Source organism: Bifidobacterium santillanense (genome assembly GCF_018555385.1).
GTDB lineage: Bacteria > Actinomycetota > Actinomycetes > Actinomycetales > Bifidobacteriaceae > Bifidobacterium > Bifidobacterium santillanense.
Map to the genome: position 1 here is coordinate 57,672 of NZ_JAFEJS010000008.1, position 57,671 is coordinate 115,342.

Below are 57,671 nucleotides of genomic sequence, written 5' to 3' on the forward strand. Positions count from 1 at the left end.
GTTTCAGCCGTGACGGGCACAGTCGGCATGCCGGTGTTCCTATTGGCGACGGCCGCGATCATGGTGCTCGCGACGCTCATGGCGCTCCTGTCATGGCTGCCCGGCTTCAACGCCACGCAACAGGGCTGCACCGGCGGCGACTGTTTCGTCACCGGCAGCGTGATCGGCTCGCTGGAACCGCCATTGGTCATGAACGGCAACGATACGGTCGTGAACGTGGACGCGATGGACCTGCCCGAAATCACCTCGTACGAGCGCTGGCAGTGCACATGGTGGGCCGCGTCCCGACGCGAGCAGATCGGCACGCCCGTCGACCCGTGGATGGGCGACGGGCGCATGTGGCGCGCCAGTGCCGAACGATTCGGCTATCCGATCGACAAGGCTCCCCGCCCCGGAGACGTCATGGTCTTCCAAGCTGACACACTCGGCGCGGACGATTACTACGGGCACGTCGCCATCGTCGAGGAAGTCAACGAAGACGGCGACATCATCATCTCCGAAAGCGGCGCCGCAGCAGCCCGCGTCACCCTGCGCACGCTCACCGCGCAGCAGCTTGCGGACAACCGGGCGAACATCGACTTCATCCACTGACCGAACCACATCACGCAAAGGAGCATCCATGAACAATCGAGACCCCAAACGCAATCTGATCATCATTGTCACGGTCGCGCTCATTCCCATTATCCTGCTCGGCGCGGCATGCCTGCGCACGTTCATGCCCGTACGGCATACGGGCGTCCCGATCGTCGTGCGCAACGATCAAAACCGGACGGTCGAACCGAAATCGGATACGACGGTCAACGGGCGGAGGATCGACGTCTATCGTACGGACGAAGCGTGCGTGCTGATGGCGCCGCTCGCCGTACAGGCGTACGTTTCCGACCGGGACGACCGCGACCGGAACCTGAGCAACCTATTCACCGAGGATGCGGAAGGCCTGCAGATACCGGTCGAACGCATACGCCACGATGACGCCGGCTCGCTTGGCAACGGCTACGTGAAGGTCGCCATCAACGACGACGCGGCCGCATGCGTGGTTGAGACCGAGTCCGGCGTGATCTGGGAGGTCTACTACGCGGACTTCGACCGCGACGGCTACAAGGTCAGCAAGATCATCAGCCACGACAGGGAACGCGCCTACGTTCCCGGCACCGACGCCCTGTAACCGGCCACGCGTCACGGAAAGGAACAAGATCATGACCGGTGAACCGTTCAACCTCGGCCCGTCCAGCCTCCCCGCCATCGCCGACGACGAGCCGGGCGAGACCCAAATCCTCGGCATGGATGCTCCGCCGCGACGATGCGAAGGCTCCACGGCCAACATCACCCATAATGCAGACGATGCCATGCCTCTGAACCTCGGACCGACCGAACGCAACGACCGCAACAATGACGAAGACGATGACGGTCATGCCGATGCCGACGGCGGTCGATTCATGTCACGATTCCCGGAAAACGCCGTCAAACCGGCGGTAGCAGGATTGGCCGTCCTGCTACTGGTCGGCGGCGTAATCGCGGGCGTTCGCGTCATCACCGCGACGAATCATGCCGAGCCGACCATTCAACAGCCAGTGCAGGCGGAAGAGGATCGCAAACAAGCGGAACGCCTGCAGGATGCAATGACGATCGCGAAGGCGCTGCTCGAACGCGTCAAGCGCAGTCCCATCGCCGATCAGATCAACCCCAGCCAGCTCGAACAGGCTATGGACGATCAGGACATCGAACGCATGGAAGCATTCACCAAACAACTGGAAACCTCATACGCTACAGCGCTAGACGACACGACCAGTCAGACGTCCAAGACCCTCGGCGAAGCGATCGGCCGAGCCGACAAGCTGCGCGCAGCACCGGAATCCGACGAACATGCACGACTCGACCGGCTTGCCGACACATGGCGCGACAAGACCATCACCGAGGAAAACCTGGCCGATGCCATCGCAGCCGCACGCCAGATCGCCGACCTCGCCGCGACGGTCGACGTGCAGCAGACGAAAGCTGCGGAAGAGGAACGGCAGCGGGAACAACGCGAGCAAGAGGAACGCGAACGGCAGTCCGCACAACAGCAGTCCACGCAGCAACAGGCGACGGCACCGACGCAGTCACAGCAGCCGCAGTATCAGCCTCCCACGCCGCAGCCGGCGCCCTCGTGGAACGTTCCCGGCCAGCAAACAGATCGCCTACCCAACCGGGACGGCAGCCTCTGACGGCAGGCACGGGATCATATGCAAGCGCGAACGCAACCCCGCGTCCCGACCCGGCACCAACCGTCACGTTCCGCTCCAACGCAAGCGGTCGTCCCCGACCCCGCGCCAACGCAAGTTAATCCATCAGACCGTCGGCATATCCCCGATATGCCGACGGCTCGCTCTTTTATCCAGCGGTTGCCTCTCGAATTGAAATCGGCGTACGAGTACTGCTATCTATGCAGACTCCGAATTTACTCCGCAGTACTCTGACATGTACTCCGACATACTCCGACATATACATGTCGGAGTATGTCGGAGTATGTCGGAGTATGTCAGTCTCGACTGTAGTACTGTTTGGGATCACGTAGCCCGGACCCGTGCCAGTGCAACAATCCCTGCTGGGCGAGCTGTTTCAATGTCCTTGCCGCCGTACGCGGATTTACACCGATCTTTTCGGCCAAGCGTTTGGTGGTCACTTTCCCCTCGACCGCGACGATGGCCAAGGCTTCGCGTTCGATGTCGGTCAGTCCGGTGGCGGGCACTTCGGTCTGGTTGACGATGGACGGGGCCGTGTCGTTTTGTTCGTTGAGGTAGGGCACGCGTTGCCGGATGTTGTTGCGCAGGACGAGTTTGACCATGAAGTTGTTGGGTTCGCTGTACTCGGGGTCAGGCAGGCCGAGCTCGGCCATTTCCTCGTACATGCGGTGCACGCCCTCGTTGAGCTCGCGCACCAGTTCGAACGCGGTGAGCACATGGCAGATCTTCGGGTTGCGCGCGTACCGGGTGGTGCGCATGTTCTCCACCGTCACCCGGTTCGGCAACGCTCCCGGACTGGTGATCTCCAGACGGTCGTCATAGATCATGACGCGCGTATGCTCGCCGCGGATCGAATAGTCACGGTGCGCGACCGCGTTCACCAAACCCTCGAACCACGCGAACCGCGGATACTCCGGCACCGTGCGGAACCGGCCGTCATCGCCGAGCACCTGGAACTCGCGCAGCAACGAGCCGACCAGCTGGCTGGCCCGCTCCACGACCTCGGGCAGCGGACCGTCGAACTCCACGTCCTTGACGATGTTCAGACTGCGGCCGGTATGCAGTTCGGTCCCGTCGACCTTGACGACGCGCACGCGCGCCGACGGCAGGAACGCGGCCGGATACTGCGAGAACAGGAGCACGCCGGCGTTCGTCAGATGCCCGTCCGCGAGAAACCCGCGACTGCGCAGCACCCGCTCGTCGGGGATATCCGTCGCGCCGATGGCCTGCTTGTACCGGTCGAACACGTCATGATCGATATCGTCGACGCCCGACCGGTCTTCCGGCTCGTCCTCGAACCAACGCTGCCCCTTGTCGTACTCCAACGCGAGCACCTGCTCACGGTCCAACAGCACGCTGCGATCGTCCTCACGCAGATACACGTCGCCGTTCGACCGTTTCGCGACCACATGGTTCGACGACGGCGACACGTCCAATACGAGGACCAGATCATCCTCGCCGGACGAGTTCACGCACGGGATACGCCGGGCGGCCACCTGCGGGGTGGGCGCGCACTGCGTGATCGGCAGCTGCTCGAACGATTCGACCGGTTTCGCGTTCGCGCGCTTGAAGCCGGTGATCTCGCCGTCGTCCTCGATACCGATGACCAGCTGGCCGCCCGAAGCGTTCGCGAATGCAATCAGATGCCGTGCCACGTCCTCGGGCTTGATGCGCGCGCTCTTGCGATCGAAATACTGGTTCTCGCGCATACGGGCGAACGCCGCCGTCTCGTTGGTCTTCGATTCCATGCGCTTCTCCCCGCCCATTCGCGTTGACATTACCAAGGGCAAGCCTACCCGCATCGGCACGACCGCAGCAAAACACCGGTCGGGAACCCCAGATTCACCGGCATGACCATTTCCATGTCAAACCTGGGATGCCGGTACAGAAAAACCCTTGGAAACGTTGACTTCCAAGGGTTGAACTGTGCCCCCTGTGGGATTCGAACCCACAACCCACAACTTAAAAGGATGCTGCTCTAACCGTTGAGCTAAAGGGGCAACAGCACTAAGATACACACTTCCGCCAGACAATCCAAAAATCGGCGTGGCGGGTAACCGCTGTGCCGGCCAGTAGTTTTTCTGTATTTATGTATGTAAAGAAACAAAGAAACACTACCGACGCGTCCGCCTGCACTGCGCTTAGGGCGCATCACATCGGTATCTTGCGGCTGCGGAACGGTCGGACGCCGCGCAGGATGTAGATGCACTCGTCGGTGGGCAGCAGGCCGAGTTCGTCGGGTTGCATGAGCTCGCGTTTGGTGCGCCGCCAGCTCGTTGTGTATGAACCGTTGATGCCCTTGCTTTCGCTGTCGTCCATGACGTCGATGGTCTGGGAGCCCAATCGTTTGGACACCCATTCGAGCGTGCTGGTTTCGGTGCCGCCGAGGAACAGCATCGAATCGCAGTTGCCGACGATGGTCTCCCAATCGTCGCGGTACATGGCCTTGCCTTGCGCGTAGTTCTGGATGATGACTGAGCAGGAGATGTTGCGGCTGCGAATGGTGGCGATGAGCCTCTGGAAGTTGGGGATGCGACCGACGTTCGCGAACTCGTCGAGGAAACAGTGCACCGGCAGACGATGATCGCCGCCGTCCACATGGTCGGCCTGGTACACGTTGGACTCGAACAGGCATTGGTAGAGGATCGCCGCGAGGAACGAGAACGTGTTCTCCGTGTCTGGCAAGGCGAGGAACACGGCGGTCGGCCGCAATGCGATCTCGTCCAGTCGCATGTCGTCTCCCGACAGGATGCGTCGCACGTTGCCGACTTGCAATGGGGCGAGCCTGACGCCCAGCGAGATGATGATCGACTTCTTCGTCTCGCCGGCTCCCTGCTGAAATTTGCGGTACTGGCGTGCGGCGAAGTCCAAACCCTCCAGCGTCTGCCGTGATTCGACGTCATGTCGGCCGGGGTCTGCGTGGTATTCGGCGACGAGTTCACGCGCCGCGTCGAACATGAGGTCCACGTCGGATTGCATGGTCTCGTCCGCTTCGCTGGCTTCCATCCGGTCGAGCATGTCCGTGACCCGGTTCAGGTCCGGCTCGTCCTCGGCGAACCGCACCCATGCGATGAGCGCGTTCAGCAGGTTGCGTTCGGCGCGTTCCCAGAACCCGTCGCCGTTGCCGGGCTGCCTGTTGTCGCCGGCCGTGTTCGCGATGATGTTTTCCGTCAGGCGCAGAATGCCGGCCTCGGGGTCGGACGGGTTGAGATAGCGCATCGGATTGAACCGGTCGGAGCATTCAAGGTCGATGAGATTCAGACAGTGGATCGCATAGCCTTTGTCGCGCAGCAGCTCGCCGACCGCGTTCTGGATCTCGCCTTTGGGATCGGTGATCGCATACGACATGTTCGCCTGCCGCAGGTTCGGCAGCACATACCGTCTGGTCTTGCCGGAACCGGACGAGCCAATTACCAACACATTCAAGTTGCGTCGTGTCACCCGACCGTCGATGCCCAACGCTTCCGTCGCGGTCATCAGCAGGTCGCGTCGCCCGCCCTGCCGGAACGGACGGATATCGGCCGGCGTGCCCCACTTGGCCGAACCGTGCTCCTCGCCCTCTCGCAGGTCGCGGCGCATCGACCATCGGTATAGCCAGATCAGGCCTATCGCAATCACCGTGCCCAGTCCGGCAATAAGATCGGCTCGGTGCAGGGACAGAAACAGCGGGCGCTCCGCTATCCCGACGAACATCCGGTCGATGATCTCGCTGGCGGACAGGCCGGCCGTCATGTCGCCGCGCACTTGCAGGCACACGCGATTGCCGAGGCAGAACAGCAGGCAGGAGGACAATATCGTCAGGCAGATTACGGGGAAACGCTTCATCGCACCATACTTTCCGTTATTCGCGCACGCTGCTCCGACTGTTTGCGCTGTAGTCGCTCATTGGTACGACGCCTTAGTGATTCCAGCACCATCTCACGGGTAAGCGGTGCAGCATCACGATTCGGTTGAGATGCGGTCTGAGATTCCGTCGTATTCGGCAACGGTTCTGTGACTGCGAGCGGCGTGACGGAGATTCGACGGCCACCGTTTGACGAACCGGCGCCTATGTCCTCCGCCGCTGTTCCTCCTGTCCCAGACGCTATCTCGCGAAAGTTATCCACAGAGTTATCCGCATAGTCGATGATGAGCATGTTCGTTCCGCACCATTCAATGCTGGATGCCTCACGATCTCCGCACAACAGTCGGTCAAGCCGTGTGAGCGTCATCGGCATGTTCCGCTCGATCATGCCGGCTCCTTCCAGTTCATTGACGTGGAGGCGGCGATCATGTCCGCGTTCACCCGAACTTCGGCGTTGGCGATGTCATGGGAGGTGTTGCCGGCGTCGGCCCAGCCGCTTGCCACGATCAGGTCGCCTTGTTCCAGTTGTTGCGCCTTACAGTACGTGGGCATCACGGAGCCGCCCTGCACGATTACCGGCTCGGCCAAACCGTTCGGCATGCGCACGCCGATCCTCAGCTGCACCAGTTGACCGCCTGTGGCGGAAACCGTGAATACCGGGTCGGCGAGGAGTTCGCCGCGTACGATCATGTATCGCTTCGTTCCCATCCTGAAAACTCCTATCTGGTCCGAGGGCGGCCGGGTTTCCGCGTTGCAACCGGTTGCACCGGCTTGCCGGTGAGCTTGCGTTCGATCCGTGCACGGAGTTCCGCGAGCGTGTCACGCCGGCTGACTTTCCGTTCCCCACATCGCGCCGTCGGTTTCGGCGAAACCGGCGCACGCGGCTCCGATGGAGCAGGTTCTGCCACGGTCTGGCGATTGGCCTCATCGGCAACGGTCTCAGTCTCGCCATGTGCAGCCGGTGATGATACGACCGGGGATTGCGGCGGCTGCTCATCGTCCGATATCGGCCGTGCGGATTGTTCCGCCGCGACTGCCGGGGATGCCTCGTCGCGCTGCTCGGCCGTTGCGGTCGGGATACGCGATCCTGACTGAGCGGCATCGGGACGTGTTGGTGATGATTGTTCGGGTTTCACCGGTGCGGGCTCCTGTGGTTCGCCCCGGTCCGGTTCCGTTGCCTGCTGCGGCTGAGTGTTCTCGCTTCCGCGCCGCTCGGCCGGCTGCCGGCCGTCGATCCGCAGTTCATAGCCGACATCCTGCAGCGCCCGCCGCACCGAGTGCGTCACATGATCGAGATCACGTCCCTCGAAATGAATCCACGTTGACTGGCTATCACTCTCCACTGAATACCGCACGCCCGCGCGACGCAGACTGTGCACCACCGCACGTACCTGATGCCGCTCCAACTCGATCGCATGAACGTCACCGCCGGCCAGGCGCTGCAATCGTTTCTCGCTCATCCGCCCGGTATCGCGGCCTCTCCGTATCACGCCACGCATCGCCGACAAGCCGCGCCCGCCCAATCGCAGAAACCAGCCGGCGGTCTTCTCTCCGACCTGCAGTGCGAAACCGCCACCGGCGCGGCCGACTCCCATAGCAATCTGCCGGCCGGTGTCTTCCAATCGTTCCTCGATCATCGTTAATCCTTTCCATGTATGAACCGTCGTCTATTCGGGTCGGCGGATGTGCCGCCGCTGCTTGACATGCTGAGCCTGAGCGCGTACGCGACGTAACGTGTCCAGTTCGCGGGCCAACTCGTCGAGTCTGCGTTCACGCTCCCGCAGTTCGACTGCCGCATCGTCAGACAGCGGCCCGTCACCGTCCGTTTCGTCCGTGTCGCAAGCTGCGACCAACGCCGCCTGAAACGCTTCCCGCTCCGCCTCGATGCGCCGCGTCGTTTCGGCGATCGCATCATCCACCGCGGCGCCACTGGCGGCAAGCCGGCCAGCCGTATTCAACTCGTCCGCCAGCCGGTTCAGCTCATCGAGTCGTCGCGCCTGCATCGCATACCAGCGGCGCTGCGCATCCGATTTGCCGATCGCGACCGTCATCCGCTCATGCACAGCGGACTCCAGCCGTGTGGGCGGGCGGGAGAAGTACCCGTACAGGTCCTCCGCACGCACCTGCTTGGCGTAACGGCCTCGCCGTCCCGTGATGACCTGCAGCGACGCCGCCGGCAGGTACGCGCGATACGTGTCCCCGTCGCGCACGATCCGCGTCAACGGAATCGTAATCAGCAGTCGCCGTCTCGTGCCGGGCAGCCACACTCGCATCGCATTGCCGGTTCGTTCGGCGATCATCCGCCGGTTGAAACTGATCGGCATGACCGTATGCCGGCCGATGCGGGCCATGATGTTCAGCTCGTCGTAGGCGCGTCCCAATTTCACGTCGCGCACCCGCAGTCCGCTCGCCATGTCCGTAAACGTCAAGTGCCGGCCGCGCACGACGACCATCACGCCGGCGCTGTCCAACTCGCGTACGAACGAATCGAAATCGGTGGAGGCGCCTGCGGCCGTATCGATCGCGGCGCGAATACGATCCTTGATCGCGTCGCCCTTCGCCGACGCATACAGTTCCGCGAAGCTCACGCCATGACGGCGCCGCTCTCGCGCAGGTTTCAGCTCGGGCAGCACGTCCAGTCCGGCTTCCCGGCACAACCGGTCGCTGATCTCACGCAGTCTGCTTATCGTGACCCCCGGTTTGGTTCGCATCTTGCGGAACGTCACGTCACTGGTCGCGCAGATGATGATGTGGTTATGCGTGTGCCCGCGATCGACGTGCGTGGCGATCACGTACCGGTACTCGCCGCCGGTGAACTCGTCGGCGAACTGCACACCCAACTCATGCAATTCCCGCGCGGTCACGCGTCGGCTGTCCTCCGGACTGAACGATTGAATCACATGATGCGCAAGCACGCCGTTGGCACGATTCCCGCCAGCTGACTGTTCGACCGTGGCCATCATGCGCCGCGCCAACTCCACGGGATTCGTCGCATCATCGCTGAAGTTCGCCGAGGCCAAAGCGCCATGTTCGGTCTTGTCGGGATTGGCGATATAAGCGATTGCCTTGTGCAGAGTGACGGTGATCTGACTCATGTTGACGACAGCCATCGCGCCGCCTCCACCGCTTCGTCACGCTCCCGACACATGCGCAGCAGCAACGCCGTCAGCTCGCGCTGGCCGTCCAGCACGCGCGCCACGTCGCCGCTCGTGATCAGCCCTGTCGCGTTCGCCACATGGGCGATCTGGTTGATGTTGTTGCCGATACGCGCCATGTCCGCGCGAACCATGCCGGGATCCAATGCGACCGTGACCATGACCGTATGCGCGTCGATCAGCAGTGCGCGGGCATGGGCCGAGAACGACAGGACTCCGCCGCGTGATCGTTTCACCCGCTGGTAGAAACGATTCGCCTCAGCCCACTCGTCGGGAGTAAACGTGACCGTCTTGCGACGGCAGCGATTGGGATGCGAGTCCTGCCAACTCATGGCCATAGCCTATCGGGTCGCGGGTGTCCCGCAGCGGATGACCGGAAGGGAATCCGCGCAACCGTACGTACGGTTGCAATGCTTGCTATTCCCCGACCTGACTCAAAAATCAATCCGGGACCACCACCTGAACACGCCATGACTAACCTCGATTCCTAACGCCGATATCGGCGATTGAACCGCATCGCCACAGCGCTGATGGTCACGCAAGGATAATCACGCTGCAACATAACGACACAGCCAAAGGAGGCGAGGATGGCCGTCGGAAACCGTCGCAAGGAACGCGCCGACTGGGTACGCAAATCACTTGAAGAGTACAGGGCGCAGCTCAAGGAACGGGAGAATCGTACCGCGGCGCTGTACGATGCACTCACCGATTTCACCAGAGCGTTGGACGCCGCGCGACCGATCGTGCAGGACTACACCCGCGACTACGGGGTATCGCGCCGTGAGATCGGCGAACGGTTCGGGCTCACGCAGCGGCAACTCAACGCATTGTTTGAACCGTTGATTGATGCCGACTCGAAGGCAAATGACGTTAAGCCACAAACATCCGAGACAACTGTGACTCCAAGCGGGCCAGAATCACAGTCCAAGTCTGTTGCAGTCATTGCCACGGAATCAGTTGTATCGGCAAACCATGCCACGGGCGATAAACAACCGCCAAGTCTAGGAATCCTTGGCCATCCTATTGATTATTCCGATGCCGGAGATTCACGCAGAGATTATGAACCTTCCGAAAACGGACCATTCATATATTGATGTAGTTGCCTGCGTCAAAGAACGATGGAGCCCTGTGCCACTCGTCCCATACCGATGTGCTTGACGCCGTTTACAGTTCCATTAGTAGTTCGTCAGTAGTTAATCATTTCGAGTTCCGGTCCCATGTCCTCGGTTTGGGTGAGACCGGTCTCGTGGAAGCCGATGTGCCGGTAGAAGCCCTGCGCATTGGCGTTGAACCCGGCGACCCACAACGCGAGCCGGTCATTGCCGGTGGCCTGTTTGCCCGCTTCGACTAGCATGCGTCCGACGCCGTGCCGATGCCGGTCTTGCAACACGTACAATGAGGCCAGTTCCGCCGCTTCGGGACGGTCGATCGGCGGACGCGGCGTGCGCAGCAGTTCCGCGAACCCGATCACATGATCGTCGCCAAGCGCCACTAGGGTGACCTGATCGGAGTTCTTGGCGTGGGCTTCGGTGAGTTTCAACGCGAACTGCGGGGTGATGGCATCCACGATCTCCTGCGGAATCTTGCCCTGGTTGAGTTCCCGCCATGTTTGCGACTGCACTTGCGCCTTCTCCTCGAACCATCGAGGTTCGATCGGAGCGATACGAATCGTCATGCCTATCCTTCCTTCTGAATATCTTCATATGTTCGATTCCAGGTAATGCCTTTTTGCGTCGAAATTCGCGATGGTGCCGCATGCGACAAGCCAAGCAACAAGCATGGCGGCAAGTGCAAGAAGCATCCACCACCAGATCATGTTCATGGTATTAATGTCACGGGTTGCAATCATGCCGACCAGTACGTCTAATGGCATCAGAGTGGTCAGAACACCACAGCCGAGGAACACGAACGCATACTTGCGGTGTATGTATTCCCATGTTTCGTCCGAGGCGATGGTCCAGCGGGTCTTGATGCCGACCTGATAATTCCTCTCCAATTGACCGTTCTTCGCGAACCCATACATGGAGAAGCACCACCGGACTATCGGCAGGAATAAACCGATCAGACAAAGAAGCATATCTCGAATCCTTTCAGACATTATGTCGTTTACGGGGCGCTTGCACGGCGGCGACACCGAACACGGACTGCACACAGAACAATCCCGTGAGGAACACCAACACGGCGGGACGGTATGCACGATAGAAATCAACCATGTCCGGTTGTGCATATGGCATAGCGATGGTGTACGCACAACCAGCAAGCAGGGCAACGAGCAACGAACCGATCAGCAGTGCGATGACGGTGAAACGCAGTCGTCGCCGGTCTTCGCACGCATGCGCAAGCCAGCGAAACGCCAGCGTGATGCAAATGCTAACCAGCAGGTAGCACAATAGCCCGTATGTGGGCAGCATATCGATGATAAGCAGATACTTCATGGAAGATCCTTTCAGATCAGACATTCGAAGAAATGCCATTCCGAGGAATCAGCATCACGGATGATGACCAGCGTACCGCTCTCGTTGTCCATCTCCCTATGAGGCTGATCGTACAGATCATCAAGTCGTGTTCCCAGATCCAATTGCAGAGTCGCATTCGCTTCCTTGACCATGCGTATGCTCTCCTGTGGCAATCGACCGCCGGAATACTCTCTGCCGTCCAGAATGGTGCCGTTAACTTTTAAGTTATACCGGTTTGATAGGAGCGTCAAAACAGTTTGATGATTTGTCGATAGGAGGATGGGCGACTCTCTTCCATCGGCGTGTCGGGTCGAAACGCTTATAGATGAAGCGTTTTATCAATAGGGTCGTATTTCCTACGATGTGCTTGTTGACAAGGTTGATTTTTGGTGATCTAATATAACTATCACATTGATCAAACGCTTTAGCAAAGGAGCTAAGGAAATGAATAATACGATCTTCTATAAACCGGCCGAAGGATGGGTGGGCGACGTCATTCCCTACTGCGAAGGGGAGGAGTTCCATCTGTTCTACCTACATGAGCGTAGGGAATCCCCACGCGAGGGAATGAGCTGGCGATTGGTGACGACCAAGGACTTTGTGCATTATGAGGACCGCGGCGATCGTTTGGTGCACGGCACGGCTCAGGATCCGGATTTCAACGCGTATACCGGCAGCGTAGTCAAAGACCATGATGGTCGTCATCACCTGTTCTATACCGGTCATAATCCACGTCATTGCGGTGACAACGGTCTGCCCCTGCAGCGGGTGATGCATGCGGTGAGTGAAGACGGCATGGCGACATGGCATAAGATTCCTGCGGATATCTTCGGCGCTCCCGTAGGGTATGAGCAGAGCGACTGGCGTGACCCGTTCGTGTTCTGGGATGAGGAATCGAAGATTTGGCGACTGGTGCTCGCTGCGCGGCATACGTCCGGTGCCGATCGAAGGCGCGGCGTGGTCGCCCAGTGCGTATCCAAGGATCTGTCTCGCTGGGAGATAGCGGAACCGTTATGGGATCCCGGTCGATATATTACGCAGGAATGCCCGGATGTGTTCTTCTGGAACGGCTGGTGGTATCTGGTGTATTCGGAGTTCTCAGACGCTTTTGCGACGCGTTATCGTATGTCCCGTTCGTTGGAAGGGCCGTGGGTCGCTCCCTCGAGCGGCAAGGACAGCGTGGACGGTCGGGCGTTTTACGCGGCCAAGACCGCGCAGCGCGACGGTCGACGATTGTTTTTCGGCTGGATCCCCAGCCGTATCGGGGAATCCGATGAGGGTGCCTGGCAATGGGCCGGCACCATGTCGGTGTCGGAGGGAACACAGAACGCAGACGGTTCGTTGTCGTTCCGTATTCCCCATGAAGTCAAGTCCGCCTTCTCCGATCTGATGTGGAACGACGTGGGGAACCATGCCGTGGGGCGCTCGGACGGATATGATGCGAAGATGTTCGACCTCGATGTGCCACGATGCGCGTTGCTGCACGGCACGTTCGAGATCGGCGAGGATCGTGCCGATGCCGGAGTGATCGTGAAGGCCAGCAAGGACGGCGACCTTGGCCATATCATCCGGTTTGAGCCCAAGCGTAGCCGTATGGTGGTGGATCGGTGGCCGAGACCTCGGACCGGCGGCGAGCAATGGCAGATTTCCGGTGATGTTCCCTTTGCCGTCGAATTGGAAAGACCGTGCGATCTGCCGGTGGGAAGGCATGAATTTGACATCATCATCGAAGATGATATCTGCGTAGTGAATCTCGATCAGGATGTCATGTTGAGCACGCGTCTGGAAACATCATGGGGATCATCGTTCGGCGTGTTCTCCAATGACGGCGTAACCCGCTTCTCTGATTTCGCGGTCCTCACCAGGAATACGGAAGAGACGAAGTAAAGGTTCCCGGCAATGGCCGCGTTCCTTGGAAAGGGAGGTGCCGCTACCCCTACGTAGACATCAGGCGATACCGGTCGTCTCGAACAACATCCAACCACATACATACTCGTAAACAACAAATCTGATCAATCAATGGAGATGATTACGATGCGAACCATGAAAACGCTGGCCGTATCCGTATTGGCCGCTGCTGCGCTGGTACTGTCCGGGTGCGGAACCAGTACGTCCTCAGTGAAACCGGACGATGTGAATCCCGAAGGCGAGATCAAACCGCACGAGATATCGTGGCTGCTGTCCCGCCCGGTGGACGGTGGCGTGATCACGGCGATGAAGCAGATCGCCGCGGACTACGCGAAGGATCACGAAGGATTTGAGCTGAAGTTCATCACCACGCCAGACCGACCGTCTTACATCCAGAAACTGGAGACGCTTGCCGCCGCCAACAAGTTGCCGGAGCTCTTCGACATCGATGCCACGCCGTTCGCCGCGAAGCTGGCGAAGAAAGGCAGCATGGTGGACGTCGAGGCGATGCTGAAGGACATGGGTCTGTACGATGACTATCGCACGTCCGCCTTGGACTACCAGCGTTTTGATGATGGCTCGTTGTATATGGTGCCGTTTGAATCTCAGGTGGAGGTGTTCTTCTACAACAAGGCGCTGCTCGCCAAGGCGGGAGTGGACATCCCCAAGACGCTTGACGACATACCTCAGATGTGTGCCGCGCTCAATAAGGCCGGTATCACTCCGATCACCATGGACGGCCAGGATATGTGGCCGCTGGAGAGGTTCATGGCCTACTACCCGTTCCGGGAGAGTGGCAATGACTACATCAAGAAGCTCAAGAAGGGCGAGGCCAAGTTGTCGGATGAGACCGGCCGGAAGGCCGTGCAATGGATGGCCGACCTCGGATCGTCGGGCTGCTTCCAGGAAGGCTTCTCCTCCACTGGATATGCGGATGCGCAGGCACTGTTCACTTCCGGTAAAGCGGCGATCTACAACACCGGCTCGTGGGATCTGCCGACGCTGGGCACCGAAGATTTGGACGCCTCGGTGCGCGATCAGATCGACTACTTCCTGCTACCGGTCACCGATGGAGGTGCCACAACGCAGAACGAGTATGTTGCGCCGTCCGGTATCGGCATGGCCGTCAACACCAAGGGATATGACCCGCTTGTTCGCGACTTCCTGAAGTATGCGCTTGAGCAGTACCCGAAGGTGTATGGAGCCACCGGCCAGGTCAACCCCACTACCGGTGATGGCACCACGCTGCCAAGCAATGCCACGGATCTCTACCAGCGCGTGGTGGATGAATCGGACAATGTCGGCGATGTTACCGCGATGCCGTGGGACACTCAGCTTGACTCGACCTCGAACACCCGACTCCAGCAGGAACTGGTGCTGCTGGTGCAGGGCGATGTGAGCGTGGACGAGTTCATCGACACGATGGACGGAGTCATCGCTGAGAACGGTCCGAAAGCCTTCGCCGAGTAACGCTCGCGAATATATATGTCGGCAGGGGATGGCCGGTTACCCAAAGCACTGCCATTGCAACGGTCATCTCCCGCCGCCTTCCAAGATTGCAAGGAGCCTCCATGCTGCCGTATCGTTCGAAAAAATCAGTGTTGATATTCCTTTTGCCGCCGTTGCTGTTCTATGGCCTCGGTGTGCTGATGCCGGTGATCCAGTCGCTGTTTCTCAGCTTCTTTGAGTGGGACGGCATCAGCGACATGCAATTCGTCGGTCTGGGTAACTATGCCAAGATGTTTGCTGGTGACGCGGTGTTCTGGCAAGCGTTCGGCAACTCCATGATCTACATGATGATCTGTCTGGTATTGCAGCTCGGTGGCGCATTACTGGTCGCCACATTGCTCATGCAGCTCACTCGTGGCCGTGAAGTCATCAAGACGCTGTACCTGTTGCCGGCGGTGATCTCGACCGTCGCCATCGGTTTCCTGTTCCAGCGCATCTATTCGATGGATCCGGTGGGCCTACTGAACCGGTTGCTGCAAGTGGTCGGGCTTGGTGATCTGGCAAGGCCGTGGCTGTCCGACACCCATACGGTGCTTGCGGCAGTGTCCGTCCCGGAAGGCTGGCGGTTCTCCGGTCTGTACATGCTCATCATCTACGCCGCGTTCATGTCGATCCTGGCCGAGATCGAGGAGGCGGCCAAACTCGACGGTGTCAACGAATGGCAGCTGTTCGCCAAGATTCGTTTCCCGTACATTCGGCCGGTGTGGATCACCACGGTGGTCATGGCCGTGACATATGCGTTGCGTGGCTTCGATATCCCCTACCTGCTGTCGAATGGCCGCCATGGGCAGCTCGTGACCACGTACATGTACCGTACCGCGTTCACGAACACGAATTACGGGTATGCCAGCGCGATGTCGGTGTTCATCGTGGTCGAATGCCTGGTCGCGGTCGGATTGATCTTCGGACTGATGAAAAGGAAGGTGGACGAATGACGGGTGTGGAATCGTTGCCGAGCATGAGATCCTGGTATAAGCAATCCTTCAATAACGTGGAAGGATATCGGCATCATCGGCGTATCACGGTGCATCGTATTATCACGTGGGTGCTGATCGCGATCATCATGGTAATTCAGGTGTATCCGCTGCTATGGCTGTTCATCACCAGCGTGCGCACGGAGCATGATTTCGCTGCGGGGGATCCGTTCGGCATACCGCAGCAGTTCACGCTCGATAATTATGCACGTGCCTTTGAATCGGGAAACCTTGGTCGGTATATCCTGAACAGCGTCATCGTGACCTTCGGCTCGAACTTCTTCATCGTGATTCTCGGCATGATGGCGGCATACGCTTTGCAAGTGCTGCGATTCAAGGGCGGCAAGATTATCCGCATGATCTTCATGATGGGCATCATCGTGCCCGTGCAGATCTCGCTGGTGCCGTTGTTCATCGATTATTCGCAGGTCGGTCTACTGGATACGTATTGGTCGATGATCATCCCGCTGGCCGGTTTCTCGATACCGATGTCGGTGTTCCTGTTCAGCTCGTTCTACCAGTACATTCCCTCGGAGACCTATGAGGCCGCATCGATCGACGGCGCCGGCCCGTACCGCATCTTCGCGCAGATCACACTGCCACTGTCGCTCAACACGATCGTGACGGTGGTGCTGGTCAACAGCATCTTCATCTGGAATGAATTCATCTTCGCGAACACCTTCGTGCTAACCGATGATCTGAAGACCATTCCGCTTGGCTTGCAGAACTACATCGGGGCGATGGGCAACACGGACTGGACTGCTACTTTTGCCGCCGTTTGTGTCACAATTACACCATTGATGTTGGTGTTCCTGGTCTTGAACAAGGCTATGATCCAAGGCCTGGAAGGTGGCGCGACCAAGGGATGATCGATGGCAGTGCAGCGAATAGCAGACCCCGCATCTGAGAACTCGCGGGAGCGGAAGAACGGGAAACGTTCCTCCGTGACGTTGAAGGATGTGGCCGCGGCGGCCGGAACCTCGGTATCCACGGTGTCGTTGGTCATGAACCATAAGCCGGGCGCGCGCATCGGCAAGGACGCGCGCGCCCGAGTGCTCAAGGCCATCGATGAGTTGGGATATCGGCCGAACACCCTGGCGCAGGGACTGGCTCGCGGACGATCGAATTTCATCGGTCTGGTGGCGGATTCCATCGCGACGACACCGTTCGCGGGACAGATCATCCATGGCGCTCAGGAAGAGGCCTGGAAGCGTGGATATGTACTGTTGATCGCCAACACCGAGGGCGACCGTGACCTTGAGCGTCGTGCCATCGAGGAATTCATGGAGCACAACGTCAGCGGTGTCATCTACTCGACGTGGTACCACCATGAGATCACCATGCCGCCGGAGCTGACGCAGGTCACCACGGTACTGGTGAATTGCAGCGATCCGAACAGCGAGGTCACGGCGGTGGTCCCGGATGAATTCCGTGGCGGCAAGGCCGCGGCGCAGATGCTGATCGATGCCGGGCATCGGCGAATCGCCTTTGTGAATTCGACCAGCATCTCACCCGCCCGAACGGGGCGACGCGCCGGATATCTTGCGGCACTTGAGGAGGCTGGCATCCCCGCGGACGAGAGTCTGATGTTCGACACCATGCCGTATCAAGAAGGCGGCATGCGAATCGCCGAGCAGGTGGTGCAGACCGGGGCGACCGGTGTGTGCTGTCATAATGACCGTGTGGCCATGGGATTATACGATGCGTTGCGTGATCGTGGTCTGCGGATCCCCGATGATCTTTCAGTGGTCGGGTTCGACAACCAGGAGGTCATTGCCGCGCATATGTCGCCGCCGTTGTCAACGGTGCAACTGCCTCATTATGAGCTTGGCGTGGTCGGGGTGAAGATGCTGCTGGAAGACGTAGAATCCCCCGATCGTGCGGGATTTTCGAGAACCATCCGCATCGACTGTCCTCCGGTGATGCGCGATTCCATACGTCGGCTGTGACACGGATGGGCACCCTGCATGGTCAATCTTTATACATCCGATGTGACATGGCTTCGTGTCCTGCTTTCCAATCGCGGTTCATCTTGTTTGGCGACAGAAAAACGTACACAGGACACGGGCCATGCCCCTATCTCAAGGCCAGACCAAAGTGCGCAAGAATTCGGGCGTTATCTGTGCCCGGTCAGGTGGTGATCACGCCGCACGCCGGCGAGATGGCGGCGCTGCTCAACCGGCTCGAGGCCGATTCGTCGCCGAGGTCGGGCGCCGCTCAGGCCGATGAGACGACGGAGGACGCCCCTGCCGGCCCCGCTTCCGATGGTGCCGCCGTCCGCGCCGACGCCGGCACCGCCGAATCCGGTGCGTTGGGGACCGACGCACCGACGGACGGCCGGGACGGGACGGACGCGATCGCCGCGGCACCGGAGCGGACCGGCCGGCCGCGTCACGCCGGCTCCACCGATTCGTCACGGTTCACCGCGCAGGATGTGGTGTCCCAGCCGCTCGCCAGTACACGCCACGCGCACGAGCTGACCGGCGCGACGGTGCTGCTCAAGGGCGCGGTGACCATCGTCGTGGATGAGGACCACGTCTATGTCTCCGGCAGCGCCCCCACATGGCGGGCCACCGCCGGCGTCGGCGACGTGCTTGCCGGGCTCGCCGGCGCACTGCTGGCGCAGCAGGGTGCCGAGATCACCACGGCCGAGACGGTGGCGTCCGCCGCCTACCTGCATGGCATGGCCGCGGCGATCGCCTCGGAATCCGAGCAGCAGGGCTGGCAGGAGCCCGAGCTGGTGGGGCACGGCCGCCGTCAGCGGGTCATGACGCTTGGCCACCCCATCGTGGCGGGCGACGTGATTCGCGCCATCCCTGAGGCCACCGCCGACGTCATCGCGTGATGGCCGTCGCATGGGGGCCCGACCGGGGTCCAGCGGAGCGCAACCGCACCCGCGTCTCAGGCCTCCGGCCCGCCCTCGATGTCGAGACGGTAGCCCATGCCGGTCTCCGTCCTCAGGTATCTGGGCCGCGCGGGGTCCGGCTCGATCTTCTTGCGCAGCTGCGAAACATACAGTCGCAGATAACCAGTGTCCTTGACGTGCTGCGCCCCCCAGATCGAGGTGAGCAGGTCCTGACGGGTCACGAGCTTGCCGGCATTGCGCACCAGCACTTCGAGCACCTTCCACTCGGTGGGTGTGAGCCGCACGCGAATCTCGCGTCCCGCTCCCCCGCGGAACACGGCGTGCGCGTTGAGGTCCACGGTCACGTCGCCGAACCGCATCAGCGGCGTCTCGCTTTCCGCTGAGTTCTCCTGCGAAACCCGGCGCAGCAGGGCGCGGATGCGGGCCAGCAGCTCGTCGATGGACACGGGCTTGGTCACATAGTCGTCGGCGCCCGCGTCCAACGCCGCCACCTTCTCACGCGCGTCGGTGCGCCCGGACACCACCAGGATCGGCGCCTCGGTCCAGCCGCGCACGCCCTGGATCACGCCCATGCCGTCCATCCTTGGCATGCCGAGATCCAGCACGAACAGGTCGGGATGCTCCTCGACCGCCGCCGTGATGCATTCGACGCCGTCACGCGCGGTGACGATGTCGTAGCCCTGCGAGTGCAGGGTGATCTTCAACGCCTTGAGAAACTGCGGATCGTCGTCCGCCACCAGAATCTTCATCGGCGTGCCTCCTCTCCCGAATCCGTCATCGACGGGCCCATGCCCGTCGTTCTATCACCGGTGCCGGCGTCGACGACATCCATCAAGGCCGGCTCCTCGCCAGACCGCAGGCCGTCTGCGGAAACGCCGTCGTAGCGCTGTTCGTCAACATCCGCGTCCGCAGCGTCCCGCCGCTCGTCGGGTGCGGAATCGGAGCCCGACGCCGACTCCGCACCCGCCCCGGCGTCGCCGTCGGCCGGGGAGCCGGAATCGTCGGCGTCCGCATCCCCCGCATCCTTGCCGCCGCGCATGATGCCGTAGTTGATGAACCGGTCGAGCCCGCGCTCGTCGGACTGCCCACTGCCCGGCAGCGGCAGGATCACATCGGACATGGCCCCCGACACGTTCAGCGTGTCCTTGGCAAGGATGTCGGCCGGATTGGGCCGGTCGCCGGCCGGAATCGGCTGTCCGGCGCGCAGCTTCTGGTCGGCCACGCGCAGGGTGATCACGATGGTCAGGCCGCCGCCCGGCGTGTCCTCGGGACTGATCGAACCGCCCATCGATTCGACGAACCCCTTCGACAGCGCCATGCCCAGACCCAGACCGGTGGTGTTGTCCGTGTCGCCGAGCCGGTGGAACGGCAGGAAGATGTCGTTCTTGCGCGAGTCGGGCACGCCGGGGCCCTGATCGGCCACGCGGATCTCGACCATGCCGTTGAACGAGGAGGCGGACAGCCGTACCCGCTTGGAGGACGGGGTGAACCGCATCGCGTTGACCAGCACGTTCGACAGCGCGCGGCGGAGCAGGGCCGGGTCGGCCACGACCAGCGGCAGGTCGGGGGCGATGTCCAGGTCGATGGACCACGGCCCGATGCCGAGTTCGTCGAACAGCGGGATGATCTCCTCTCCCACGTCCGTGGCCACCAGCGACAGCGGCAGCGCACCCTCGCGGATGCGCGAGACGTCGAGCAGGTCGGTGACGAGTTTGGTGAGCTGCTTCAGACCGTTGGAGGCCACGTTGAGCAGTTCCTTGCGGTCCCGCGCGCTCATCGTGTCGCCCATGCGCTGCAGGCCGGAGACGGCGGCGGTGGCCGAGGCAAGCGGACGGCGCAGGTCATGGCTGACCGCGTTGAGCAGGCCGGTGCGCACCTTCTCGGCGGCGGCGAGCGGGCCGATCTCTCTGGCCTTGCGCTCCAGATCCTTGTGCTCGAGCACGGTCTGGATCTGTGAGAGGATGGCCAGCAGCATGCGCTGGTCCAACGCCTCGACGGGCTTGCCGTACAGCTTGAGTTCCGGCCCGGCGTCCGACATGGCTATGGTCTCCGGCTCCGCGACCGAGGCGGCCACGTCTCCGCCTCCGTCGGTGGCGGAATCCGTCTTCGTACCCGGCTCGCCGTCCGAGATGATGATGTGACCGCCCTGCACGACGCGCACGCAGGAGAAGCCGAACGCCTCGCGGGTGCGGTGCACGATGGCCTGGAGCGGATCGTCGCTGCGCAGCACCGCCCCGGCCACGCTGGCCAGGATCTCCGATTCGGCGCTGGCACGCTGGGCCTGCCGCGCGATGGTGTCGGCGCGGTCCACCACCGCGGAGACGATGATGCCCACGAGCACGTAGAGCACGATGGTCACCATGTCCGAGGCGCGCACCACGTGGAAGGCGCCTATGGGCACCGTGTAGAGCAGGTCCAGCACCAGTCCGGAAAGCACCGCACACACCATGGCGGGCATAAGCCCGCCGATCACGGCGGAGACCACCACCAGCATCTGCAGCACCAGGGCGTCGCGCTGCGCATAGGCGGGCGCGCTGAACCGGTACAGCATCCAGCCGGTGAGCAGCACGGACAGCATGGCGAACGCGAACCCGGCCGCCCTGCGCCTCCACGCGATCGGATGCCTGTTCGAGGAGGGCATCCTGAAGCCCTTGTTGACGAACGAGTGCGTGACGATATGGACGTCGATGTCCCCGGATTTCTCGATGATGCCGTTGGGCGTGGAGGGCCGGCCCAGCCAACGCGAAAGCGCGTTGCGCCGGGAGACGCCGACGATCACCTGCGTGGCGTTGTTCGCATGCGCATAGTCGAGCAGGGCCTCCGAGATGTCCTCGCCGACGATCTGATGATAGGTGCCGCCCAGCTCCTCGACGAGCTCGCGCTGCTTGATGAGCAGGGCGGGGTTGGAGCCGGCCAGCCCGTCCTCGGGGGTGACGTGCACGGCGATGAGGTCGCCTCCACCGGACGCCCGGGCCACACGGGCCCCGCGCCGCAGCAGCTGCTCGCCTTCGGGCCCGCCGGACAGCGCAACGATCACACGCTCGCGCGTCTCCCATTTGGCGTTGATGTGGTGCTCCTCGCGGTAGGCCTTGAGCGCCTCGTCCACGCGCCCGGCCAGCCAAAGCAGGGCCAGCTCGCGCAGGGCGGTGAGGTTGCCGACGCGGAAGTAGTTGCTCAGGGCCGCATCCACGCGGTCGGGCTTGTAGACGAATCCGGCGGCCAAACGCTCGCGAAGGCCCTCGGGCGGCAGATCTACCAGCTCGACCTGGGAGGCGGAGCGCAGCACCTTGTCCGGCACGGTCTCCTTCTGCGTGCTGCCGGTGATCTCGCGCACCACGTCATTGAGCGATTCGATGTGCTGCACGTTGATGGTGGTGATCACGTCGATGCCGGCATCGAGCAGGTCCAAGACATCCTGCCAGCGCTTCTTGTGCACCGATCCGGGCGCGTTGGTGTGGGCGAGCTCGTCGACGAGCGCCACCTGCGGATGCCGTTCGATGATCTTGAACAGGTCCATCTCCTCGAGCCACATGCCACGGTAGCGCAGCCGGCGCCGCGGCATCATCTCGAGCCCTTCGGCGGCCTTGGCCGTGGCGGCGCGCCCGTGGGTCTCCAACAGGGCGATGACCACGTCCTTGCCGTCCTCCTGCAGGCGATGCCCCTCCCTGAGCATCGCGCACGTCTTGCCCACGCCTGGCGCGGCGCCCAGCAGCACCCTGAACGTTCCTCGTGCCTGTGCCATATCATCAGCCCCTGTATTCCCAGACATTCCAATACGACTGTATACGATAAACGCCGTCAGGGGTGGTGACGCGAATACCCCGCATCACCACCCCTGGCGGCCGGCCGCGGCCCGCCACGGCGATCGACGACAACGCGTCAGCCGAATCGCCGACGGACCGCGTGCCGACTCACCTGAGCTCGTCAAGCGCCAGATTGAGCCGGACCACGTTCACCGTGGGTTCGGCGATGAACCCGAGCCCACGACCGGTGGTGCACTTCCTGACCAGATTCTCGACCTGCTCCTCGCTCAACCCGCGTTCCTTGGCCACGCGCTTGACCTGGATGGCCGCGTATTCGGGGCTGATCTCCGGGTCGAGCCCGGAGGAGGACGCGGTGAGGGCGTCGGCCGGCACGTCCTTGGGGTTCACGCCCTCACGCTTGGCGATGGTCTGGCGCAGCTCCGAGGTGGACTTGATGAAATCGGCGTCGGCGTGGCCCTTGTTGGTGCCGGCGGACGCGGCCGCGTAGTAGCCCTGGCTGTCCTCGTCCTTGTTCGGGTCGGATGCGGCCGACGGGCGGGACTGGAAGTACTGCGGCAGCGCGTCGCCGTTGGCGTCCGTGAAGGACTGGCCGATCAGCGACGAGCCGACGACCTCGCCCTGCGCGTTGGCGATCATCGAGCCGTTGGCCTTGTCGGGCATGCCCAGCTGGCCGATGCCGGTCATCGCGAACGTGTAGACGATCACGATGACGGTGAAGACGATCACCGCCTTGAGCCCGGCCCAGTAGGCGCGCAGGTTCAGCGAAATGGTATTCTTCATGACAATCACTCTTTCCTAGTCGATCCTCGGATCAGAAGCCCGGGATCAGACGGACGAACAGGTCGATGATCCAGATGCCGATGAACGGCGCGATGATGCCGCCCAGACCGTAGACCCTGAGATTGCGGCCCAGGATCTTCTCGCTGGCCTCGGCGCGGTACTTGACACCCTTGAGGGCCAGCGGGATGAGCAGCACGATGATGATCGCGTTGAAGATGATCGCGGAGAGCACGGCGGACAGCGAGCTGTGCAGACCCATGATGTTGAGCAGGCCGAGTCCCGGGAACTTCTCCATGAACATGGCCGGGATGATGGCGAAGTACTTGGCCACGTCGTTGGCGATGGAGAAGGTGGTCAGGGCGCCGCGCGTGATGAGCAGCTGCTTGCCGATGGCCACGATGTCGATGAGCTTGGTCGGATCGGAGTCGAGGTCGACCATGTTGCCGGCCTCCTTGGCCGCCGAGGTGCCGGAGTTCATGGCCACGCCGACATCGGACTGGGCGAGGGCCGGGGCGTCGTTGGTGCCGTCGCCGGTCATGGCGACGAGCTGGCCCTTGGCCTGCTCCTTCTTGATGTAGGCGAGCTTGTCCTCGGGCTTGGCCTCGGCGATGAAGTCGTCCACGCCGGCCTCCTTGGCGATGGCCTTGGCCGTGAGCGGGTTGTCGCCGGTGACCATGACGGTGCGGATGCCCATCTTGCGAAGGTCGGCGAAACGCTCCTTCAGGCCCTTCTTGACGACGTCCTTGAGCTGGACGACGCCGAGCACCTTGGCCTCGCCGTTGGCATACTGCTCGGCGACGACCAGCGGCGTGCCGCCCTGGCCGGAGATGGCGGCCACGCGATCGTGCAGGGCGTCCCTCACCTCGGTGGTCATGGCACCGCCTTCCCTGTCGATCCATGCCTCGACGGCGGAGGTGGCGCCCTTGCGGATACGGTCGCCGTTCGGCAGGTCGAGTCCGGACATACGGGTCTCGGCGGTGAACGGCACGGCCACGGCTCCCGGCACCTCGTCCACGTCGAAGCCGTCGGACTTGGCAAGCGCCACGATCGACTGGCCTTCGGGCGTGGCATCGGCCAGCGAGCTCAACGCGGCCGCCTTGACGATGTCGTCGTGGTCGACGCCGGGCAGGGCGTGGAATTCGGAGGCCTGGCGGTTGCCGTAGGTGATGGTGCCGGTCTTGTCGAGCAGCAGCGTGGTCACGTCGCCGGCCGCCTCGATGGCGCGGCCGGAGGTGGCGAGCACGTTGCGTTGCACCAGACGGTCCATGCCGGCGATGCCGATGGCGGACAGCAGGGCGCCGATGGTGGTCGGGATGAGACAGACGAGCAGGGCGACCAGCACCGTCAGGCTCACGGAGGCGCCCACCGCGGAGGCCTGCGGGTTGATGCACAGCACCACCACGAGGAAGATGATGGTCAGGGAGCTCAGGAGCACGTCCAGGGCGATCTCGTTCGGGGTCTTCTGGCGGTTGGCGCCTTCGACCAAGGCGATCATCTTGTCCACGAAGCTTTCGCCGGGCTTCTGGGTGATGCGCACCACGATGCGGTCGGAGAGCACGCGGGTGCCGCCGGTCACCGAGGAGCGGTCGCCGCCGGATTCGCGGATGACGGGCGCGGATTCGCCGGTGATGGCGGATTCGTCCACGGAGGCGATGCCGGAGATGATGTCGCCGTCGCCGGGGATGAGCTCTCCGGCGGAGACGACGACCACGTCGCCGAGCTTCAGGTCCGAGCTGGGGACCTCCTCGATGTAGGATGGACCCTCGCCGCGCTCGGGGGCGCGCACGTCCGGGTCGTTCTTCTCGTCGTAGCCCTTGACCAGACGGGCGGGCGTGGTGGTGCGAGTCTTGCGCAGCGCGTCGGCCTGCGCCTTGCCGCGGCCCTCGGCCACGGCCTCGGCGAGGTTGGCGAACAGCACGGTGGCCCACAGCACGATGGCCACGATCCAGGTGAAGTAGACCGGCTCGCCGTCGGTGAGGGCGGCGTCGAACAGCTGGCACACGCCCAGCAGGGTCAGGAACGCGGCGCCCACCCACACGATGAACATCACGGGGTTGTGCCACATGTTGCGCGGGTCGAACTTGCGGAACGCATCCGGCAGGCTCTTGCCCAGCATCGCGCCCAACGACTGCTCGTTGGACTTCTTGACGTCGTTCGCGATGGAGGTCGCGCTGTTGTTGACGTCGTTCGCGGTTGCGGAAGTCATATCAAGCCACCAAACCTTCTGCCAACGGTCCCAGAGCAAGCGTCGGGAAGAACGTCAGCGCGGAAATCAGGAAGATAACGAACACCAGCAGGATGACGAACAGACCGTTGTCGGTCTTCATCGTGCCGGCGGTCACCGGCACCTTGTCCTGCTTGGCAAGCGAACCGGCCAGCGCGATCACCAGGGCGATCGGCAGGAAACGGCCGATGAGCACCGCCAATCCCAGCGTGGTGTCGAGCCACGGGGTGTCGGCGGTGAGTCCCGCGAAGGCGGAGCCGTTGTTGTTCGCGGCCGAGGTGAAGGCGTAGACGACCTCGGAGAAGCCGTGGTTGCCACTGTTGTTGAGCGACGTGTCGAAGATCGACTGACGTGCGAACGGCACGGCGAAGCTCAGGGAGACGCCCACCACCACGGTGATCGGCATGACGAGGAAGTACAGCGAGGCCATCTTCATCTCGCGCGGGCCGATCTTCTTGCCGAGGTATTCCGGCGTGCGGCCCACCATGAGGCCGGCGATGAACACGGCCACGACGGCCATCACGAGGATGCCGTACAGGCCCGCGCCCACGCCGCCCGGGCTCACCTCGCCGAGCATCATGTTGAGCATGTAGATCATGCCGCCGAGTGCGGTGTACGAGTCGTGCATCGAATTGACGGCGCCAGTGGAGGTCGAGGTCGAGGTGGTGCCGAACAGGCCGGACCACACGATGCCGAAGCGGGTCTCCTTGCCTTCCATGGAACCACCGGTCAGGGAGGTGATCGGGTCGCTGGCGAAGGATTCGGCGGTCACCACGGCGAAGAAGCTGATGCCGAAGATGATGACCATCGCGCCGAGCAGCGCGTAGCCCTGCCGGATGTCGCCGACCATGCGGCCGAAGGTGCGGGTCAGGGCCACCGGAATGGCGAGCATGAGGAGAATCTCGATGAGGTTGGTCCACATGTTCGGGTTCTCGTACGGGTGCGACGAGTTGGCGTTGAAGAAGCCACCGCCGTTCGTGCCGAGCTCCTTGATGACCTCCTGCGAGGCCACCGGGCCCTGCATGATCTTCTGGGTGCCACCGGCGACGGTGTTCACGTCCACGAACCCGGCGAAGTTCTGCGCCACGCCCAGCGCCATCAGAATGATGCCCATGACGATGGAGATCGGCAGCAGGATGCGCATCGTGCAACGGGTCAGGTCGACCCAGAAGTTGCCGATGGTCTCCGACCTGCGCCATGCGAACCCGCGCACGAGCGCCACGGCCACGGCGATGCCCACGGCCGCGGACACGAAGTTCTGCACGGCGAGGCCGGCGAACTGCACGGTGTAGCCGAGCGTGACGTCCGGCGAATACGACTGCCAGTTGGTGTTGGTCACGAACGAGGCCGCGGTGTTGAACGCGAGCGGGCCCTGGACGTTCGGGAAGCCCAGCGAGAACGGCAGCCACTGCTGCACGCGCTGCAGCAGGTAGAGCACCAGCACGCTCATCAGGGAGAACCCGAGCACACCGCGCAGGTACGCCTTCCAGGTCTGGCCCTTCCTGGAGTCGATGCCGACGACCTTGTAGATCCACTTCTCGAAGAAGAGGTCCCTGTCGGTCGTGAACACGTTGAACATGTAATCGCCAAGCGGCTTGTATATCGCCGCGAGGATGATGGCAATCAGCGCGAATGCCATGATCGCAAATACATATACCATGTGATGAACCTTTGATTCCTAAGATCTCTCAAGTACAGTCCGGTATGGTTCAGAACTTCTCGGGCCGGCACAGGGAATAAATCATGTACGCGATTCCCGCGACACCCAGCATGACACCCAGCACAGTGAAGAACGTCGTCATAGTCTGTCCACCCACTTTCCGAACAGGTCGAACAGGACGAAGATGACCACCGTACTCACAACGTAGGCAACATCCACCCACCAAGGCATGTCTTTCTCCTTATCATCGAACGGACCCGGTGCCGTATTCCGCAGCCCCGCCTTGCCTGTCTCGCGGAGTCATATGCTCCGGAGTGGCCTGCGCGGCTGCCGACAACGTCATCGAGTCATTTCGTTTTCATCGTATGAATTCAGGGCGGGGCGAGGACCGGTTTTTACGGGTTACATATATGCGCGGGAACTTACGGCGGCGATTCCTAACACTTTGCTAACATAAAGGCGTTGCAACCACAACTAGAATCAGCCCAGTGGGTGTCATGGGTGGGAACGAGCCGGAGACGGCGAACGTGATCCGCATCGGCGTGTTGGATAATGATCCGTTCGCGTTGGATGCGATGTGCGCGATGATCGCGGCCATGTCCCGTGATTTGCGCATCGTGTGGAGCACGGGTTCGCCTGCGGTGGCGATCGAGCACTGTCACAACGCGCACACGAGGCCGGACGTGCTCGTATTGGACATGGCGTTGGGCGGCATCACCGGCGCGGACGTGTGCCGGCGCATCCGGCGCAGGACGAGCGAGGTGGGTATCGTGTGCGTCACCTCGTATTCGACGGACGTCTACCGGGCGGAGGCGATCGCGGCCGGCGCGCAGGGACTGCTCGCCAAGGAATAGCTCAGGATGGACATCGTTGACGCCGTGCGGCAAGCGGCGCATGGCATGCCGACCGCCGCTCAGTCCGAAGCGGGATTCCGTGACGCGGTTTCGGCGCATGCGCTGCCGTCCGGCACGGTGCCGGCGAGGATGTCCGAGGACATGAAGGACTCGTTGTCCGCGCGTGAGAAGGACATCCTGCGCCTGTACGCGCAGCGGCTCACCACCGACGAGATCGCGGCCCGTCTGGGCATCGCCAAGGGCAGCGTGTTCACGTACGTGCATCGCGCGGCCGACAAGCTCGGCGTGACCAGTCGCAAGGAGGTGCTGGAGACATGCGCCAGATACGATCTGCTGTAGGCCGGCTTGCCGGGCGACTCGGCCCGGGCAACGACCATCCGGTCATCTCGACGACCTGCTTGCTGCTGGCCGCGGCCCTCATCGCGGAATACACGGCTCGGACTGCGACGGATGCCTCCTCAACGGTGAGCGTGCAGCATCTTGCGCTGGTCCTGGTGATGCTCATCGGTCTGATCGGCGGCATGTTCCGCCCGCAATGGTTCCTCTGGATGGTACTCGTGGGCGGAGAAATACTGCTGGTGATGACACTCATGATCACTCCACTGGCCATCAGCATTATCTGTACGGGCTTCCTTGCCTATCTCAACATACGGTCTGGCGTAATAGCCACCGGCATGCTGCTCGTGTTGCTGGTCGCTCCCGCACCACCTAGTAGCAGCCGTCTGCTGGTATCTACGTTGATGCATATCGCGCTCTATTGCTTCCCGCTAGTGACCGGACTGTTACTGCACATGATGCGGCAGCGCGATAATGACTCGTATCTGCTGCGTCGCCAGCAGGAACACGAGGACACGGCCCGCAATTTGCATGACACCATCAGCAACGATCTCGCCTATCTCATCCTACGCATCGACCACGCCGAAACCGAAGACATGCCCGCCGACGAGCACACGTATCGGCGGCAGCTTCAGGACCTGCGCGACGCGGCCGATCGCGCCATGACCCACACTCACGAGGTCATCGACTCGCTTGAGGAACATCCGGAGCAACATCCGCAGTCAGAACCGTCGGAACCGCGAAGCACGGCAACATTCCCGCTGGCAACGACCGCAGATCACGCCACCGTGCAACAGGCGGAACTGCAATCCCTGATCGACGACGAGGAGACGAAACTCGAATCGCTCGGCTTCACCGGCGACAACCTGCTCGGTGAACTCCGTCGTCCGCTCTCCCCGGGCATGATGCGACTGCTCACAGGATTGCTGACGGAACTCTACGCGAACATCGCCAAGCACGCTGACCCGGCCGAATGGTACGCCGTCTCCATCAGCTTCGACACTGAAGAGCTCCACATCTCCGTCAGCGACACCATCACTGAACATGACGGGAAACTTGGATTGGGCAGTGGCCTCGACCGTTACCGCGCCATCATCGAAAAAGCCGGCGGCAGCTTCACCATCCACACGGAACAGCGGCACTGGCAACTGGATGCCACCATCCCAAACAAGCCGTGAACCATCGGCAGGTTCAGCAGCTTGAACTACAGGAGCGCGATCACCAGAGCGGTAGCCGCCAAACTTGCAGCTACGCCAATCCCTATGGCAAGAAGCGGTTTTTGCTGAGCGTTGCTTTTCACAGCGGCAAGCAACGCCATGACCAGCAGCAACACTTCGACGGCTCGGCAGAGCAGGCTCAAGGCGCCTCCCGGGATCGCAAACGTAAGAGCCTGCAATGCTATGGATGCGCACAGCAGGATCACGACCAATCGTCTGGCGTTGACGTCTTGTACCGACGTGTTAGGAGTGGGCTTTCCCACTGCGATCACTTCCCTTCGTTGGGACTCGGTTCTCTTGCGATTTCCATTCAATCAGGGAACGGCCGACCGCACAACATGCCGTCAAGCGATCACATAACAGGAATCATCGGCCGAGATCCGCACCTGATCAAGCCTGCCGATAGGTGAACATGCATCGCTCTCAATATCGAGCTAGTGCAAATCGGACATACGGAGATGTCGTTGTTCGTTCGCGGTTATGGTGCCGCCGGTGTGATGAGTATGCTGTCGCTGCTGCGGTTGGTCGGAATAAGCGCGGGTGTGGTCGACACCTTGCCGGTAGTCGTGTCGGCATCCGCGATGATGCCGACTTGCTTCACTCCACGTGCCGGGACCTTCACGGCCGGGTTCAAGGACTCTCGGACCAGCATGACGATCCGCGTGTCCACGACGATGGCCTGCGAAACATACGGCGATGACCCCGTAGTCATGGAGATGCACTGATTACCGATGCCGAACGGCTGCTTGATGACGGGGCAGATTTGCCGTGTTCCTACGGCCCATGGCTTTCCCGCAACGATCACAAGCGTCTGGAAGTCCGAGGAGATCGTGGTGCTGTCCGTCCGTTCCAAGGTGTTCGCATCGAACATGTCGATTTGCCGGGGAGTCCCGTTCATGTCCGTGCCGGCCACCAGCACGTGATTGTTCCATACGACCGGCCGCAAGTACAGCAGAGCGTCGTCGGTCACCTGTGCCTTGACTGAACGGTCGGATAACCCGTAGCGGATGATCTTGCCCTGGTATCGGTTGGAACTCAACGTGAGCTCATGACCGGTGATGAACAGGTGCTGCCCGTCGGAGGCCTGGCCTTCGGTGTAGATCTTCAGTTTTTTCCGCTCGGTGACTTTGCCCGCACCGTCCTGGACGACCAGCAGGTTGAGGTACGAGTCGTCTTCCGGAGAATCGTTGCCGTTCATCACCGCCACGACCCCGCCGCCATACGGTCCGATGGACATGACACCGGAATAGTTCGGATTATCCAATAGATGGAACGATCGCATCACGCCATCCTTGTCGATGATGAGATGCATGTTCGAGCGTTGGCCGCCGGCGATGAATTCGCCGTTCTCATACGAGTATACGGACACATCCTGCAATTCGGGGACCCGTTCATCCGCAATGATGCCGCCCCTGCGGTCAATGGTCAGCACGCCGCCCTTGTTCGATTCCAGCATGGCCGAATAGATGATCCGATAGGCTGCCGGCTCGTTCGAGCGCTCATAATGCGGGACGAGATACCAGACGATGAGCGAGGCGGCCGCTATGACCGCCGCCGATACCGCGGCGACTATGGCAATCGCCGTCTTGTGACAGTGTCGCATCTTCCTCGTTGTGCCTTTCCTATGTTTTCCAAATCGATCATCGATCCGAACCGATACCGTCAGCATACGAACGATTCCACGTCCGCTTGCCACGCTGTCATCACTCACAGGACAGGCACGCAAACCGGCTATACAGGATAAGGAACCCCCAACTTACGGAACCTGACTATATGTGATGTCCCTGCTCACAGGCTTTATCCGCCCGATCCTTCCTTCTTTTTGCGAGAAGTATTCGGGCGACCCGGACCGATAGGATTGCCAGAACGAGTGGGACGACCACCTATTTAGGGAATTGCATCGAGTTGAAGACCAATGTCACTGCAAGGATCAATGCGTACGCTACAAGCTCCCACACTTTTACAAGCAAATGGTGGAATCCAGCCGAGGAGCTCGCGAAGTCCGCTGTAATCTGTTTCATTCCAGTTGCGTCCTTCTGCTGATTCATGGCTTCTCCAGTGTCTTTCGGTACTGGGCTTTGGCGACGATCGAAACCACCACATACAACATGCAGGCCAATGCCAAGCCCCATGCCAGATACTGCAGCGGCTCGACGCCGAATACCGAGGCGATGGTGAACATGTTGATGCACAGGTTGATGCAGATGATGAATGTTATCTTCGCGGCGATAGCGTCGGATCTATCGGCGAGTAGCCGGTCATGAGTATCCGGCTCCAGCCGTTCGGCCACCTTGCCGCGATAGGCGAATCCTTTCGCGGCAAGCGAGCCGGCACCCAGCAGGAGAAACGTGATCGCCTGTGATCCGGAACTCCAGAACCATTCCGTAGTCCATCCGTACCGGATAAGACCGCATACGGCCAGCACAACGGAATACAACGCGCAGGTTCCGGCCGCAGCGGACAAACGCCATCGTCCCTCGCTCCCGCACAAACGCCTATTACTGGAGCCGTGTGAAGTACCATCGGTCATGATCATCCTCCTCTTCGAGGGCCGGCACTTTCCGATAATCCTTATTCAATCCGAGAACGGCCGACAGCACAACATCATGTCAAGCGATCGCATGACAGGAATCTCCGTAGACATAGGCGGATTCCTTCTGCATGGTTTTAGACGTCCCTTTGCGTCTGGGCCGCGCATGCGGCGATGACCGCAATGATGACGTATGCCAATACGATCAGCCCGCTCAACGTCGGATTCATGCCGGGAGACTGTTCCAGTATGGCGGTGCCGGCGATGGAAGGCAGCCACTCGTGCAATGTCTGAGGGTTCGGCAGGTTCGCTGCGATGATGGGCAGCAGATAGTACAAGGCGATGTAGGCGATCGCGCCCTTGCCAATCGAATTGAAGGCCACGCACAGTGAGGCGGCGACAAGCATGCGCCCTGTAAGTATCAGCGCCACGGGGAGGCAGAGGAGCAACGATGCGGACAGCGGAGCGGGCCATGCCTGCGCCGGTACAACGGAGCCGAGGATGAGACGGGAAGCACCGGTCGCGGCAAGCCCTCCGACTATAGATGCAAGGAAACCGGCGACGACGATGTCGGCACACAGGGTCAGAAACAGTCGCGTCCGTTTCGGTTCGCTCAGGAACAATGGCATGGCTGTGGCCGTGTTGATCAGGACGCGGACGGATAGCAGCGCCGCGATGATCGCCACGGGTTCGCTCATGGGCATGACCGCCCCGGCGATGCTTGGCCCCAATCCCGTGAGCGTGGCAAGGCCATCGAGTCTGGAATCGGAGGAGAACATGAGCCGGACGGAGGCGCTGGCCAGTGCGGCGAACGCGGTGAACGCCACCGGCAGTCCGGTCCATGCCATGAGCGGCGCAGGGCGGCATACCACGTAACGCATGAGCAGTATCATGCGTCGCAAACACTGTCCGCACCCGTTCATGATGTGCCTTCCTTTTCCGAAGACCGGCGAATCACGCCAATCATCACATCGCGCAGCGTCGGCTCGACGTGGTCGAGTCGAACCAGTGGAACGTCGCGTCTGGCCGAGACGGAGAACACGTCGGCCGCATCCATCCGTCGGGCCAAATACAGGCCATTCTCCAAGGAGCGAACGTCGGCTCCCATCGCGGTCAGATCATCCAGCACCAGGGCTTTTCCGGTTTCGTTCACATCGGGAGCGAACCGGAATACGGTTCCCGACTCGCCACCACCATTGGCAATGACCTGTTCGAGCGGACCGTAGGCCATCTGCCTGCCGTGCATGATGATCAGCACGTGAGTGGCCATGCGTTGCAGTTCGTCGATCTCATGGGCGGCCAGAATAACAGTCCTGCCGGCAGAGCCCATCGTTGCAGCAAATCGTGCAGCCAGAGCCTGCCGGCGATGTCCAGTCCGTTGAACGGCTCGTCCAACACGATGATCGGCGCGTCGGCGAGCATCGCCCCAGCCACTCCCAACCGTTGGCGCATGCCCGTGGAATACCCCTTGATCCGAGCCTTCGGCCAGCGATCCAATCCGCAATCACGCATCACGTGACGCACACGACGACGCACGTCGGGCAATCCCATCATGCCGGCCATGAACGTCAGATACTCGCCGCCCGTCATCGACTCGTCACCCAGACGTCCACCCAGAAACACGCCCACATGCAATCCGGGCTGTTCCAACAGCCGGTACGGGCATCCCATAATCAACGCTCGGCCCTGACTGGAAGCGGACAGGCCGAGCACCATGCGCAGCGTGGTGGACTTGCCCGCACCATTCGACCCGGCCACCGCCAGCACCTGACCCGGCCAAGCCTCGAAATCGATCGGACCTACCGTCGGACCGGACGCATACCGTTTGACCAAACCACGGGCCTCGACCGCGGCGTTCATGAGAAAACCTCGTCGTGACGAACCGTCGGCTCCGAATCTTGCACATCCGCCTCGTCGTCGGCCATCCCATCGTCGTCAACGATATCCGGTTCCGCCGGCTTCTCCTCCAAACGGACGACTCCCTTACGCTGGTCCATCACCTCATGCACCAGATAAACCACGAACGGCACATACAACAGACTACACACCATCGTCACGATCATCCACGCGAACTGGCGACGAGCCCACTGCCGATACGCCGACACCAGCCAAGCCGCCGAGCACGACCACTGGAACACCGTCACCTGCACGGCGGCGGGCGGCGCGGACGGCACTCCAGCCAACAGGTTCGAGAACACCTCCCGCGCATACCCGCCATACGAAGGCAACGCCACGACCTCCGCGACTCCCAGCCATGCGATCAGCACGCCGGCCAACACCAGATACCACCAATGCAACGTCGCCCGCCGGCCACTGGCGATACGCCACTTGACGCCCTCGAACCAGACCGAAAGCCTGACCGATACCGTGCGACCATCCATGACGAATCCCCTTCGACAATCATTGTGATAAGTCGATATATAGCGCCGTCACGTAAGCCGGACAACATGCTGTCATGCAATCGCATGACAGCCATAGTCTCATCGTCCGTCAGTCTGCGTTTCTACGCTTGTGATCTTGCGGCATAACTGCCAGCGAAGGTTCTTTATCCGTCGCCAGTTCCGCGCGCCTCGTATCCGCGGGCCTGCTCGATGACGGTGCGCAGCATGCGGCCGCTGACGGTGATGTAGCCCTGCGTGGTGGCGAGGCTTTCATGGCCGAGCAGTTCCTTGATGGCCATGACGTTGCCGTTGGAGGTGATGTACGCGGCCGTGGCGAACCTGCGGCGCAGGGAGTGGGGCGGATACCCGGTGGCGTCCTTGACGAGGCGGTATACGGTGTCGCCGCAGATGTGGTCGCAGCCCTTCTCGCCGGGGAACAGCCAGCCCGGTCCGCGGCGGCGGATTTCCCGAGCGAGTTCGTCACTTAGCGGCACGATGCGGTCCTTGCCTCCTTTGCCGTGGACGATCAGGCTCCAGCCGAGTTCGTCGTCGATCAGGTCGTCTCCGCGCACTTGGGCGATTTCAGCTCGGCGCAGGCCGGCGTCGGCGGCGAGCATGATGATCAGCCGGGTGCGCGGGTCGCTGCTGTCGCGGCCGATGAGGACGGCCTGTTCTGGTGCGGCTCGCTTCTTGCGCTGTTCGCGTTTGATGGTCGGCATGCCCTCCACGGGGTTGTCGAGGCGCTTCCCGTTGCGCTGCGCCCAGCTGTAGAACATGGAGAACATGCATCGGTCGCCGCGTTTGGCCGCATTGCCCAGTCCCTTGCGGCCGAGCCATTTGCGGATGTCGCTGGCCGTGACCTCGCCGGGATGCTTGCCGGTATGCCGGGCGAACGCGCCGATCTGGTAGCGGCGCAGGTTGATGGTATTCTCGCTCAGGCTGCGCAGCCGCATGTCCGCGGACCATTCGTCGACCCAGTCGTTCCACGGTTCGGGCATCATGTTCTTCTTGCTCATGTTCTCTCATTTTGCTTTCCGATACGCCGGCACGGCCAGGGAGAGACGTGTGGGTATCTGGTCGTCGCCGACGCTGCGGCGCGTGTGGTGGTTCGTCCTTGAAGCGGGCCGGCCATTGCTGACCATACTCGTCCCTTTCCGTCAAGCCCGAAGCACAAGACGGTAGCGCAGAACCGCGTTTATGACAACGTTAACAGCCATTCCATCTGCACACCTGCACGGGAAGTTCAGACTGCGTTTACCGTTCATTTACAATATCTGTAAATCTAATCGTTTAATGAAATGTTGGTCCCTCCAGGTCTCTTTCAATAACTTGGAGAGACCGTTTGCGCTTACGTTGTCATTCCGTCGCCGGCATCATTCCGCCACTGGTGGACACGACCTGTCCGACGTTCATGCCCTCACCGTACTGCTTGACGGAGTTGACCACGGAACGCAGGTTGAGCGGGGTGACGGTCACGTACGCCTGCGTGGTGGCAAGACTTTCGTGGCCGAGCAGTTCCTGCACGGCGCGGATGTCGCCGCCGGAGCTGATGTACGCGGCGGTCGCGAACCGGTGGCGCAGCGTGTGCGGCGAACAGCCGGTCGCGTGCTGTATCCTGCGGTACACGGTGTCGCCGCACACCGGCCCCTTGCCGCTGACGTGCGGGAACAGCCAGCCCTTGGGCGAGGCGAGGATCGCGTCGGCCAGCTCGTCGGTCAGCGGCACGATCCTGTCCTTCGCGCCCTTGCCGTGCACGATCAGGCTGCGCCCGGACAGATCCTCGGTCACGTCCTCGCGGCGCACGATCGCGATCTCCGCGCGGCGCAGACCGGCCTCGGCGGCGAGCATGACCATGAGCCGGGTCTGCCGGTCGGCGTCATGCAGCCCCTGGCCGACGGCGGTCTCCGGGGCCGGCACCTTGTGACGGGTCTCGCGCTTGATGGACGGCAGATCCTCGGCCGGATTGTCGGCGCGCAGGCCGGCCTTCTTGGCCCAGCCGAAGAAGTTGCGCACCGCGTTCATCGTCGAGCGGCGGGCCGCGTTCGACGGCGGGCGCACGATGTACGACTTGAGATCCGCCTGGACGATCTGCCACGGCGGCTTGTTCGTCAGCCTGGCAAGATCGGTGATCTTGTACCAGTAATATCCGATGCTCCGCTCGCTCAGATTGCGGAAGCGCATGTCCGCGACCCACTGGTCGAGCCACGGTATCCAACTGTCCGGCGGCTGCCGGCGATCCTTGAACTCCATGATCGCGTTCTCCCTTTTGCGACCCCGGCAAACCGCGCCGGACGCGGGGAACGGCACCATGCCGGACCGCCCGGAGAAGGCGCCACGGCAGCCCCTCGTCCAATCCGCTTAAATAAAAGCTTAAAAGGACGGGCGTGTCGCCTACGGCCGCATGGGCTTTCAAGGGACCGGTCAGTCCCGCTGAAACCCCAACGGTTCCAAGTGCTGTACACTGGTCTCACAACATAAGAAAGCCCCTATCGAATGACCGGAATCCGATTCGTTTAATTCGTGGGTTGTGGGTTCGAATCCCACGGGGGGCACACGTTAGCCCTTGGAATCGTTGAGGTTCCAAGGGTTTTCACTTCCGCCGATAGCGTCTCATCCCTGATTATCCCTGACGAACCGCGTCGGTCCAGCCGCAAGACGGCGACGCCACCACCCCATCCGGGCGTCGACCAGCCCGTTGCGGTTTTCTCCCCGGGAATCATCGAAAACGGTCGCTTTCACCTGACTTAGGTCACAAGTTAGGTTACAAGGAAGTCTGACCCCTATCCGCGCGCCACCCACCCTCACCCGAGATGTCACATACCGCAGAATCGGACGTGATACGCACCGAGAACCCCTTCACAACGTCTGTTCCTATAGGATCGGACGTCCGAGGCATCGAAACGAAGCCAGAAACATCCGATACTACGGAATCGGACGCGATACGGTTCCGGGAGCCCCTTGAAACGTCAGATACTACAGAATCGGACACAATACGCCCCCAGAACCTCCTAGAAACGTCCATTCCTATAGGATCGAGCGTCCGAGACACCGAAACGGAACCAGAAACATCCGATACTACGGAATCGGACGCACGTCGGAGGAACCATGCCACGGTATCTGGCTGCGGGACCTGTCCGTCATGGGGAGAGCATCGTCGGAGAACGTTCGGGGCATGGTCGCGGCGACAGGCAATCGATCAGACCATCGGACGTACGTCGGGAAGACGTCGCGGACGAAAGACGATACGGAACCGGCGGCCGACACGGGCAGCCGATCCGCACACACGTCATAAGGACCAATCCCGAGAACGACATTGCAATCAAAACGGGGTCCGATCCGCACGCACGTTATAAGGACAGCCTATAGCGGCCGTGCGCGAAATCACGCGGATACGTCGGGATGGTCTTGACCCGCACCCCGGCCCCAAGGCTACGATAAGAACCATGAGTGAAGAACCCACATGGATCAATCCGTTGCGCGATCCGCGCGACCTGCGATTGCCCCGCATCGCCGGACCGTGCAGTCTGGTCATCTTCGGCGTCACCGGTGATCTGGCGCAGAAGAAGCTGCTGCCGGCCGTCTACGACCTCGCGAACCGAGGCCTGCTGCCGCCGAGCTTCGGCCTGACCGGCTTCGCGCGACGCGACTGGACGCAGGAGCATTTCATCGAATTCGTCAAGACCGCCGTCAAGGCGCGCTGCCGCACCCCGTTCAAGGAGTCGACCTGGAAGAACCTGGCGGCCGGCATCCGCTTCGTGCAGGGTACGTTCGACGACCCCGAGGCCTTCGAACGCCTGAGCGCCACCGTGCAGGAGCTCGACCGCGACCGCGGCACGCGCGGCAACCACGCCTTCTACATGTCGGTGCCGCCGCGCGCGTTCCCGATCGTCGCCAAGCAGCTGGCCGCCTCCGGCCTGTCGCGCTCGAGCGAGGGCGCATGGCGACGCGTCATCATCGAGAAGCCGTTCGGCCACGACCTCGCCAGCGCCAAGGAGCTCGACCGCGTCGTCTCCGAGGTGTTCGAGCCGAGCTCGGTGTTCCGCATCGACCACTACCTCGGCAAGGAGACCGTGCAGAACCTGCTCGCCCTGCGCTTCGCCAACGCGATGTACGAGCCGGTCTGGAACGCGAACTACGTCGACCACGTGCAGATCACGATGGCCGAGGACATCGGCATCGGCGGCCGCGCCGGCTACTACGACGGCATCGGCGCCGCGCGAGACATCATCCAGAACCATCTGCTCCAGCTCATGGCCCTGACGGCCATGGAGGAGCCGCTGAGCTTCACCGCCAAGGACCTCACGGCCGAGAAGACCAAGGTGCTCTCCGCCGTGCGCCTGCCGCACGACCTCGCCGCCAACACCGCGCGCGGCCAGTACGCCAGGGGATGGCAGGGCTCGCACGAGGTCGTCGGCTACCTCGAGGAGAAAGGCATCGACCCGAAGTCCACGACCGAGACGTACGCCGCGATCCGTCTCGACATCGACACCCGCCGCTGGGCCGGCGTGCCGTTCTACCTGCGCTGCGGCAAGCGACTGGGCAAGCGCGTCACCGAGATCGCCGTCGTGTTCAAGCGCGCGCCGCACCTGCCGTTCGAGCAGACGGCCGTGCGCGAGCTCGGCAAGAACGCGATCGTCATCCGCGTCCAGCCCGACGAGGGCGTCACCATGCGCTTCGGCGCGAAGGTGCCCGGCGGCTCCACGATGGAGGTCCGCGACGTCAACATGGACTTCAGCTACGGCCGCTCCTTCACCGAGAACTCCCCCGAGGCCTACGAGCGACTCATCCTCGACGTGCTGCTCGGCGATCCGCCGCTGTTCCCGACCACCGAAGAGGTGAACCTCAGCTGGGAGATCCTCGATCCGATTGAAGACTTCTGGTCCACGCTCGGCCAGCCGCAGCCCTACCGCGCGGGCACGTGGGGACCGGCCGAGGCCGACGAGATGCTGGCGCGCGAAGGCCGCCACTGGAGGATGCCATGATCATCGATATGCCGAACACGCGCACGCGTGAGATCGCCCACAAGATCGAACAGCTGCACGAGGAGCGCGGCGAGTCGGCGACGGGCCGCGTGCTCACGCTGCTCATCGCGACGGACGACGCCGACCTCGAGCACGCGCTGGCCATCGCGAACGCGGCCAGCCGCGAGCATCCGTGCCGCGTCATCGCGATCGTGCCGGACCGCACACCGGACGCCGACGCCGCCGGCGACGACGACGTCAAGGCGATGGAGAAGACCGACAATCCGGCCGTAGACCTGACCGACGGCCCCGCGGGATCGAACCTCAGCGCCCAAGTGCGCTTCGGCGCGGACGCTGGCGCGGGCGAGATCATCATCCTGCGTCCCCGCAACGGGCTCATCAACCATCCGGACACGCTCGTCATCCCGCTGCTCGTGCCGGACGTGCCGGTCGTAGCGTGGTGGCCGACCACTCCCCCATCGAACCCGTCGAAGGACCTGATGGGCGCGATGGCCCGCAGCCGCATCACCGACGCGATGCACTCGAACAACCCGGAGGCGACGATCGAACGTCTGCGCCGCAACTGGACGCCGGAGGACATCGACCTGTCGTGGACGCGCCTGACCGTCTGGCGCGCGATGCTCGCCTCGATGCTCGACCAGCCGCCGCATCTGCCGATCACCGCTGCCAAGGTCAGCGGTCCGAAGGAGTTCCTGCCGATGGACATGCTGTGCGCATGGCTGCGGCTCAAGCTCGACGTGCCGGTCGACGTGGAGTACGTCGACGACGCCGAGGCCGTCACCGGCGTGTACCTCACGCGCGACGACGGCGTGATCTCCCTCGAGCGCCCGTTCGAGGATCAGGCGCTGATCTCGATGCCGGGGCAGACCCCGCAGCCGATCTCCGTGCCGGTGCGCACGATCGAGGACTGCCTGACCGAGGAACTGCGCCGCATCGATCCGGACGAGATCTACGCCGAGGTCATCAACGAGGGCTGGGACCTGATCCGCCACTGATCGGCCAGTGAGCCGTCGTCGATTGGCCGACAAGGCCGACCGCCGCAACACCACCTATCGCCGTACACATTGCCGCACACAAGGAGTTATTGAAGAATGGCAACCCGTACACTCATCGTCTACCCGGACAAGGATCTGATGATCCAGGCCGGCGCCCGCCGCTTCGTGCTGACGCTGCTCGATCTGCTGTCCGAGCGTCTGCCCGACGGCGGCGCCCGCAAGCGCGTCGACGTGGCGCTCTCCGGCGGTTCCGCCGCACAGCCGCTGGGTCTCGTGCTGTCCGACCCGCTGGCCACCGCAATCGACTGGTCGCGCGTCCACTTCTGGTGGAGCGACGAGCGTTTCGTGCCGGCCGATTCCACCGATCGCAACGCACTCGAGGCGCGCCATCTGCTGCTCGACGATCTGGTCGCCGACGGCCGTCTGCCCGAGGCGAACATCCACGAAATCGCACCGGACGTGCGCCCGGCCGAGGAGATCGCGAAGGTCACGGCCGACGCGGAAAGCGTCGACGAGTTCGTGCGTTCCGCCGCCGACACGGAGAACGACGCGCTGCTCGACGCCGCCGCCCGCGCGTACGAGGACGAGCTGACCAAGGAGCTCGGCCCGGAGCCGGTCATCGATCTGATGATCCTCGGCATGGGACCGGACGGCCACTACGCCTCGCTGTTCCCGGCTTCCTCCGGCCATCACGAGGTGCTGGTCTCCGACCGTCTGGCAGTCGGCGTGAGCCACTCGCCGAAGATGCCGCCGCTGCGCGTCTCGCTGACCGCACCGCTCATCGCGCGCTCCCGCCGCACGTGGTTCTTCGCGGCCGGCGCAGGCAAGGCCGAGTCGCTCGCGCACGTGTTCGCCGGCGCCGACAAGGGCGGCGATCCGGAGTACCCGTCGTCGTTCGCCGGCGGCGTGGACGAGTTCACCTGGTTCTCGACGGAGGAGACCGTCGTCAAGCTGTGACGACGTGACGAATCGAGGAATCGATGCCGCTGGGTCTGCCCAGCGGCATTTTTTCTCGGGATCGGGCCATTGCGCGAGAATTTGTACCGCTGGCTGATTATCAGCGGTACAAATTCTCGGGATTCGTCCAATGTCCGAGAATATGTACCGCTGAGTTGAGCTCAGCGGCGTCTTTTCTCGTAGGTGCCCCGATGCGCGGCTCATGGCATTGGTACGACCGCTTCGAATGGGTCGGAATCGTGTGTCGTACCAGATTTGCTTGGTACAACACACGAAATGGGCTTGATTCCGCGATTCGTACCATGACGATTTGGCACAATCGCCCCACGTGACGTGGATTCAGGAGTTGTACCAAATCAGACCCTTGCAAAAGCCCGGAATTGCAACGTCGCATGGTTTCCGGGATGTCAAGGGGTTGGTACGACTTTCGAAAACGGCTCGGAATCGCGCGTTGTACCGGATTGTTTTGGGACAACATGGAGCAGTGGGCTGATTCCGCGAGTTGTACCGAACAGGGGTTAAGTGGTCTTAACTTTTGCGTGAGCCATTCTCCCGTGTGTGTTGGGGTGTGATTAACGGTTCGGATGTTAATCACATCCCGACACGCGAACCCGCAGTAAGCTCCACCTCAGATTTAAGACCCACGTTTCTTTACTTAGCCAGAAAACAGTGAACCGGATGCCGTGGGTATGGGGCATCCGGTTCGAGATTTGGCCTTCGAGCTCTTCAGGCGGGCTCAAATTTGGGCTCGGCTCACACGCTTCGCCTTCGGCCTCCGCGAGCAAGGACTCGCCTTCGGCGAGACTTCAGTTTATTGGTGAGGCGGCATAACCGCCTCACGTCGGTTGCTGTTGACAACCAGCTGGGCGGCTAGGAGACCGCGCGTTGATTTGTCCGGCTCTCGCCGGACCTGAAGAGGGTCGTCCTCCTTACCCGGGTTGGAGGCATAGCCGCCAACCCCTGAAGAGGGTCGGGAAGCTCACCGGGCTTCCCTAAGCCGGAAATCGAAGAGTGTTACTCTTCGATTTCCGGCTTACCCTCTTCAGCCCACAACGTGTGGAACACGCCCGGCTTGTCGACTCGGCCGTAGGTGTGGGCGCCGAAGAGGTCGCGCTGGGACTGGGTCAGGGCGGTGGGCAGGCGCTTGGAGCGCAGGCCGTCGTAGTAGGCCAAGGAGCTGGAGAACACCGGGGTCGGGATGCCGGCCTCGATGGCCTTGATGATCACGCGGCGCCACGCATCCTGCGATTCGCCGATGATCTTCTCGAAATACGGGTCGAACAGCAGCGAGGACGGCGGGTTGTCGCCCTTGAACGCCTCGGTGATGCGGTCGAGCAGGAACTGGGCGCGGATGATGCAGCCGCCGCGCCAGATGCGCGCGACCTCGGACAGGTTGATGTCCCAGCCGTACTCCTTGGCACCGTCCTGGATCTCGTTGAGGCCCTGGGCGTAGGCGACGACCTTGGAGGCGAACAGCGCGCGGCGCACATCCTCGATGAACGCGGCCTTGTCTTCGCCGTCCAGATCGATCGTCTTGTTCGGGCCGGCGAGGCCCTCCTTCTGGGCATCCTCGCGCAGCTCGCCGTGGGAGGAGAGCGCGCGGGCGAACACGGCCTCGCCGATCGAGGCGACCGGGGAGCCGAACTCGAGGCCAGTCTGCACGGTCCAGGTGCCGGTGCCCTTCATGCCGGCGTGGTCGACGACGATGTCCACGAACGGCTTGCCGGTCTCGGCGTCCTTGTGGTGGAGCACCTCGGCGGTGATCTCGATCAGGTAGGAGTCGAGGTCGCCCTTGTTCCACTCATCGAACACGTCGGCGATCTCCTCGGCGTCCATCCCGAGGCCGCGGCGCAGGATGTCGTACGCCTCGCCGATGACCTGCATGTCGGCGTACTCGATGCCGTTGTGGACCATCTTGACGAAGTGGCCGGCGCCGTCGGTGCCGATGTGCGTCACGCACGGCTCGCCGTTGACCTTCGCCGCGATCGACTGCAGGATCGGGCCGAGGGTCTTCCAGGACTCCGCGGTGCCGCCGGGCATCAGGGACGGGCCGTTGAGCGCGCCCTCCTCGCCGCCGGAGACGCCGCAGCCGACGAAGTGGAAGCCCTTCGCACGCACGGCCTTCTCACGCTTGATGGTGTCCTTGAAGAACGAGTTGCCGCCGTCGACGATGATGTCGCCCGGCTCGAAGACCTGCTCGAGCTGCTCGATCACGCCGTCGGTCGGGGCGCCGGCCTTGACCATGATGATCGCGGTGCGCGGACGCTTGAGGGAGGCGGCGAACTCCTCGAGGGTCTTCGCGGGCACGAACGCACCCTCGGAGCCGTGCTCCTCCATCAGCTTCTCGGTACGGGAGTAGTGGCGGTTGAACAGGGCCACCGTGTTGCCGTGGTGCGCCAGATTGCGCGCCAGGTTCGAGCCCATCGCCGCCAAGCCGATCACACCGATGTTTGCCGTAGCTTCGGCCATTGCCTTGCCTTTCAGTCGACTGCAATATCCTTACGGGGACGATCCCCCACAGCCCCGAGTCTATCGCCGCGTGCGGCCCAAGGCGAGACCCGTCTTCACCTGCGGGCGGAATCCTCCGGCCCGCCGTAGTCGGCCGGCTCGCCCATCGCCGACGCCCAGCGGCGCCGACGCGACGGCCTGCGGTCGACGAACCGGCGGAAGACCCACTTGCGTGCCTCCTCGATGCCGAGGATCGCGAACGGGATCACCGCGAGATACAGGTAGTCGTCGAGGCCGAGCGGCGCGGTGTGGAACACGCGCTGCAGCACCGGCACCGACGTGATGAGCACGATCAGCGCGATCTCGACGACGATGCCGATGTTCACGGTCCGGTTCGAGAACAGCCCGACAGAGAACGCGGAGGCGTGGCCGGTGCGGCAGTTCCACACCGCGCCGATCTGCGCGAACACGATCGAGGCGAGCGTCATCGTGGTGGCGGTCACGTACACCGGATCCCAGTCGTCGGCCAGCCCGGCGAGCGGCACGGACGGCCAGCCGTTCATCACGTTGACGAGGAAGTAGCCGACGAGCGAGGCGATCGTGCCGAGCACGCCGTACCACAGGAACGCCTTCAGGAGCGTGTGGCGGTTGAGCAGGCGCTCATGCGGGTCGCGCGGCGGCTGGTCCATCACGCCCTCCTCGGGCGGTTCGGTGCCCAGCCCCAGCGCGGGCAGCATGTCGGTGCCGAGGTCGATCGTCAGGATCTGCATCGTCGTCAGCGGCAGCGGGATCAGTCCGCCGGAGAACAGGTAGACGGCGCTCGGCACGGCCTCCGGCATGTTCGAGTTGAGGATGTACAGCAGGAACCGGCGGATGTTCGCGTACACCGCGCGGCCCTCCTCGATCGCGGCGACGATCGACGCGAAGTTGTCGTCGGTCAGGATGATGTCGGCCGCCTCCTTGGCGACGTCGGTGCCGGTCACGCCCATCGCGACGCCCACGTCGGCCTTCTTCAGAGCTGGCGCGTCGTTGACGCCGTCGCCGGTGGTCGCGACGATCTCGCCCATGTTCTGCAGGCACGAGACGACGCGCAGCTTCTGTTCGGGGGCCATGCGCGCGAAGATCACCTCGCCCCTGAGGGCCTCGGTGAGCTCGGCGTCGGTCATCGCGCCCAGGTCCGGCCCGGAGATGACGCGCGCGTGAGGGCCCTCGACGATGCCGATGCGCCGGGCGATCGCCATCGCGGTGCGCCCGTAGTCGCCGGTGATCATGATGATGCGGATGCCTGCGGAACGGCACTTGTCGACGGCGGCCGCGACCTCGGGCCGCGGCGGGTCGACCATCGCCTCGAGGCCGACGAACGTGAGGTCGCGTTCGATGGACTCCGGGGTGAGCGCGACGGCGCCCGCGGGGACCGGATCGGGACCGGTCGGACCGGGGCCCGCATCGGCGAGCGCGGCCGCACGCTCGTCGGCGTCGAGCTCGCGGCTCGCGACGGCGAGGACGCGCAGTCCCCGGTCGGCGTAGGCGTCGTTGGCGGCCATGATGCGCTCGCGCAGGTCGTCGGTCATCGGCTCGATGCGGCCGCCGACGCGCACGCGCGTGGCGAGGCGGACGACCTCGTTCGGGGCGCCCTTGGTGAACGCGACGAGGCGGTCGGCGGACGATGCGCCGTCGGACGTGATGCCGGACGCGGGAGCGTTCCCGTCCGCCGGCACGCGGTCGATGACGGTCATGCGCTTGCGGCGCGAGTCGAACGGCAGCTCGGCGACGCGCGGCATCGTCCTGGCGAGGTCGTCGGGCTCCAGTCCGGCCTTCTGGCAGGAGACGAGCAGGCACGCCTCGGTCGGGTCGCCGTACACCTGCCAGCGGCCGTTCGCCGAGGGCGCGTGGTCGTCGAGGACCTCGGGGATGGCGTTCGGGCCGTGGTCGGCCTCCGGCGCGGGCGCGGGCCGGTCGGTCATGACGGACGACTCGGCGTCGGGCGCGTGCAGGTGCGCGTTGGTGCACAGCGCGCCGCCGACGACGAGCTCGCGCAGGGCCGGGTCGTCGGCCGCGGTCCACACGCGTCCGGTGCCGCCGCGCTCCTCGATCCGTCCCTCCCGCGCGTCGTAGCCGGTGCCGGTCACGTGGTATTCGCGCTCCGGCGTCCACAGGTATTCGACGGTCATCTCGTTGCGCGTGAGCGTGCCGGTCTTGTCGGTGCAGATGACGGATGTGCAGCCGAGCGATTCGACGCTGGAGAGCTTCTTGACCAGGGCGTTGCGTTTGCTCATGCGCTGCACGGCCATCGCGAGCGCGAGGGTGACGGTCGGCAGGAGCCCCTCGGGGATGAACGCGACCATCATGCCGAGCGCGAAGATGAACGCCTGGGCGAGCGGATTGTGGACGAACAGGATGTCGAGCAGCAGGAACACGGCGCCGACGCACGTCGCGAAGATCGTGATCTGGCGGGTCAGATGGTTGAGCTCGCGCTGCAGCGGGCTGTCCGCGTCGCCGACGTTCTGCGTGAGTCTCGCGATGCGGCCGAACCTCGTGTTCATGCCGGTGCGCACGACCACCGCCCGCCCGTTGCCCTCGGACACGGACGTGCCGGCGAACACGAGGTTCGGGATCTCGGCGGCGGACAGCCCCTCGATCCTCGCGGCGGCCGCGTTCTTGCGGGCCGGCGTCGATTCGCCGTTCAGGGTCGACTGGTTGACCTGCAGGTTGTTCGCCTCGACGAGCCGCGCGTCGGCCGAGATGGCGTCGCCCTCCTCGAGGGTGAACACGTCGCCGGGCACGAGGTCCTCGACCGGCAGCTTCTCCGTCGCGCCGTCGCGGATCACGGTGACGTACTGCGGCAGCATCCGCTTCAGCGCCTCGGCGGCCTTGCCCGCGCGGTACTCCTGGCAGAAGCTGAACACGCCGTTGATGACGTTGACGAGCCACACGGCCACGCCCAGCTCGGCCATGCCGGCGACGAACGCGATCGCGCCGGCGGCCCACAGCAGCAGGGCCATCAGGTGCGTGAAGCTCCTGAGGAACACGACGACCGTCGGGGTCTTCCGCTCCTCCTCGATGGCGTTGCGGCCGTACTTCGCCAGTCTGATCTCGGCCTGCGTGCGCGACAGTCCCGCCGCGTCGGTTCCCATCGCCTGATACACGCGGTCGACCGGCAGCGTGCTGATCTCGTCCATCGAATACGCGGACGCGCGTTCCTGTGGTTTCCTGAGCCGGCCGGAGAGGCCGGATCGGCTGGCCTGCGTCATGTCCATCGCCCCCATGCGTTGAACGTTCCATACGCCTCGACGGATCCTCCACCGGCAAATCCGCCCGGTTCCCATTGTAGTCCGCAAGCCCGCGGGAGGTCCATGCCACCGGCCGGCGGAAATCTCTCGCCGGGGGCACCTTCAGCGAGAGATTGCCGCCACTGACCGGCGGCGACGTCTCGCTGACGGGCAACGGAGGCGAACCGTCGCGGCAAGTGGTTGAATAGGAGTCATATGAATCGGGCACCCATAGGTCGGGCGCCGCACGTCAAAGGAGTATCGATGATCAACGAGCAGTACAAGGCGATGCTGGGCGGCAAATCCGTCATCCGCGAACTGAGCGAGTACGCGACGGCGCGCGGCAAGGAGATCGGCTACGAGAACGTGTTCGACTACTCCCTGGGCAATCCGAGCGTGCCGGCGCCGGCCGACTTCGCGAAGACCATGGTCGACCTGTACTCGAACGGCGACCCGGTCGCGATCCACGGCTACTCGCCGTCGCTGGGCATCCCGAGCGTCAAGGACGCGATCGCCGAGTCGCTCAACCGCCGCTTCGACATGGACTACACCGGCAACCACATCTTCCCGACGACCGGCGCGGCCGGCGCCCTCGCGCACGCGATGCGCGCCGTGACCAAGCCGGGCGACGAGATCATCACGTTCGCGCCGTACTTCCCGGAGTACCAGCCGTACGTCAACGGCACCGGCGCGCACCTGACCGTGATCCCGGCAGACACGACGAACTTCCAGATCCACTTCGACGCGTTCGAGGCGGCCCTCAATCCGAACGTGCAGGCCGTGCTCATCAACACGCCGAACAACCCGTCGGGCGCCGTGTACTCGGCCGAGACGCTGGAGCGCCTCGCCGCGATCCTCACCGCCAAGCAGGCCGAATACGGCCACGACATCTTCCTCATCAGCGACGAGCCGTACCGCGAGATCGTCTTCGACGGCGGCACCCAGCCGTACCCGGCGAAGTTCTACGACAACACGCTCACCTGCTACTCGTGGTCGAAGTCGCTGTCCCTGCCGGGCGAGCGCATCGGCTACGTGGCGGTCAACCCGCGCGCCACCGACGCCGACATCCTCGTGCCGATGATGGGCCAGATCTCGCGCGGCACCGGCCACAACTGCCCGCCGAGCTCGATTCAGCTGGGCGTCGCGAAGGTGCTCGACGAGACCTCCGACCTGTCCGTGTACGAGACGAACATGAACCTGCTGTACGACGCGCTCACCTCGATCGGCTTCGACGTGGTGCGTCCGGGCGGCACGTTCTACATCTTCCCGAAGGCGCTCGAGGAGGACGCGACCGCGTTCTGCCTCAAGGCCAAGGAGTACGACCTGATCCTCGTGCCGTCGGAGAGCTTCGGCGTGCCCGGCTACTTCCGCATGGCCTACTGCATCGACACCGAAAAGGTCAAGCGCTCCATCCCGGCTTTGGAGAAGTTCGCCCACGAACAGTACGGACTGTGATGCGATTCTGATTTTCGTTCTTTTGCGCTGTAGGCCGGGGAGGGGCGTATGGCGTGATATGTGACACGCTCCGGGCCGCTCGGCCAAGTCTTACGGTCCCACATCACGCCATACGCCCCTCCCCTCCGTTACGCCATGACGTCACTGTACGCTTGCGCTGACGTAACGTCCGAACGCCTCGTTGCGCTGTCGCTTTGTTTAAACTCGCGTCTGACGCAACGCAACATATGTACGGAAGTTCGGCGGGGTCGCATAATGCGATGCGCGACCGTAGGCTTGGCCGAGCGGCCTCGAGCGTGTCGCGCATCGCATTATGCGACCCCGCCGCCACGCAGCGAAACCAAAACGTAAAAAACGTCAGACGCGACCGGCCTTGGTGGGGTCCAGGGTCATGGTCTGGAAGCGGGCGGCCATGAAGTCGTTGTCGAAGTTGCGGGCGAACCAGGCCGTGACGGGAGAATCCTGCGGCAGGCCGGCCATGCGGCCGTACCAGCAGTCGAGGGCCATCAGGGTGAGGACGATGTCGACGATCATCAGGACGGCGCACACGGCGGTCAGCGAGTAGCGCACCTTCCACGGGATGCGCTGGATCAGGCGCAGCAGCCGCGGCAGGATCCAGTGGACCCACGCCAGTCCGATCAGTCCCCAGAAGACCATGTACTTGCCGGACGTGCGCCCGTCGATCGAGAGCCACTGGCCGGTGTAGTCCCACGCGGTGATGCCGAACGCGACCTCCATGAACCAGCTGGTCGCGTATTCGAACGCGCCGCCGATCAGAGCGGACGCGCAGAAGATGAGGAACGGGTTCGATTTCCACAGGCGGTTGAGTGCGACGGTCACGAGCACGGCGCCGCAGCCGTAGATCGGCGAGAACGGGCCCCACAGCAGGCCCGCGCGGTCCTGCCATTCGCCGTGGTACATCGCGAAGTGGTAGACGGTCTCAATGGCGAGGCCGAACACGCAGGCGACGGTGAACAGCCAGAAGATGTTGAAGAAGTCGAGGGAGATGTATCCCTTGCCGGACGGATCGCGACCGAGCGTGCCGGTCCTGACGGCGCGTTCATAGGCGTCCTTGTCGTCCATGCGTTTGAGCGCGAACTGGAGGCGGCGCTCCTCGATCAGGGCGGGGTCGGCGGCGATCGATACGGCGACGAGGATGACCATGCGCACGCCCGACGGGATGATGTTGAGCCCGAGCCCCTCGAGCGCGAGGGAGAGCATGCCTTCGGCGAGGGTGATCGGCATGAGCACGTACGCCCAACGCGCGGCGTAGCGGCGGCGGTTGCGGATGAGCAGGATGCCGAAGACGATCATCGCGGCGGCCGAGACGATGAGCACGACCGCCTGGATCGCAGTGAGATCGGCGGTCAGGCTCATCGCGTCGAACGCGAGCTCGCCGGCCATGATTGCCTTGACCGCGGCGATCGAGGAGAACACGACGATCGGCAGCGTGGCGAGACCGTCAAGGAGGACGATCAGACCGTAGATGCGGATGATGAGCGGCAGCCGCTTCGAGTCGAGGGTCGCCCGTTCGTCGATCTCGTCGGCCGCAAGGTCGGCGACCACCGCGGTCTCGCCCGGTGTGACGTCGCCCGATACGGCCTCGCCCGGTGTGCTCCCACCCGATACGGTCTCGCCCAACATGGCCTCGCCCAACATGGCCTTGTCCGATACGGCCTTGCCCAACATGGCCTCGTCCGATACGGTCTCGCCCGATACGGCCTTGTCCGATACTGGTTTGATGGAGGCGATGTCGCCCGATACGGTCTCGCCCGTCGTGACAATGCCTCGATCGATCGGAGCATCGTCAGGGGCACCGGAACCGTTATGTCGACAATCGCCGGGGATGCTGCCGTCCTGTTTCGCCATGGTTCCTCCCATCCGTCGTCCATTCGTCCGACGTCTCCACTGTAGCGGGACCATCGGCGCCGCTCCGCGGTACATATTCTCGGGATCGGCCCATGTCCCGAGAAAAGGTGCCGCTCATCACGAGTCAGCGGTACTTATTCTCGGGCGCTGGGAGCATCTCGAGAATATGTACCGCGGAGATACCACGGTGTCGGCCACTGAGTGGGGTGGCACTACTCCAATGTTGAAGCTCACGCTGATTGCACTACGGCGCCGGCCACTGGGGAGGGACGACACCCTCATGACACCGCTTTCAAGCTTGTGGCGTCGGCTGCTGGGGAGATCGATCCATCCGGAACCTCTTCCGAAGCCCATCCGGACGTCTCCTGGGACCCATCCGGAACCCATCCAACCATCCGGAGCATCTTCCGGAGTCTCGGACCACCAATCCACGTTCAGGAAACGTTCAAGGAACGTTCGGGAAGGTTGTCGGAAGGTTTCAGAGGCCCTGCACGGGCGCGCAAGGGTCCCCCATGGAAGCGGCGATGTACTGGTATCAACAACGAACAGGCCCGTCACACCGCAAGCGTCGCGACGGGCAGGTCCCGCGGAACGACGAACGGACGACGAGAACGGACGACGAGAACGGACGACGGATGGTCGCGAGCGCATCGCGACACCGCCGACGGACACCGCCGCACCACGACGCCCCCGCGGAACCACGATCGAAAGGCATCATCATGAGGAACAACAGGCATGCGTCCGGCAAGCGGCGGGGCATCGCGACGAAGACGGGCCGCACCGGCGGATTCACCGGGTTCGGGCGCGGCGCGTCCGATGGCACCGGCGTCAACGGCGGGGACAACGGGCGATTCGGCGGCACCGCACGCACCCGCACCGTCCAGCCGCCGACCGGCAAGATCGCGGCGATCGCAGCCGCGGCGGCACTCGTCGTCGGATTCGGCGGCGGCGCGGCGGGCGCGGCGCTGACCAAGGGCACGGCAACAGGTGCGGTCGGCGCCGCGGCGACCGTCAACGGCCAGATGACCGGCATGGGCGGCGCGGACACGATGAGCTACGACTATTCCGGCACGTACACCGCCGCGCTCACCGCCGACGGCAAGTCGGTCGAATCGAGCGGCGAGACCACGTCCGCCACCGACGCCGACCAGAACGCGGCCCTCGCGCAGAACGGCGGCACCCTCACGATCACGAACGGCACGCTGACGAAGTCGGGCGACTCCGACAACGCCGACAACAACAACTTCTACGGCACGAACTCCGTCTCGCTGACGGTCGGCGAGGGATCGAAGACCGTGCTCTCCTCCTCGAAGCTCACCGCCGACTCGTCCGGGTCGAACGCCGTGTTCGCGACCGATTCGGGCACCGCGCTCGTCAACGACGTCGACATCGCCACGACCGGCGACAACTCGCGCGCGCTGGACGCGACGTACGGCGGCACGATCCTCGCCGGCGAGGTCACGGCGGACACGAAGGGCGACCATTCGGCGACCGTCGCGACCGACCGCGGCGGCGGCTCGATCTCCCTCAACGACGCGACGCTGTCGACCGCGGGCTCCGGATCGCCGCTGCTGTACTCGACCGGCGACATCCAGGTCACGAACGTGACCGGCACGTCGTCCGGCTCGCAGATCGCGGGCATGGAGGGCCTCAACACGATCCTCATCAAGGATTCGACGCTCACCAGCACGATCACCGACAAGACGGCGAGCGACCCGGTGGCCAACGGCGTGATCATCTACCAGTCGACCTCTGGCGACGCCGAGTCCACGACCGGCGAGCACGCGACGTTCCAGGCGGCCGACTCGACGCTCAAGTCGTCGATCCAGTCGGGCTCGATGTTCTACTTCACGAACACGACGGCCGACGTGGTGCTGTCGAACACCACGCTCGACTTCGATTCGTCGAAGGCGGCGCTCATCACGGCGGCCGGCAACGACTCCAACAACTGGGGCTCGGCCGGGTCCAACGGCGCGACGGTATCGTTCACCGGACGCAATCAGACGCTCGAAGGCACGGTCTCGGCCGACACGATCTCGTCGGTCACGCTGAACCTGCTCGAGGGCTCGACCTGGACCGGCAAGACGTCGATCACCGAGAACGCGAACGCGACCGAGGACTCGACGAGCGATGCGCCGATCACGGTGAACGTGGACGGCACCTCGACGTGGGTCGTGACCGGCGACACCACGGTCTCCGCACTCAACGTGGCGTCCGGCGGCAAGGTCGTCGACTCGTCCGGCAAGACCGTGACGATCAAGGCCGGCGGCAAGACCGTGGTCGAGGGCGACGGCTCGGTGACGGTCACGGTGACCGGCGACTACTCGACCACGCTGCCCGATGCGGCCACCGGCGACGACACCACGCTCTCCGAGGACCTCATCGACCGCTCCGACTACGACACGCAGTTCGGCACCTCCACCTCGTGGAGCATGTGAGCCGGACTCCGTCACAACCACGACCATGGCCACGGTTCCCGGGCGACCGGGAGCCGGACCGCAGCATCCAGGCGGGCGCAAGACGCCGCCGGCGACCGCATCGCACGGCATGACCGAGGCGCGCCCCATCGACCATCATCGACTTCCCGATTCTTCTGAAAGGACCACATCATCATGAGCAACGACATCGATCCGCGCAGGGATCAGCGCAATCCGCAGCAGCAGAACGACGAGCAGACGGCGATCGTCCGTCCGACCGGCGCGACTCCGGACGAAACCGGCGCGACCGTGCCGATCACGGCCGTCAACCGCTCCGAGGCGCAGGACGCGGCCACCATGCCGATCACGGCGAGTGCGACGACCGGCGACGCGCGCGCCGAGCAGTACGACGCGCAGCACGCGTACGGCGCCACCCATGACGCGACGCGCGACGCGGCGGCGGGCGCGGCCGGGACGCCGGGCGCGTTCCCCCCGCAGTACGTGAACGCCGCCGCGGCCTCCGAAATCCCGACCGGCACGGACACTCCGGCCGGGCAGACCGGCGCGAACAGCGCGAACGCCGGCCAGCCGAATGACCCCCAGGGCGGCCAGACCTACCAGCAGCCGTTCCGTGACAGCCCGTTCATGGGCGGCGGCACGGGCAACGGCCAGTTCGCCCCGGGCGCGACCGGCTTCGCCGGGGAGCCCGGCGGCCAGGGCGTCGCGGTCGCCTCGAAGCTGAGCGGCAAGGTGATCGCCATCGTGGCCGGCGTCACGCTGGTGTGCGGTCTGCTCGGCGGCGTGGCCGGCGGGTTCACGGTGAACGCACTGTCCGGCGGGTCCGAATCCGGCGGCTCCAGCCAGCAGATGGGAGGCCAGATGGGCGGCGGCATGGGCGGCGGCCAGATGGGCCAGATGCCCGGTGGCTCGAACGGCAACGGGGGCGGCTCCTCGAACTCCGACGGCAGCTCCTCCGATTCCAGCGGCTCGTCCTCCAATGGCTCGTCCTCCAGCGGCAGCAGCCAGAACGGCCAGATGGGTCAGCCGCCGAGCGGCGGTCAGGGCGGCCAGTCCAACGGCAACGGCGGCTCGAGCTCCTCCGGTTCTGGTTCCTCCGATTCCTCGAGCTCCTCCGGCTCCAGCACCAGCTCCTCGACCGACGGCGCCGCCGACTCCGGCGACAGCATCTCGGCCTGATCCGCGAACCCGGTGTCCGGCGTCATCCGGCCCGAACATCACCAACCGACCACCACGACGTCCCGAACGCGTCGAGCAAGGCCCGGCTCCCTCATCACGAGGGGCCGGGCCCTTTTGCGTCTCGGAACCCGTCGGCTCCACAAGCCACAGAGGAAAGCAGACGGGTTTCACGCCCCCATACGTCCCCGCATGTGCATACACCGCCCACGCGCAGGGACCACACGCCCCCGTGAGTGCACGACGGCCCCGCATGTGCGCGCCGCGCGCCGTCCATAAATTAGACAGTTTGTCCAGCGACACGGCAATCCACGCCGAATATCCATTCATCCGGACTACTCTCTGTTGAGATAATCGATAATCGAGGTGGAATAGGCCATCGAAAGTTGACGCACTGTCAACACCGTCATCGGCGGGACCATGTCCGGCACCGTCTCCGGCGAACCCCGGACCGGACGGACTCCGTCTCCCATCCGACGAAGCGCAAGGGCGATCGACCGGGTACGGACGGACGGCACGGCGCAAGGCGCGCAACAACGAAGGACAAGGAAAAGGAATCACGCATGGGCAACGTTCTCGCGATCCTCAGACGCGACCTCATCCGCATGCTCAAGGTGCCGGCGGCGTGGGTCATCGCCTTCGGCCTGGTCTTCATCCCGCCGCTGTACGCGTGGTTCAACATCGTGGGGTTCTGGAACCCGTACGGCCACACGAGCGGCATCCAAGTGGTCGTGGCGAACAACGACAAGGGCACCGACAACCAGCTGATCGGCAAGACGAACCTCGGCGACCAGATCGTCACGCAGCTCAAGGCCAACAACCAGCTCGGTTGGACCTTCGCCGACGAATCGGAAGCGCTCCGGCGCGTGGAGTCGGGCAAGGCGTACGCAGCGATCGTCATCCCGAAGGACTTCAGCGACGCGATGGCCGGCGTGGTCACCGGAGGCGACCGGCTGCAGCTCGAGTACTACGTCAACGAGAAGGCGAGCGCGGTGGCGCCGAAGATCACCGACATCGGCGCGAGCACGGTCGACAACCAGGTCAACAGCACGTTCGTCTCGACGGTCAGCAAGGTGCTGTCGACCACGGTGAACGAGGCCGCCGCGACGATCGGCGACAAGGCGTCCGGCGTGCAGTCGGACACGCTCGCGACGCTCGACGAGGCGCAGTCGGACGTGGCGAAGGCGCGCAGGACGATCGCCAAGCTCAAGACGAAGCTCAAGGACACGCCGAACAAGACCAAGGAGGCGCGCGCGGCGCTCGACGACGTGCAGCAGGTGGCGAACACCGCGGGCAAGGGTCTCGCCGCCACCTCCACGCTGATCGGCGGGATGCGCTCGGGCATCGCGACGCTCTCGACGGGCGCCTCGAGCGCGCTCGACGCCGGGTCGTCGCTGCTGTCGCAGGCATCGAGCACGGCCAACGCCGGCATCGGGATGATCGCCGGCGGCGCGAGCATCGCCAACGGCGCAGCCGGCCAGGCGATCGGCAACCTGCAGACGGTCAACGGCAGCACGGCCGAGGTGCTCGCGACCCTCAAGTCGCTCAACGAGTCGGTGGGACTGCCCAGCGGCGTCATCGACCGGCTCGCCGCGCAGAACCGCCAGAACGCGCAGACGCTCAAGGATCTCGAGACGCTCAACGGCGACACGAAGCAAACCGTCGACTCGGTGACAGGCCTGTCGAACAGCCTCGACACGGCCACGCAGTCGACGATCGACGCGAACACCAAGGCACGCAGGGCCATCACGACCGGTGCGATCCCGCAGCTCGTCTCGGGGCTCGACACCCTCGCGACGACGACCGGCACTCTGGCCGGCGGACTGACCGGCCAGTCGTCGCTGATCGATCAGACGAAGACCGTGCTCGACCAGCTCGACACGGCCGCGGCCGACACCGTCAAGGCGCTCGACCACACGGACAAGGCGCTGGCGAAGGTCGGCACGAAGCTCGACACCGTGTCCACCGACATCGAGGCGCTCGACACGTCGAGTCTGCTGAGCGACCTGTTCGGCGCGGACGGCAAGCTCGACGCCGACCGCATCGCCAGCTTCATGCTCTCCCCCACCGTGCTCGACACGAAGACCCTGTACCCGGTGAACTCGTACGGTTCGGGCATGGCGCCGCTGTTCACGAACATGGCGCTGTGGGTGGGCGCGTTCGCGCTCGCCGTGATCCTCAAGCTCGAGACCGACGACGAGGGCATCGAGAACATGACGGTCACACAGGGCTATCTGGGCCGTTTCGCGCTGTTCTCGATCCTCGCCGCCGCGCAGGGCGCCGTGACGACCATCGGCAACCTGATCCTCGGCGTGCAGACCGTCAACGCGTTCGCGTACGTGCTCACCGGCGTGCTCACGTCGCTCACGTACGCGTCGATCGTCTACGCGTTCTCGACGACGTTCCTGCACGTGGGCAAGGGCATCTGCGTGGCGCTCATCATCCTGCAGATCCCGGGTGCGTCGGGCCTGTACCCGATCGAGATGATGCCTGACTTCTTCCGCAACCTCTACCCGTACTTCCCGTTCACGTATTCGATCGACGCGTTCCGCGAGACGATCGGCGGCTTCTACGGCGGGCACTGGTTCGCCAAGATCGCGCATCTGGTCGTGTACTGGGCGATCGGCATGGCGCTGGGACTGCTGGTCCGCCCGCTGATGGCGAACACGAACCGCCTGTTCGCCCGCCAGATCGAAGAGAGCGACATGATCATCGGCGAGCCGGTGCGCATGCCGGGCACCGAATACCGCATCTCGTCGGCGCTGCGCGTGCTGTCCGACCACGACAACTACCGCGCGGCGATCGAGCGCAAGGCCGCGCGCTTCGCCGAGCTGTACCCGAAGCTCAAGCTCGGCGCGCTCATCGCCGGATTCGCGGTGCCGGTCGCACTGGTCGTCACGTTCGCGCTCACGCCGAACACGAAGCTCGAGGCGATGCTCGCCTGGCTGATCTGGACGCTGCTGATCATCGCGTTCCTCGTCGCCATCGAGTTCATCCGCGACAGCCTGCGCCGCCAGACCGAGCTGGGCAATCTCGACGACGAGGCGATCCGCGATTACATCCACGCACGCGAGCGGGAGAAGGCCAAGGCGCGGGCGAGGAAGCGCGAGAAGCTGCTGGCCCGGGTCGCGCCTCCGATGCCGGCGGACGTCGCCGCCAGACGGGCCGCGGGGACGCCGGCCGACGGATCCGCGACCCCCGAGGCCGACGCCTCCGACGCCGTGAACCGCGGCACGAACACCCCGAACATCCCGACCACCGACACCCAGAACGGAAAGGACGCGCGATGAGGAAGATCTGGCGACTGTTCACGGGCGACGTGCGCCGCCTGACCAGCAACGTCGTGTCCGTCATCATCGTGGTCGGACTGGTCGTGATCCCGGGCCTGTTCTCGTGGTTCAACAT

At 63.4% G+C, this 57,671-nt stretch carries 48 protein-coding genes, 1 tRNA gene and 1 pseudogene (2 of these 50 cut by a window edge); 21 read left to right on the forward strand and 29 right to left on the reverse strand.

All coding sequences use genetic code 11. The features are described from left to right. The 3 genes in view from JS528_RS08005 to JS528_RS08015 are tightly spaced (at most 31 nt apart) and all read left to right on the forward strand, a layout consistent with a single transcriptional unit that may run on beyond the window. Positions 1 to 591, forward strand: partial view of a CHAP domain-containing protein gene (locus JS528_RS08005; RefSeq protein ID WP_150379088.1) — the 3' portion only. Its footprint begins 729 nt before the window's first position; the window shows 591 of its 1,320 coding nt (coding positions 730–1,320); the start codon falls outside the window, past its left edge; its stop codon occupies positions 589 to 591. Positions 592 to 619: 28 nt separating this feature from the next. Next, on the forward strand, positions 620 to 1,165 hold the full coding sequence (locus JS528_RS08010; RefSeq protein WP_150379087.1) for a hypothetical protein: 546 nt from the start codon (positions 620 to 622) through the stop codon (positions 1,163 to 1,165). 31 nt (positions 1,166 to 1,196) lie between these two features. Further along, a complete protein-coding gene (locus JS528_RS08015) occupies positions 1,197 to 2,204 on the forward strand; it encodes a hypothetical protein (RefSeq protein ID WP_214358551.1) in 1,008 nt (335 codons plus the stop codon). A 314-nt stretch (positions 2,205 to 2,518) separates the two neighbouring features. Here JS528_RS08015 and JS528_RS08020 read toward each other — a convergent pair whose 3' ends face one another. The 8 genes from JS528_RS08020 to JS528_RS08055 all read right to left on the reverse strand — a co-directional run bounded on the left by JS528_RS08020 (position 2,519) and on the right by JS528_RS08055 (position 9,553). Beyond that, positions 2,519 to 3,970 carry an ATP-binding protein gene (locus tag JS528_RS08020; RefSeq protein ID WP_240541025.1) on the reverse strand — a complete coding sequence of 484 codons (1,452 nt, stop codon included), beginning with the start codon at positions 3,968 to 3,970 and terminating at the stop codon, positions 2,519 to 2,521. A 179-nt stretch (positions 3,971 to 4,149) separates the two neighbouring features. Beyond that, a tRNA-Lys gene (locus JS528_RS08025) sits at positions 4,150 to 4,222 on the reverse strand. A 151-nt stretch (positions 4,223 to 4,373) separates the two neighbouring features. After that, positions 4,374 to 6,047: a VirD4-like conjugal transfer protein, CD1115 family gene (locus JS528_RS08030; protein WP_214358553.1), complete on the reverse strand. Its 1,674-nt coding sequence runs from the start codon at positions 6,045 to 6,047 to the stop codon at positions 4,374 to 4,376. Next, a complete protein-coding gene (locus tag JS528_RS08035) occupies positions 6,044 to 6,454 on the reverse strand; it encodes a hypothetical protein (protein WP_214358554.1) in 411 nt (136 codons plus the stop codon). The genes JS528_RS08030 and JS528_RS08035 overlap by 4 nt, the downstream gene beginning before the upstream one ends. After that, complete coding sequence (locus tag JS528_RS08040) at positions 6,451 to 6,774, reverse strand: hypothetical protein (RefSeq protein ID WP_214358555.1); 324 nt, start codon at positions 6,772 to 6,774, stop codon at positions 6,451 to 6,453. Before JS528_RS08040 ends, JS528_RS08035 begins: the two co-directional genes overlap by 4 nt. 11 nt (positions 6,775 to 6,785) lie before the next feature. Further along, positions 6,786 to 7,703: a DUF3801 domain-containing protein gene (locus JS528_RS08045; protein WP_214358556.1), complete on the reverse strand. Its 918-nt coding sequence runs from the start codon at positions 7,701 to 7,703 to the stop codon at positions 6,786 to 6,788. Positions 7,704 to 7,733: 30 nt separating this feature from the next. Next, positions 7,734 to 9,176 carry a relaxase/mobilization nuclease domain-containing protein gene (locus JS528_RS08050; RefSeq protein ID WP_214358557.1) on the reverse strand — a complete coding sequence of 481 codons (1,443 nt, stop codon included), beginning with the start codon at positions 9,174 to 9,176 and terminating at the stop codon, positions 7,734 to 7,736. After that, complete coding sequence (locus JS528_RS08055) at positions 9,158 to 9,553, reverse strand: MobC family plasmid mobilization relaxosome protein (RefSeq protein WP_214358558.1); 396 nt, start codon at positions 9,551 to 9,553, stop codon at positions 9,158 to 9,160. Before JS528_RS08055 ends, JS528_RS08050 begins: the two co-directional genes overlap by 19 nt. A gap of 255 nt (positions 9,554 to 9,808) precedes the next feature. Between JS528_RS08055 and JS528_RS08060 the strand changes: the two genes are divergently transcribed. Next, positions 9,809 to 10,315 (forward strand): hypothetical protein, encoded by a 507-nt coding sequence (locus JS528_RS08060; protein WP_214358559.1) that lies wholly within the window; start codon positions 9,809 to 9,811, stop codon positions 10,313 to 10,315. A 92-nt stretch (positions 10,316 to 10,407) separates the two neighbouring features. Here the strand turns inward: JS528_RS08060 and JS528_RS08065 are convergent, their stop codons facing one another. The 4 genes from JS528_RS08065 to JS528_RS11615 are packed head-to-tail and all read right to left on the reverse strand — an operon-like array spanning position 10,408 to position 11,829. Further along, complete coding sequence (locus tag JS528_RS08065) at positions 10,408 to 10,896, reverse strand: GNAT family N-acetyltransferase (protein ID WP_214358560.1); 489 nt, start codon at positions 10,894 to 10,896, stop codon at positions 10,408 to 10,410. A gap of 24 nt (positions 10,897 to 10,920) precedes the next feature. Further along, complete coding sequence (locus JS528_RS08070; protein WP_214358561.1) at positions 10,921 to 11,298, reverse strand: SdpI family protein; 378 nt, start codon at positions 11,296 to 11,298, stop codon at positions 10,921 to 10,923. A 13-nt stretch (positions 11,299 to 11,311) separates the two neighbouring features. After that, positions 11,312 to 11,656, reverse strand: a complete 345-nt coding sequence (locus JS528_RS08075; protein ID WP_214358562.1) for a hypothetical protein — start codon at positions 11,654 to 11,656, stop codon at positions 11,312 to 11,314. Positions 11,657 to 11,667: 11 nt separating this feature from the next. Continuing rightward, positions 11,668 to 11,829 carry a hypothetical protein gene (locus tag JS528_RS11615; protein WP_240541024.1) on the reverse strand — a complete coding sequence of 54 codons (162 nt, stop codon included), beginning with the start codon at positions 11,827 to 11,829 and terminating at the stop codon, positions 11,668 to 11,670. A gap of 292 nt (positions 11,830 to 12,121) precedes the next feature. Between JS528_RS11615 and JS528_RS08085 the strand changes: the two genes are divergently transcribed. From JS528_RS08085 to JS528_RS11895, 6 genes and pseudogenes are all read left to right on the forward strand, one after another. Further along, complete coding sequence (locus tag JS528_RS08085) at positions 12,122 to 13,564, forward strand: glycoside hydrolase family 32 protein (RefSeq protein WP_214358564.1); 1,443 nt, start codon at positions 12,122 to 12,124, stop codon at positions 13,562 to 13,564. 156 nt (positions 13,565 to 13,720) lie between these two features. Beyond that, positions 13,721 to 15,055: an ABC transporter substrate-binding protein gene (locus JS528_RS08090; RefSeq protein ID WP_214358565.1), complete on the forward strand. Its 1,335-nt coding sequence runs from the start codon at positions 13,721 to 13,723 to the stop codon at positions 15,053 to 15,055. Between the two features lie 101 nt (positions 15,056 to 15,156). Next, positions 15,157 to 16,029, forward strand: coding sequence for a carbohydrate ABC transporter permease (locus JS528_RS08095; protein WP_214358566.1), 873 nt, complete (start codon positions 15,157 to 15,159; stop codon positions 16,027 to 16,029). Positions 16,030 to 16,139: 110 nt separating this feature from the next. After that, complete coding sequence (locus JS528_RS08100) at positions 16,140 to 16,937, forward strand: carbohydrate ABC transporter permease (RefSeq protein ID WP_214358567.1); 798 nt, start codon at positions 16,140 to 16,142, stop codon at positions 16,935 to 16,937. Positions 16,938 to 16,940: 3 nt separating this feature from the next. Beyond that, positions 16,941 to 18,017 (forward strand): LacI family DNA-binding transcriptional regulator, encoded by a 1,077-nt coding sequence (locus JS528_RS08105; RefSeq protein WP_214358568.1) that lies wholly within the window; start codon positions 16,941 to 16,943, stop codon positions 18,015 to 18,017. A gap of 173 nt (positions 18,018 to 18,190) precedes the next feature. Further along, positions 18,191 to 18,913: pseudogene (locus JS528_RS11895) on the forward strand (NAD(P)H-hydrate dehydratase); the annotation flags it as partial. Between the two features lie 56 nt (positions 18,914 to 18,969). Here JS528_RS11895 and JS528_RS08115 read toward each other — a convergent pair. The 5 genes from JS528_RS08115 to kdpA all read right to left on the reverse strand — a co-directional run bounded on the left by JS528_RS08115 (position 18,970) and on the right by kdpA (position 27,362). Next, a complete protein-coding gene (locus JS528_RS08115) occupies positions 18,970 to 19,683 on the reverse strand; it encodes a response regulator (RefSeq protein ID WP_214358569.1) in 714 nt (237 codons plus the stop codon). Further along, positions 19,680 to 22,676, reverse strand: coding sequence for an ATP-binding protein (locus tag JS528_RS08120; RefSeq protein ID WP_214358570.1), 2,997 nt, complete (start codon positions 22,674 to 22,676; stop codon positions 19,680 to 19,682). Before JS528_RS08120 ends, JS528_RS08115 begins: the two co-directional genes overlap by 4 nt. 169 nt (positions 22,677 to 22,845) lie before the next feature. Beyond that, positions 22,846 to 23,478: a K(+)-transporting ATPase subunit C gene (gene kdpC, locus JS528_RS08125; RefSeq protein ID WP_214358571.1), complete on the reverse strand. Its 633-nt coding sequence runs from the start codon at positions 23,476 to 23,478 to the stop codon at positions 22,846 to 22,848. Positions 23,479 to 23,509: 31 nt separating this feature from the next. Next, positions 23,510 to 25,684 (reverse strand): potassium-transporting ATPase subunit KdpB, encoded by a 2,175-nt coding sequence (gene kdpB / locus JS528_RS08130; protein ID WP_214358572.1) that lies wholly within the window; start codon positions 25,682 to 25,684, stop codon positions 23,510 to 23,512. A gap of 1 nt (position 25,685) precedes the next feature. After that, a complete protein-coding gene (gene kdpA / locus JS528_RS08135; protein WP_214358573.1) occupies positions 25,686 to 27,362 on the reverse strand; it encodes a potassium-transporting ATPase subunit KdpA in 1,677 nt (558 codons plus the stop codon). A 497-nt stretch (positions 27,363 to 27,859) separates the two neighbouring features. On the opposite strand from kdpA, the gene JS528_RS08140 reads away from it, so the two are divergent. Genes JS528_RS08140 through JS528_RS08150 form a run of 3 tightly spaced genes read left to right on the forward strand, consistent with a single transcriptional unit; the run spans position 27,860 to position 29,730 of the window. Further along, positions 27,860 to 28,216 (forward strand): response regulator, encoded by a 357-nt coding sequence (locus JS528_RS08140; RefSeq protein ID WP_240541022.1) that lies wholly within the window; start codon positions 27,860 to 27,862, stop codon positions 28,214 to 28,216. Between the two features lie 6 nt (positions 28,217 to 28,222). Beyond that, a complete protein-coding gene (locus JS528_RS08145; RefSeq protein ID WP_214358574.1) occupies positions 28,223 to 28,555 on the forward strand; it encodes a response regulator transcription factor in 333 nt (110 codons plus the stop codon). Then, positions 28,531 to 29,730 (forward strand): histidine kinase, encoded by a 1,200-nt coding sequence (locus JS528_RS08150; protein ID WP_240541021.1) that lies wholly within the window; start codon positions 28,531 to 28,533, stop codon positions 29,728 to 29,730. Before JS528_RS08145 ends, JS528_RS08150 begins: the two co-directional genes overlap by 25 nt. 26 nt (positions 29,731 to 29,756) lie before the next feature. Here JS528_RS08150 and JS528_RS08155 read toward each other — a convergent pair whose 3' ends face one another. The 9 genes from JS528_RS08155 to JS528_RS08190 form a co-directional block, all read right to left on the reverse strand. Further along, entirely contained in the window at positions 29,757 to 30,032 is a 276-nt protein-coding gene (locus JS528_RS08155) for a hypothetical protein (protein WP_214358575.1), read from the reverse strand. A 215-nt stretch (positions 30,033 to 30,247) separates the two neighbouring features. Continuing rightward, complete coding sequence (locus JS528_RS08160) at positions 30,248 to 31,438, reverse strand: hypothetical protein (RefSeq protein WP_214358576.1); 1,191 nt, start codon at positions 31,436 to 31,438, stop codon at positions 30,248 to 30,250. Between the two features lie 375 nt (positions 31,439 to 31,813). Further along, positions 31,814 to 32,299, reverse strand: coding sequence for a hypothetical protein (locus tag JS528_RS08165; protein WP_214358577.1), 486 nt, complete (start codon positions 32,297 to 32,299; stop codon positions 31,814 to 31,816). Between the two features lie 137 nt (positions 32,300 to 32,436). Further along, complete coding sequence (locus JS528_RS08170; protein WP_240541408.1) at positions 32,437 to 33,180, reverse strand: hypothetical protein; 744 nt, start codon at positions 33,178 to 33,180, stop codon at positions 32,437 to 32,439. Positions 33,181 to 33,218: 38 nt separating this feature from the next. Then, positions 33,219 to 33,569 (reverse strand): hypothetical protein, encoded by a 351-nt coding sequence (locus tag JS528_RS11620; protein ID WP_240541020.1) that lies wholly within the window; start codon positions 33,567 to 33,569, stop codon positions 33,219 to 33,221. Then, complete coding sequence (locus tag JS528_RS11625; protein ID WP_240541019.1) at positions 33,551 to 34,159, reverse strand: ATP-binding cassette domain-containing protein; 609 nt, start codon at positions 34,157 to 34,159, stop codon at positions 33,551 to 33,553. Before JS528_RS11625 ends, JS528_RS11620 begins: the two co-directional genes overlap by 19 nt. Next, positions 34,156 to 34,680 carry a hypothetical protein gene (locus JS528_RS08180; RefSeq protein ID WP_240541018.1) on the reverse strand — a complete coding sequence of 175 codons (525 nt, stop codon included), beginning with the start codon at positions 34,678 to 34,680 and terminating at the stop codon, positions 34,156 to 34,158. The genes JS528_RS11625 and JS528_RS08180 overlap by 4 nt, the downstream gene beginning before the upstream one ends. A 164-nt stretch (positions 34,681 to 34,844) precedes the next feature. Continuing rightward, a complete protein-coding gene (locus JS528_RS08185; RefSeq protein WP_214358579.1) occupies positions 34,845 to 35,696 on the reverse strand; it encodes a tyrosine-type recombinase/integrase in 852 nt (283 codons plus the stop codon). A 340-nt stretch (positions 35,697 to 36,036) separates the two neighbouring features. Continuing rightward, complete coding sequence (locus tag JS528_RS08190; protein ID WP_214358580.1) at positions 36,037 to 36,930, reverse strand: tyrosine-type recombinase/integrase; 894 nt, start codon at positions 36,928 to 36,930, stop codon at positions 36,037 to 36,039. Positions 36,931 to 38,123: 1,193 nt separating this feature from the next. Here JS528_RS08190 and zwf point away from each other — a divergent pair. The 3 genes from zwf to JS528_RS08205 all read left to right on the forward strand — a co-directional run bounded on the left by zwf (position 38,124) and on the right by JS528_RS08205 (position 41,614). Then, positions 38,124 to 39,662, forward strand: coding sequence for a glucose-6-phosphate dehydrogenase (gene zwf / locus JS528_RS08195; protein ID WP_214358581.1), 1,539 nt, complete (start codon positions 38,124 to 38,126; stop codon positions 39,660 to 39,662). Then, positions 39,659 to 40,657 carry a glucose-6-phosphate dehydrogenase assembly protein OpcA gene (locus tag JS528_RS08200; protein ID WP_214358582.1) on the forward strand — a complete coding sequence of 333 codons (999 nt, stop codon included), beginning with the start codon at positions 39,659 to 39,661 and terminating at the stop codon, positions 40,655 to 40,657. Before zwf ends, JS528_RS08200 begins: the two co-directional genes overlap by 4 nt. A 96-nt stretch (positions 40,658 to 40,753) precedes the next feature. After that, entirely contained in the window at positions 40,754 to 41,614 is an 861-nt protein-coding gene (locus tag JS528_RS08205) for a 6-phosphogluconolactonase (protein ID WP_214358583.1), read from the forward strand. 1,014 nt (positions 41,615 to 42,628) lie between these two features. Here the strand turns inward: JS528_RS08205 and gndA are convergent. After that, positions 42,629 to 44,083, reverse strand: a complete 1,455-nt coding sequence (gene gndA, locus JS528_RS08210) for an NADP-dependent phosphogluconate dehydrogenase (protein ID WP_214358584.1) — start codon at positions 44,081 to 44,083, stop codon at positions 42,629 to 42,631. Between the two features lie 95 nt (positions 44,084 to 44,178). Continuing rightward, positions 44,179 to 47,328 (reverse strand): cation-translocating P-type ATPase, encoded by a 3,150-nt coding sequence (locus JS528_RS08215; protein ID WP_214358585.1) that lies wholly within the window; start codon positions 47,326 to 47,328, stop codon positions 44,179 to 44,181. A 267-nt stretch (positions 47,329 to 47,595) separates the two neighbouring features. Between JS528_RS08215 and JS528_RS08220 the strand changes: the two genes are divergently transcribed. Further along, positions 47,596 to 48,786: a pyridoxal phosphate-dependent aminotransferase gene (locus JS528_RS08220; RefSeq protein ID WP_214358586.1), complete on the forward strand. Its 1,191-nt coding sequence runs from the start codon at positions 47,596 to 47,598 to the stop codon at positions 48,784 to 48,786. 357 nt (positions 48,787 to 49,143) lie between these two features. Here the strand turns inward: JS528_RS08220 and JS528_RS08225 are convergent, their stop codons facing one another. After that, positions 49,144 to 50,430, reverse strand: coding sequence for a putative ABC transporter permease (locus JS528_RS08225; RefSeq protein WP_214358602.1), 1,287 nt, complete (start codon positions 50,428 to 50,430; stop codon positions 49,144 to 49,146). A gap of 944 nt (positions 50,431 to 51,374) precedes the next feature. Here JS528_RS08225 and JS528_RS08230 point away from each other — a divergent pair. The 4 genes from JS528_RS08230 to JS528_RS08245 form a co-directional block, all read left to right on the forward strand. After that, positions 51,375 to 53,093: a beta strand repeat-containing protein gene (locus JS528_RS08230; protein WP_240541410.1), complete on the forward strand. Its 1,719-nt coding sequence runs from the start codon at positions 51,375 to 51,377 to the stop codon at positions 53,091 to 53,093. A gap of 174 nt (positions 53,094 to 53,267) precedes the next feature. After that, a complete protein-coding gene (locus tag JS528_RS08235) occupies positions 53,268 to 54,269 on the forward strand; it encodes a hypothetical protein (protein ID WP_214358587.1) in 1,002 nt (333 codons plus the stop codon). Positions 54,270 to 54,829: 560 nt separating this feature from the next. Next, the gene (locus JS528_RS08240; protein ID WP_214358588.1) at positions 54,830 to 57,556 is read left to right on the forward strand and encodes a YhgE/Pip domain-containing protein; all 2,727 of its coding nucleotides are present in this window, start codon (positions 54,830 to 54,832) and stop codon (positions 57,554 to 57,556) included. After that, positions 57,553 to 57,671 carry the beginning of a YhgE/Pip domain-containing protein gene (locus JS528_RS08245; RefSeq protein ID WP_214358589.1) on the forward strand. 2,068 nt of this gene lie beyond the right edge of the window, so only the first 119 of its 2,187 coding nucleotides appear in the window; the start codon lies at positions 57,553 to 57,555; the stop codon falls past the right edge of the window. Before JS528_RS08240 ends, JS528_RS08245 begins: the two co-directional genes overlap by 4 nt.

Excerpts from the sequence above, each read along its gene's own strand:
- JS528_RS08105 (WP_214358568.1), top strand. The coding sequence starts at position 16,941 with ATGGCAGTGCAGCGAATAGCAGACCCCGCATCTGAGAACTCGCGGGAG.
- JS528_RS08200 (WP_214358582.1), top strand. The coding sequence starts at position 39,659 with ATGATCATCGATATGCCGAACACGCGCACGCGTGAGATCGCCCACAAG.
- JS528_RS08030 (WP_214358553.1), bottom strand. The coding sequence starts at position 6,047 with ATGAAGCGTTTCCCCGTAATCTGCCTGACGATATTGTCCTCCTGCCTG.
- JS528_RS08020 (WP_240541025.1), bottom strand. The coding sequence starts at position 3,970 with ATGGAATCGAAGACCAACGAGACGGCGGCGTTCGCCCGTATGCGCGAG.
- JS528_RS08010 (WP_150379087.1), top strand. The coding sequence starts at position 620 with ATGAACAATCGAGACCCCAAACGCAATCTGATCATCATTGTCACGGTC.
- JS528_RS08035 (WP_214358554.1), bottom strand. The coding sequence starts at position 6,454 with ATGATCGAGCGGAACATGCCGATGACGCTCACACGGCTTGACCGACTG.
- JS528_RS08225 (WP_214358602.1), bottom strand. The coding sequence starts at position 50,430 with ATGTTGGGCGAGACCGTATCGGGTGGGAGCACACCGGGCGAGGCCGTA.
- JS528_RS11615 (WP_240541024.1), bottom strand. The coding sequence starts at position 11,829 with ATGGTCAAGGAAGCGAATGCGACTCTGCAATTGGATCTGGGAACACGA.
- JS528_RS08170 (WP_240541408.1), bottom strand. The coding sequence starts at position 33,180 with ATGCGTTACGTGGTATGCCGCCCTGCGCCGCTCATGGCATGGACCGGA.
- JS528_RS08120 (WP_214358570.1), bottom strand. The coding sequence starts at position 22,676 with ATGGCACAGGCACGAGGAACGTTCAGGGTGCTGCTGGGCGCCGCGCCA.
- JS528_RS08180 (WP_240541018.1), bottom strand. The coding sequence starts at position 34,680 with ATGGATGGTCGCACGGTATCGGTCAGGCTTTCGGTCTGGTTCGAGGGC.
- JS528_RS08185 (WP_214358579.1), bottom strand. The coding sequence starts at position 35,696 with ATGAGCAAGAAGAACATGATGCCCGAACCGTGGAACGACTGGGTCGAC.
- JS528_RS08220 (WP_214358586.1), top strand. The coding sequence starts at position 47,596 with ATGATCAACGAGCAGTACAAGGCGATGCTGGGCGGCAAATCCGTCATC.
- JS528_RS08095 (WP_214358566.1), top strand. The coding sequence starts at position 15,157 with ATGCTGCCGTATCGTTCGAAAAAATCAGTGTTGATATTCCTTTTGCCG.
- JS528_RS08215 (WP_214358585.1), bottom strand. The coding sequence starts at position 47,328 with ATGGGGGCGATGGACATGACGCAGGCCAGCCGATCCGGCCTCTCCGGC.
- gndA (WP_214358584.1), bottom strand. The coding sequence starts at position 44,083 with ATGGCCGAAGCTACGGCAAACATCGGTGTGATCGGCTTGGCGGCGATG.
- JS528_RS08145 (WP_214358574.1), top strand. The coding sequence starts at position 28,223 with ATGGACATCGTTGACGCCGTGCGGCAAGCGGCGCATGGCATGCCGACC.
- JS528_RS08045 (WP_214358556.1), bottom strand. The coding sequence starts at position 7,703 with ATGATCGAGGAACGATTGGAAGACACCGGCCGGCAGATTGCTATGGGA.
- JS528_RS08150 (WP_240541021.1), top strand. The coding sequence starts at position 28,531 with ATGCGCCAGATACGATCTGCTGTAGGCCGGCTTGCCGGGCGACTCGGC.
- JS528_RS08070 (WP_214358561.1), bottom strand. The coding sequence starts at position 11,298 with ATGCTTCTTTGTCTGATCGGTTTATTCCTGCCGATAGTCCGGTGGTGC.
- JS528_RS08160 (WP_214358576.1), bottom strand. The coding sequence starts at position 31,438 with ATGCTGACGGTATCGGTTCGGATCGATGATCGATTTGGAAAACATAGG.
- JS528_RS08055 (WP_214358558.1), bottom strand. The coding sequence starts at position 9,553 with ATGAGTTGGCAGGACTCGCATCCCAATCGCTGCCGTCGCAAGACGGTC.
- JS528_RS08190 (WP_214358580.1), bottom strand. The coding sequence starts at position 36,930 with ATGGAGTTCAAGGATCGCCGGCAGCCGCCGGACAGTTGGATACCGTGG.
- JS528_RS08050 (WP_214358557.1), bottom strand. The coding sequence starts at position 9,176 with ATGGCTGTCGTCAACATGAGTCAGATCACCGTCACTCTGCACAAGGCA.
- JS528_RS08060 (WP_214358559.1), top strand. The coding sequence starts at position 9,809 with ATGGCCGTCGGAAACCGTCGCAAGGAACGCGCCGACTGGGTACGCAAA.
- kdpA (WP_214358573.1), bottom strand. The coding sequence starts at position 27,362 with ATGGTATATGTATTTGCGATCATGGCATTCGCGCTGATTGCCATCATC.
- JS528_RS08205 (WP_214358583.1), top strand. The coding sequence starts at position 40,754 with ATGGCAACCCGTACACTCATCGTCTACCCGGACAAGGATCTGATGATC.
- JS528_RS08115 (WP_214358569.1), bottom strand. The coding sequence starts at position 19,683 with ATGAAGATTCTGGTGGCGGACGACGATCCGCAGTTTCTCAAGGCGTTG.
- JS528_RS08015 (WP_214358551.1), top strand. The coding sequence starts at position 1,197 with ATGACCGGTGAACCGTTCAACCTCGGCCCGTCCAGCCTCCCCGCCATC.
- kdpB (WP_214358572.1), bottom strand. The coding sequence starts at position 25,684 with ATGACTTCCGCAACCGCGAACGACGTCAACAACAGCGCGACCTCCATC.
- JS528_RS08040 (WP_214358555.1), bottom strand. The coding sequence starts at position 6,774 with ATGGGAACGAAGCGATACATGATCGTACGCGGCGAACTCCTCGCCGAC.
- JS528_RS08065 (WP_214358560.1), bottom strand. The coding sequence starts at position 10,896 with ATGACGATTCGTATCGCTCCGATCGAACCTCGATGGTTCGAGGAGAAG.
- JS528_RS08075 (WP_214358562.1), bottom strand. The coding sequence starts at position 11,656 with ATGAAGTATCTGCTTATCATCGATATGCTGCCCACATACGGGCTATTG.
- JS528_RS08230 (WP_240541410.1), top strand. The coding sequence starts at position 51,375 with ATGAGGAACAACAGGCATGCGTCCGGCAAGCGGCGGGGCATCGCGACG.
- JS528_RS08140 (WP_240541022.1), top strand. The coding sequence starts at position 27,860 with ATGGGTGGGAACGAGCCGGAGACGGCGAACGTGATCCGCATCGGCGTG.
- JS528_RS11620 (WP_240541020.1), bottom strand. The coding sequence starts at position 33,569 with ATGGCCACTCACGTGCTGATCATCATGCACGGCAGGCAGATGGCCTAC.
- zwf (WP_214358581.1), top strand. The coding sequence starts at position 38,124 with ATGAGTGAAGAACCCACATGGATCAATCCGTTGCGCGATCCGCGCGAC.
- JS528_RS08240 (WP_214358588.1), top strand. The coding sequence starts at position 54,830 with ATGGGCAACGTTCTCGCGATCCTCAGACGCGACCTCATCCGCATGCTC.
- kdpC (WP_214358571.1), bottom strand. The coding sequence starts at position 23,478 with ATGAAGAATACCATTTCGCTGAACCTGCGCGCCTACTGGGCCGGGCTC.
- JS528_RS08165 (WP_214358577.1), bottom strand. The coding sequence starts at position 32,299 with ATGACCGATGGTACTTCACACGGCTCCAGTAATAGGCGTTTGTGCGGG.
- JS528_RS08090 (WP_214358565.1), top strand. The coding sequence starts at position 13,721 with ATGAAAACGCTGGCCGTATCCGTATTGGCCGCTGCTGCGCTGGTACTG.
- JS528_RS08235 (WP_214358587.1), top strand. The coding sequence starts at position 53,268 with ATGAGCAACGACATCGATCCGCGCAGGGATCAGCGCAATCCGCAGCAG.
- JS528_RS11625 (WP_240541019.1), bottom strand. The coding sequence starts at position 34,159 with ATGAACGCCGCGGTCGAGGCCCGTGGTTTGGTCAAACGGTATGCGTCC.
- JS528_RS08085 (WP_214358564.1), top strand. The coding sequence starts at position 12,122 with ATGAATAATACGATCTTCTATAAACCGGCCGAAGGATGGGTGGGCGAC.